The organism is Acidovorax temperans, assembly GCF_028596105.1.
Lineage (GTDB): Bacteria > Pseudomonadota > Gammaproteobacteria > Burkholderiales > Burkholderiaceae_C > Acidovorax > Acidovorax temperans.
This window is the reverse complement of record NZ_CP117193.1, coordinates 2,147,501-2,204,478: the sequence shown is the minus strand read 5'-3', so window position 1 is coordinate 2,204,478 and position 56,978 is coordinate 2,147,501. Positions and strand designations below refer to the sequence as shown.

General features: G+C 62.3%; 50 protein-coding genes, 2 tRNA genes and 1 pseudogene (1 of these 53 cut by a window edge). 22 read left to right on the top strand and 31 right to left on the bottom strand.

The features are described 5' to 3' along the window. The 6 genes and pseudogenes from PQV96_RS10440 to PQV96_RS10415 form a co-directional block, all read left to right on the top strand. Positions 1-190: pseudogene (locus tag PQV96_RS10440) on the top strand (Bug family tripartite tricarboxylate transporter substrate binding protein) (its annotated part extends 200 nt beyond the left edge of the window); the annotation flags it as partial. 218 nt (positions 191-408) lie between these two features. Further along, positions 409-1,599 carry an aminotransferase-like domain-containing protein gene (locus PQV96_RS10435; protein ID WP_067511791.1) on the top strand — a complete coding sequence of 397 codons (1,191 nt, stop codon included), beginning with the start codon at positions 409-411 and terminating at the stop codon, positions 1,597-1,599. A gap of 25 nt (positions 1,600-1,624) precedes the next feature. Then, positions 1,625-2,389 carry a lysozyme inhibitor LprI family protein gene (locus tag PQV96_RS10430; protein ID WP_273625199.1) on the top strand — a complete coding sequence of 255 codons (765 nt, stop codon included), beginning with the start codon at positions 1,625-1,627 and terminating at the stop codon, positions 2,387-2,389. A gap of 24 nt (positions 2,390-2,413) precedes the next feature. Further along, on the top strand, positions 2,414-2,638 hold the full coding sequence (locus PQV96_RS10425) for a SlyX family protein (protein WP_066692138.1): 225 nt from the start codon (positions 2,414-2,416) through the stop codon (positions 2,636-2,638). 254 nt (positions 2,639-2,892) lie between these two features. After that, positions 2,893-3,114, top strand: coding sequence for a hypothetical protein (locus PQV96_RS10420; RefSeq protein ID WP_273625198.1), 222 nt, complete (start codon positions 2,893-2,895; stop codon positions 3,112-3,114). 2 nt (positions 3,115-3,116) lie between these two features. Next, complete coding sequence (locus PQV96_RS10415; RefSeq protein ID WP_273625197.1) at positions 3,117-5,087, top strand: putative bifunctional diguanylate cyclase/phosphodiesterase; 1,971 nt, start codon at positions 3,117-3,119, stop codon at positions 5,085-5,087. Positions 5,088-5,279: 192 nt separating this feature from the next. Here PQV96_RS10415 and PQV96_RS10410 read toward each other — a convergent pair whose 3' ends face one another. Together PQV96_RS10410 and PQV96_RS10405 are read right to left on the bottom strand one after the other, a co-directional pair. Further along, positions 5,280-8,453, bottom strand: a complete 3,174-nt coding sequence (locus PQV96_RS10410) for an ATP-binding protein (RefSeq protein WP_273625196.1) — start codon at positions 8,451-8,453, stop codon at positions 5,280-5,282. Positions 8,454-8,525: 72 nt separating this feature from the next. Further along, positions 8,526-9,338 (bottom strand): pseudouridine synthase, encoded by an 813-nt coding sequence (locus PQV96_RS10405; RefSeq protein WP_273625195.1) that lies wholly within the window; start codon positions 9,336-9,338, stop codon positions 8,526-8,528. 146 nt (positions 9,339-9,484) lie between these two features. On the opposite strand from PQV96_RS10405, the gene PQV96_RS10400 reads away from it, so the two are divergent. Further along, positions 9,485-10,399, top strand: a complete 915-nt coding sequence (locus PQV96_RS10400) for a DHH family phosphoesterase (protein WP_273625194.1) — start codon at positions 9,485-9,487, stop codon at positions 10,397-10,399. Positions 10,400-10,458: 59 nt separating this feature from the next. Here the strand turns inward: PQV96_RS10400 and PQV96_RS10395 are convergent, their stop codons facing one another. Beyond that, a complete protein-coding gene (locus tag PQV96_RS10395) occupies positions 10,459-11,988 on the bottom strand; it encodes a sensor histidine kinase (RefSeq protein ID WP_273625193.1) in 1,530 nt (509 codons plus the stop codon). Between the two features lie 5 nt (positions 11,989-11,993). Continuing rightward, positions 11,994-12,725: an osmolarity response regulator transcription factor OmpR gene (gene ompR / locus PQV96_RS10390; RefSeq protein ID WP_273625192.1), complete on the bottom strand. Its 732-nt coding sequence runs from the start codon at positions 12,723-12,725 to the stop codon at positions 11,994-11,996. A 230-nt stretch (positions 12,726-12,955) separates the two neighbouring features. Here ompR and PQV96_RS10385 point away from each other — a divergent pair, with 230 nt between their 5' ends. Further along, entirely contained in the window at positions 12,956-13,684 is a 729-nt protein-coding gene (locus PQV96_RS10385) for an SIMPL domain-containing protein (RefSeq protein WP_273625191.1), read from the top strand. A gap of 28 nt (positions 13,685-13,712) precedes the next feature. Here PQV96_RS10385 and PQV96_RS10380 read toward each other — a convergent pair whose 3' ends face one another. From PQV96_RS10380 to moaA, 4 genes are all read right to left on the bottom strand, one after another. Beyond that, on the bottom strand, positions 13,713-14,036 hold the full coding sequence (locus PQV96_RS10380; protein WP_198846319.1) for a thioredoxin family protein: 324 nt from the start codon (positions 14,034-14,036) through the stop codon (positions 13,713-13,715). A gap of 124 nt (positions 14,037-14,160) precedes the next feature. Further along, a complete protein-coding gene (gene moeA / locus PQV96_RS10375) occupies positions 14,161-15,513 on the bottom strand; it encodes a molybdopterin molybdotransferase MoeA (protein ID WP_273625190.1) in 1,353 nt (450 codons plus the stop codon). A gap of 60 nt (positions 15,514-15,573) precedes the next feature. Then, positions 15,574-16,203: a molybdenum cofactor guanylyltransferase MobA gene (mobA, locus tag PQV96_RS10370; protein ID WP_273625189.1), complete on the bottom strand. Its 630-nt coding sequence runs from the start codon at positions 16,201-16,203 to the stop codon at positions 15,574-15,576. 95 nt (positions 16,204-16,298) lie between these two features. Then, a complete protein-coding gene (gene moaA, locus PQV96_RS10365; protein ID WP_198846322.1) occupies positions 16,299-17,435 on the bottom strand; it encodes a GTP 3',8-cyclase MoaA in 1,137 nt (378 codons plus the stop codon). A 220-nt stretch (positions 17,436-17,655) separates the two neighbouring features. Here moaA and PQV96_RS10360 point away from each other — a divergent pair, with 220 nt between their 5' ends. Then, positions 17,656-18,495 carry a type IV pili methyl-accepting chemotaxis transducer N-terminal domain-containing protein gene (locus PQV96_RS10360; RefSeq protein WP_273625188.1) on the top strand — a complete coding sequence of 280 codons (840 nt, stop codon included), beginning with the start codon at positions 17,656-17,658 and terminating at the stop codon, positions 18,493-18,495. Positions 18,496-18,529: 34 nt separating this feature from the next. On the opposite strand, the gene PQV96_RS10355 is transcribed toward PQV96_RS10360, so the two are convergent. The 4 genes from PQV96_RS10355 to PQV96_RS10340 all read right to left on the bottom strand — a co-directional run bounded on the left by PQV96_RS10355 (position 18,530) and on the right by PQV96_RS10340 (position 22,246). Continuing rightward, positions 18,530-19,291: an SDR family oxidoreductase gene (locus PQV96_RS10355; protein ID WP_207374367.1), complete on the bottom strand. Its 762-nt coding sequence runs from the start codon at positions 19,289-19,291 to the stop codon at positions 18,530-18,532. Between the two features lie 59 nt (positions 19,292-19,350). Then, positions 19,351-19,944, bottom strand: a complete 594-nt coding sequence (locus PQV96_RS10350) for a DUF2889 domain-containing protein (protein WP_273625187.1) — start codon at positions 19,942-19,944, stop codon at positions 19,351-19,353. 47 nt (positions 19,945-19,991) lie between these two features. Next, entirely contained in the window at positions 19,992-21,425 is a 1,434-nt protein-coding gene (locus tag PQV96_RS10345; RefSeq protein ID WP_207374365.1) for an aldehyde dehydrogenase family protein, read from the bottom strand. A gap of 113 nt (positions 21,426-21,538) precedes the next feature. Further along, positions 21,539-22,246 carry a Crp/Fnr family transcriptional regulator gene (locus PQV96_RS10340; RefSeq protein ID WP_044396307.1) on the bottom strand — a complete coding sequence of 236 codons (708 nt, stop codon included), beginning with the start codon at positions 22,244-22,246 and terminating at the stop codon, positions 21,539-21,541. A gap of 378 nt (positions 22,247-22,624) precedes the next feature. Here PQV96_RS10340 and PQV96_RS10335 point away from each other — a divergent pair, with 378 nt between their 5' ends. Next, positions 22,625-23,149 (top strand): Mpo1 family 2-hydroxy fatty acid dioxygenase, encoded by a 525-nt coding sequence (locus PQV96_RS10335; RefSeq protein ID WP_207374364.1) that lies wholly within the window; start codon positions 22,625-22,627, stop codon positions 23,147-23,149. A gap of 124 nt (positions 23,150-23,273) precedes the next feature. On the opposite strand, the gene PQV96_RS10330 is transcribed toward PQV96_RS10335, so the two are convergent. Together PQV96_RS10330 and PQV96_RS10325 are read right to left on the bottom strand one after the other, a co-directional pair. Next, positions 23,274-23,408, bottom strand: coding sequence for a hypothetical protein (locus PQV96_RS10330; RefSeq protein WP_255523535.1), 135 nt, complete (start codon positions 23,406-23,408; stop codon positions 23,274-23,276). Between the two features lie 189 nt (positions 23,409-23,597). Continuing rightward, positions 23,598-25,679, bottom strand: a complete 2,082-nt coding sequence (locus tag PQV96_RS10325; RefSeq protein WP_273625186.1) for a sodium-translocating pyrophosphatase — start codon at positions 25,677-25,679, stop codon at positions 23,598-23,600. Positions 25,680-25,918: 239 nt separating this feature from the next. Between PQV96_RS10325 and ppa the strand changes: the two genes are divergently transcribed. Both ppa and PQV96_RS10315 read left to right on the top strand, forming a co-directional pair. Next, positions 25,919-26,455 carry an inorganic diphosphatase gene (gene ppa / locus PQV96_RS10320; protein ID WP_273625185.1) on the top strand — a complete coding sequence of 179 codons (537 nt, stop codon included), beginning with the start codon at positions 25,919-25,921 and terminating at the stop codon, positions 26,453-26,455. A 356-nt stretch (positions 26,456-26,811) separates the two neighbouring features. Continuing rightward, a complete protein-coding gene (locus PQV96_RS10315; RefSeq protein ID WP_273625184.1) occupies positions 26,812-28,443 on the top strand; it encodes a methyl-accepting chemotaxis protein in 1,632 nt (543 codons plus the stop codon). A 119-nt stretch (positions 28,444-28,562) separates the two neighbouring features. On the opposite strand, the gene PQV96_RS10310 is transcribed toward PQV96_RS10315, so the two are convergent. Continuing rightward, positions 28,563-28,706: a hypothetical protein gene (locus tag PQV96_RS10310; protein WP_273625183.1), complete on the bottom strand. Its 144-nt coding sequence runs from the start codon at positions 28,704-28,706 to the stop codon at positions 28,563-28,565. 250 nt (positions 28,707-28,956) lie between these two features. On the opposite strand from PQV96_RS10310, the gene PQV96_RS10305 reads away from it, so the two are divergent. Continuing rightward, complete coding sequence (locus PQV96_RS10305) at positions 28,957-31,101, top strand: methyl-accepting chemotaxis protein (RefSeq protein ID WP_273625182.1); 2,145 nt, start codon at positions 28,957-28,959, stop codon at positions 31,099-31,101. A 104-nt stretch (positions 31,102-31,205) separates the two neighbouring features. On the opposite strand, the gene PQV96_RS10300 is transcribed toward PQV96_RS10305, so the two are convergent. Further along, positions 31,206-32,483: a GNAT family N-acetyltransferase gene (locus tag PQV96_RS10300; protein WP_273625181.1), complete on the bottom strand. Its 1,278-nt coding sequence runs from the start codon at positions 32,481-32,483 to the stop codon at positions 31,206-31,208. A gap of 80 nt (positions 32,484-32,563) precedes the next feature. Between PQV96_RS10300 and PQV96_RS10295 the strand changes: the two genes are divergently transcribed. Continuing rightward, positions 32,564-34,222 (top strand): NAD+ synthase, encoded by a 1,659-nt coding sequence (locus PQV96_RS10295; protein WP_207374358.1) that lies wholly within the window; start codon positions 32,564-32,566, stop codon positions 34,220-34,222. 72 nt (positions 34,223-34,294) lie between these two features. Beyond that, the gene (locus PQV96_RS10290) at positions 34,295-34,633 is read left to right on the top strand and encodes a P-II family nitrogen regulator (protein ID WP_044396316.1); all 339 of its coding nucleotides are present in this window, start codon (positions 34,295-34,297) and stop codon (positions 34,631-34,633) included. Positions 34,634-34,706: 73 nt separating this feature from the next. Here the strand turns inward: PQV96_RS10290 and PQV96_RS10285 are convergent, their stop codons facing one another. From PQV96_RS10285 to PQV96_RS10260, 6 genes are read right to left on the bottom strand one after another with little or no spacing between them, the layout of a single operon-like run. Further along, entirely contained in the window at positions 34,707-35,300 is a 594-nt protein-coding gene (locus tag PQV96_RS10285; protein WP_207374357.1) for an LOG family protein, read from the bottom strand. Then, positions 35,293-35,697 carry a diacylglycerol kinase gene (locus tag PQV96_RS10280; RefSeq protein ID WP_142080860.1) on the bottom strand — a complete coding sequence of 135 codons (405 nt, stop codon included), beginning with the start codon at positions 35,695-35,697 and terminating at the stop codon, positions 35,293-35,295. The genes PQV96_RS10285 and PQV96_RS10280 overlap by 8 nt, the downstream gene beginning before the upstream one ends. A gap of 45 nt (positions 35,698-35,742) precedes the next feature. Beyond that, complete coding sequence (locus PQV96_RS10275; RefSeq protein WP_082758808.1) at positions 35,743-36,282, bottom strand: RDD family protein; 540 nt, start codon at positions 36,280-36,282, stop codon at positions 35,743-35,745. Positions 36,283-36,294: 12 nt separating this feature from the next. Continuing rightward, positions 36,295-37,191: a DUF3106 domain-containing protein gene (locus PQV96_RS10270; protein WP_207374356.1), complete on the bottom strand. Its 897-nt coding sequence runs from the start codon at positions 37,189-37,191 to the stop codon at positions 36,295-36,297. A 29-nt stretch (positions 37,192-37,220) separates the two neighbouring features. Further along, the gene (locus tag PQV96_RS10265; protein ID WP_066696526.1) at positions 37,221-37,658 is read right to left on the bottom strand and encodes a DUF3619 family protein; all 438 of its coding nucleotides are present in this window, start codon (positions 37,656-37,658) and stop codon (positions 37,221-37,223) included. Beyond that, complete coding sequence (locus PQV96_RS10260; RefSeq protein ID WP_044396330.1) at positions 37,655-38,224, bottom strand: RNA polymerase sigma factor; 570 nt, start codon at positions 38,222-38,224, stop codon at positions 37,655-37,657. Before PQV96_RS10260 ends, PQV96_RS10265 begins: the two co-directional genes overlap by 4 nt. 287 nt (positions 38,225-38,511) lie before the next feature. Between PQV96_RS10260 and PQV96_RS10255 the strand changes: the two genes are divergently transcribed. From PQV96_RS10255 to pbpG, 6 genes are all read left to right on the top strand, one after another. After that, entirely contained in the window at positions 38,512-40,293 is a 1,782-nt protein-coding gene (locus PQV96_RS10255) for an acetolactate synthase 3 catalytic subunit (protein WP_066788672.1), read from the top strand. Between the two features lie 139 nt (positions 40,294-40,432). After that, positions 40,433-40,924 carry an acetolactate synthase small subunit gene (gene ilvN, locus PQV96_RS10250; RefSeq protein WP_044396337.1) on the top strand — a complete coding sequence of 164 codons (492 nt, stop codon included), beginning with the start codon at positions 40,433-40,435 and terminating at the stop codon, positions 40,922-40,924. A 50-nt stretch (positions 40,925-40,974) separates the two neighbouring features. Continuing rightward, positions 40,975-41,991 carry a ketol-acid reductoisomerase gene (gene ilvC / locus PQV96_RS10245; RefSeq protein ID WP_142080854.1) on the top strand — a complete coding sequence of 339 codons (1,017 nt, stop codon included), beginning with the start codon at positions 40,975-40,977 and terminating at the stop codon, positions 41,989-41,991. Positions 41,992-42,178: 187 nt separating this feature from the next. Then, complete coding sequence (gene pssA, locus PQV96_RS10240) at positions 42,179-43,012, top strand: CDP-diacylglycerol--serine O-phosphatidyltransferase (RefSeq protein ID WP_066787937.1); 834 nt, start codon at positions 42,179-42,181, stop codon at positions 43,010-43,012. A 207-nt stretch (positions 43,013-43,219) separates the two neighbouring features. Continuing rightward, the gene (locus PQV96_RS10235; protein ID WP_207374355.1) at positions 43,220-44,758 is read left to right on the top strand and encodes a 2-isopropylmalate synthase; all 1,539 of its coding nucleotides are present in this window, start codon (positions 43,220-43,222) and stop codon (positions 44,756-44,758) included. Positions 44,759-44,873: 115 nt separating this feature from the next. Continuing rightward, complete coding sequence (gene pbpG, locus PQV96_RS10230) at positions 44,874-45,995, top strand: D-alanyl-D-alanine endopeptidase (protein ID WP_273625180.1); 1,122 nt, start codon at positions 44,874-44,876, stop codon at positions 45,993-45,995. Positions 45,996-46,048: 53 nt separating this feature from the next. Here pbpG and PQV96_RS10225 read toward each other — a convergent pair whose 3' ends face one another. The 9 genes from PQV96_RS10225 to PQV96_RS10185 form a co-directional block, all read right to left on the bottom strand. Continuing rightward, positions 46,049-46,843, bottom strand: coding sequence for an IclR family transcriptional regulator (locus tag PQV96_RS10225; RefSeq protein WP_273625179.1), 795 nt, complete (start codon positions 46,841-46,843; stop codon positions 46,049-46,051). Between the two features lie 66 nt (positions 46,844-46,909). Further along, entirely contained in the window at positions 46,910-47,653 is a 744-nt protein-coding gene (locus PQV96_RS10220) for an arginyltransferase (RefSeq protein ID WP_273625178.1), read from the bottom strand. A gap of 8 nt (positions 47,654-47,661) precedes the next feature. Further along, positions 47,662-48,402, bottom strand: coding sequence for a leucyl/phenylalanyl-tRNA--protein transferase (aat, locus tag PQV96_RS10215; protein WP_273625177.1), 741 nt, complete (start codon positions 48,400-48,402; stop codon positions 47,662-47,664). 148 nt (positions 48,403-48,550) lie between these two features. Continuing rightward, positions 48,551-48,626, bottom strand: a tRNA-Asn gene (locus PQV96_RS10210). Positions 48,627-48,676: 50 nt separating this feature from the next. After that, positions 48,677-48,752 (bottom strand) — tRNA-Asn (locus PQV96_RS10205). Positions 48,753-48,824: 72 nt separating this feature from the next. After that, positions 48,825-49,238, bottom strand: a complete 414-nt coding sequence (locus tag PQV96_RS10200) for a YbaN family protein (RefSeq protein ID WP_084601096.1) — start codon at positions 49,236-49,238, stop codon at positions 48,825-48,827. A gap of 109 nt (positions 49,239-49,347) precedes the next feature. Continuing rightward, positions 49,348-50,631 carry an O-acetylhomoserine aminocarboxypropyltransferase/cysteine synthase family protein gene (locus PQV96_RS10195; RefSeq protein ID WP_273625176.1) on the bottom strand — a complete coding sequence of 428 codons (1,284 nt, stop codon included), beginning with the start codon at positions 50,629-50,631 and terminating at the stop codon, positions 49,348-49,350. Between the two features lie 170 nt (positions 50,632-50,801). Next, positions 50,802-53,495 (bottom strand): cation-translocating P-type ATPase, encoded by a 2,694-nt coding sequence (locus PQV96_RS10190; RefSeq protein ID WP_273625175.1) that lies wholly within the window; start codon positions 53,493-53,495, stop codon positions 50,802-50,804. 54 nt (positions 53,496-53,549) lie between these two features. Then, positions 53,550-55,553, bottom strand: coding sequence for a peptidase U32 family protein (locus PQV96_RS10185; RefSeq protein WP_273625174.1), 2,004 nt, complete (start codon positions 55,551-55,553; stop codon positions 53,550-53,552). A 233-nt stretch (positions 55,554-55,786) separates the two neighbouring features. On the opposite strand from PQV96_RS10185, the gene PQV96_RS10180 reads away from it, so the two are divergent. Next, positions 55,787-56,926, top strand: coding sequence for a branched-chain amino acid ABC transporter substrate-binding protein (locus PQV96_RS10180; protein ID WP_207375652.1), 1,140 nt, complete (start codon positions 55,787-55,789; stop codon positions 56,924-56,926). Positions 56,927-56,978: the final 52 nt, after the last annotated feature.

The following is a 56,978-nucleotide window of genomic DNA, read 5'->3' as shown; positions in this document are numbered from 1 at the left end:
GGTGGAAAACCGGCCTGGCGCAGGCACCGTGCTGGCAGCCGGGCAGGTGGCCAAGGCGGCGCCGGATGGCTACACACTGCTGGCCGGGGCCAGCACCACGCTCACGCTGAACCCGGCCATTCGCAACAACCTGCCCTACGACCCGGTCAACAGCTTCACACCGCTGGGCCTGGTGGCAGACATGGGGCTGACGCCCGCCTGGGGCAACGGCGAAGCCTTGCGCAGCCGGGTAGAGCGCGAGCTGCCGCTGATGCGCGCCGTGGCTGCGCGTGCGGACATCCGGGTGGATTGAGGCGGGGGCGGCGCGAAGGGAGCGTTTCTGGGGGCGGTAAATAGCCCAAGCCTGCAAGAAAACTGCGCCGCAATTGGCGACAATGGCGGGTTCAACGCCCACAGGAATGCCGTCCCATGCAATTTGCTGATCGCCTCAACAACGTCGAAACCTCTGCCATCCGCGAACTCTTCAAGCTGCTGGGCAAGCCCGGCATCATCAGCTTTGCGGGCGGCTTCCCAGACAGCGCGATGTTTGACGTGGAAGGCATCCGCGCTGCCAGCAACGCCGCCTTGGCGGAAGAACCCGGCGCTGCGCTGCAATACGGCGCCACCGAAGGCTACAACCCGCTGCGCGAACAACTCGCCGCTTTCATGACAGCCAAGGGCGCCACGGATGTGGCGGCCGATAACCTCATCGTCACCACCGGCAGCCAGCAGGCGCTGGACCTGTTGGGCAAGACGCTCATCAGCCCTGGCGACAAGGTGATCGTGGAAGGCCCGACCTTCCTTGCCACCATCCAGTGCTTTCGCCTTTATGGCGCCGAACTCATCAGCGCACCCATTGACGGCAACGGCGTGAAAACCGACGAGCTGGAAAAGCTGATTGCCGAGCACAAGCCCAAGTTCGTCTACCTGATCCCCACCTTCGGCAACCCCAGCGGTGCCATGCTGAGCCTGGAGCGCCGCAAGGCCGTGCTGGAGATGGCCGTGAAGCACAACACCCTGATCGTGGAGGACGACCCCTACGGCGACCTGTACTTTGGCGATGCACCTCCCCCCAGCCTGCTGAACCTGTCAGCCACCGTGCCCGGCAGCCGCGATCTGCTGGTGCACTGCGGGTCCTTGAGCAAGGTGCTCTCGCCCGGCCTGCGTGTGGGCTGGATGATTGCCCCGGCCGAGCTGCTGGGCAAGGCCACCATGTGCAAGCAGTTCAGCGATGCACACACCAGCACCTTTGCCCAGGCCACGGCCGCGCAGTACCTCAAGGCCGGCCGCATGCCCGCCACGCTGGCCCATGTGCGCAAGGTGTATGCCGAACGTGCCCAGGCCATGGGCGATGCGCTGCGCAAGGAACTGGGCGACGCCATCGAATTTGTGCAGCCCCAGGGCGGGCTGTTTGTGTGGGCTCGCCTCACGGGCGCGGGTGGCAAGGTGGCTGACGGCAACGTGCTGGCCAAGCGCGCCATTGAAAAGGGCGTGGCCTTTGTGCCCGGCACGCCGTTCTTCTGCGCCAACCCCGACCACGCCACCTTCCGCCTGTCGTTTGCCACGGCCGATGTGGACAAGATCCGCGAAGGCGTGGCACGCCTGGGCCAGGCGATCTGATTCGCCGCGTTCAGGGGCAAGCGCTGTGAAGGCCTGGCTGTCCAGCCTCGTTCTGCTGGGCTTTTGTGCATGGGCCAGTGCGCAGGGGCTGGAGCCCTCGGCGCCCACCCCAGGCTTTGACTGCGGTGCGGCGGACAAGACGGTAGAGCACTGGATCTGCGCCAGCCCCGAACTCATGCAGGCCGATGAGCGCCTGACCCATGCCTATCGCACCGCGCAGGCCAAGCCCGACGGCGATGTCGCAATCGCGGCCCTGCGTGCGGCGCAACTGCGGTGGCTGCGCCAGCGCAACCGCTGTGAAGACGTGGCGTGTGTGGCGGCTGCGTACCAGCAACGCACAGAAGATTTGCAGGCTTCCAACCGGCGTGTGCGGGTGCTGGATGCGAAGGGCATCGCCCCGGTGTTTACACGCACGCTGCCGCACATCAATGACACGGTAGGGGTGTTGAACATTGCGCTGCGGCGTGCACAGCCTGCGGCGTTCCAGGTCGAGCTGTATGTCGATCCGGCCGATGTGCGCCCTTGGACATCTGGAGGCCCCGGCGTGCGCATGATGTGCTGGCCGCCTGACCGTCGCGAAGGCTACGCATCGCGGTTTGAATACACCACGCGCTCATGGGGTGACGCGTTTCGCCCCGCAGAACGCGCAGGCCAGCGCGGCTACATCCTTCTGCGCTTTGTGCTTGGCAAGGACCTGCCGTTGAACGAAGACATCCTGTGCCACTTGGCGCTGACCGAATGGCTGCTCGAGCGGCCCAGCCAGCTCTACATCACCGAAGTCCAGCCCTGACGCTGTGCCCACCCGATAGCTCCCATGACCTCACCCCTTACCGACGAAATCCTTCAACGGCTTGAAGCACTGGAAATCAAGGCCAGCTTCACCGAAGACCTGCTGGACCAGCTGAACCTGACCATCTACCAGCAGCAGCAACTCATCGACCGGCTCACGCACGAAGTCATCCAGCTGCGCCAGCAGGCGCCCGAGGCCGGCTCCAACGGCCCGCGCAACTTACGAGACGAGCTTCCCCCGCACTATTGAGCGCCGGGGCGGGTGGCCCGGCCGCCGGCTCACCAGGTTCCCCGTGGCCGCCGCGCTCGCGCGTTGCGTACCCGCGCCAACCCTGGGGTGTGCTCTGTGATTCATCGCCGCTCCGCGTTAGGATGCAACGCTTGTTTTGCATTCCACCAGGGCACCCCTTTCTATGCCGCCTGTCGTCAACCACAACGACCCCAGCATGCGCCGCATGGTGCAGGTGGCTAGCTGGCTGGGTGGCCGTGGTGGTGGGCGCTTTGGTGGCCCTGCTCCTGTTGCGCGAAGAGCAACCCCAGTGGAGCCGCCTTGCGCTGAACCTGTGCGTGGCCGGTGTAGGGGCCACCACCTTGGTGGCGCTGCACCTGGGGCGGCAGGCGCTGGCTGCCGGGTTGTTGGTGTGGGGTGTGTGGGTGGTCGTGTCGCTGGTGGCTGCCAGCAATGGCGGCATCAACAGCCCCAACCTGCTCATCTATCCGTTCTGATCGTGCTGTGCGGCTGGCTGCTGGGCAGCCGCTCCACCATGGGTTTGCTGGCGGTCACAGGCGGTTTGTTTGCATTTTTCCTGTGGGCTGATCTGCATGGGGCGCTGCCCGCCATGCGCCCCCACAACCGATGGGCGTATGCGGTGTACCTGGCAGGCATTGTGGGGCTCACGGCGGCAGCTACGCTGCTCTCGCGCAAAAGCTACCTCCGGCGGGTGCATGAGGCCCAAACCATGGCCCAAGACCTGAAGGCCCGCGATGCCGAACTGCGCAAGCTGCTGCGCGTAGTGGAGCAAAGCCCTGAGAGCACGGTCATCACCGATCTGGACGGGCGCATCGAATTTGTGAACGATGCCTTTTTGGCGCGCACCGGCTATGCCCGCCATGAAGTGCTGGGCCGGCTGAGCAGTGAGGTGTCCGCCAACGGCCTGGGGCCCACGCAATGGCAGGGCATGCGCGAGACCCTGGAGCGTGGCGAGTCCTGGGCGGGCGAGCAAAGCAATTTGCGCAAAGATGGGGCGGTGATCAGCGAGTCCGTGGTGGTGGCCCCTATCCGCCAGCCAGACGGGCGCATCACCCACTATGTCGAGCTCAAGCAGGACGTGAGCGACCGCAAGCGGGCTGCGCAAGAGATTCACCGGCTCGCGCATTACGACTCGCTCACCAGCCTGCCCAACCGGTCCATGCTCATCGAGCGGCTGGCCAGCCTGCAGGCCCGCCATCAACGCTCGGGCGACGATGTGCACGTCTTGCTGCTGCTGGATCTGGACCGGTTCACCAACTTCAACGATGCCCGAGGCAGCGAGATGGGCGACCGGCTGCTGTGCGCCGTGGCCTTGCGGCTGGCCGAGCTGCTGGGCCCGCACGATTTGCTGGTTCGTGTGGCGGGGGACGAGTTTGGCATTGTGCTGCACGACCTGGGCATCGACGCCACCGTGGCAGGCCGCCGCGCGCTGGCGTTCGCCGACCAGATCCAGCAAGCCTTTGTGCGCCCCCTGGCTTTGGGCGACTCTGGCGAAGAGGCCCAGCTGGGTTTGAGCATGGGCCTGACGCTGTACCCGCAAGGGGTGGATGACACGCCGCTGGCTGCCATGGGGCGCGCGGGCACCGCGCTGCACCGGGCCAAGCATGCTGGAGGCGCCCGGTCGGCCTTTTTTGAGCAGGGCATGGGCGCGGTGGCGGCCCAGCGCTTTCAGGTGGAGCGGGACCTGCGCCACGCCATCGGCGCGCAAGAGCTGCGGCTTTACGTGCAGCCCCAGGTGAATGTGCGCGGCCAGGTGACGGGCGTGGAGGCCCTGGTGCGCTGGCAGCACCCGCGCGATGGGCTGTTGACGCCGGGGGCTTTCATCCCTTTGGCGGAAGAGTCCGACTTGATCGTGAGTCTGGGTGAATGGGTGCTGGCGCAGGCCTGTGCCGTGGTGGCACAGCCTGACTTCAGCCTGCGTCGCCTGCGCATGTCCGTCAACCTCAGTGCCCGGCAGTTTCGCGAGGATGGCTTTGTGCCCAGCCTGCGGACCTTGCTGCGCACCACGGGGGCAGACCCCAGGCTGCTCACGCTGGAAGTCACCGAAGGTCTGGTGATTGATGACTTTGACGATGTGGTGTCAAAAATGCGCGAACTCGTCGCCCTGGGCGTGGAATTTGCGCTCGATGACTTCGGCACGGGCTATTCGTCGCTGGCGTACCTCAAGCGCCTGCCGATCCAGGAGCTGAAGATTGACCGTTCTTTCGTGAGCGAGGCCCCGAGCAACAAGGACGACGGCGCTTTGGTGGAGGCCCTCTTGACCGTTGCCAGCCAGTTTGGTTTGCGCGTTGTGGCCGAAGGGGTGGAGACGCAGGAGCAGGTGGACTTTCTGGCCCAGCGCGAACCTGCCATGGTCTACCAGGGCTACCTTTTTGGGCACCCCGAGCCTGTGGACCAATGGATGGCCCGACAGACTCCCGATATGCCTCAAGGCCAAGGGCCGCATTGAGCGGAGCACGCAGGCTGCCGGGTGCTGCTGGGTGCTGCTCTGCAGGTTTAGCCGATTTGATGCCAAATCAGTGCCTAGGCCTTTATTTAAAAGCGCGAGCAGCTATCAATAAAGTAGCAATAAGTCCTTTGTTGGCCACCTTGGCACCGTGGGCGCCGGTGACTAGTAGGCTGACTTCAAGGCGAAGCGCCGTTACCAGTGCAACGGTTCCGCCTCGCCCTGCCAAAAAATCCAGCGCCCTGTTTCGGTATACGGCGAAGTGCTGATCGCGAAGGGGTCCATGCCTGCCCCCAGCTGCCGCAGCCACACCACATAGCCGCTGTCGCTGGCGGCGACGATGGTGGTGCTATCGGGTGACGTGTCCAGCGCGTTCAACGCGCCGCCAATGTGGTGGTGCCACAGCAGTTGTCCGTCGTCGCTGAGCGCATGCAGGTAGCCTGCCGCATCGCCTTCCATCACCGTGCCCCGCAGCGTGGCCGTGGCATCCACCCGCCAGCTGTGGCGATGAAACGGCTGCAGCGCGGCAGCGCCTGGGAACGATGGGTACTTATGGAGGCTGCCCCCAGTGCCTTCGGGCGGCAGATGCAACACCCCCGTACGGCCCGTGTAAAGGTGACAGGAATGGGCCAGCAGCCGGGTGCTGTCGTGGCTGAATGTGGCATGGTGGGCGCAGGCCGACAGCGGTGCCCACCGGCCCAGCACCTCGCCACGCGGGTTGAGCAAGAGGTGCCGGCTGCCCTGGTCGCCCACGGCGATGAAGCGCTCGTCGGGTGACAGTGCCATGTGCAGCAGGCGCTGTGCCTGTGGCTCTTGCGCATCTGGGTGCTCCGGGGCATCGGCTGCTTCGTTGCTTTCTGCCCGGGGGTACAGCTGTTGCGCGGCATCGGGTGTCAGCAGGTACACGCCGGTGGCGTCACGCCACAGAACGCGCAAACCATCGTTGAAGGGCAGGATCTCGTCACACCCGGCAGTCCCCGGCCTTGCGGCTTTGGCGTGGTGGGGCAGGTGCAAGCGGGTGATCACCGGCCCATCCCAGCCCGCGTGGGTGGTGACTTGATCACTGTCGAACTTGGCAAAGCATTGCCGGTTGGGAGAGCGCCCCGCACCGTGCAAACCTTCCACCACCGTCGCCTGCAGGCACTGCAACAGCCACCAGTGCGTGCCGTGCAGGCCACCTTGGGCCACCCGCACCACGGCGCGGTTGTCGTCCAGCAGCAGCACGGGGCCTGCGGGTTGGCCTGCCCGGTAGGCATGGGCCGCCAGCGCATCGGGTGCAAAGGCAAAGCGTTGCCGAAAGCGTGCCGCCAGGTTCGCATCGGCATGGCGGTGCACCTCGCGCGCCAGTTGCAGGACGGCTTCAGCGTCCGCTGCACGGGGGTCATCCACCGCGGGCATGGTGTCAGCCGCAGCGCCAAACAGCGAAAGGCCTGCATCCGCCGCTGCCTGCCCCATGGCCTGCGCAGGTGGAGCGTCGGCAACGGCGAGTTGGGTGCGGGCTTGCTGTGCGTAGGCCTGGCCCATGGCTTGCCACTGGCCCGAGCGCTGCATCCACTCGGCGCCGAAAACGGCGGTATCGGGAATATTGGGTGCCAACGGCGGCACGGTGAGCAGTTGGGCAGCGGGGGGGTGTGGTGGCTGGGCCTCGTGGGCCATGGCTGCCGTCAGGCGCTCGATGTGCGTTTGCGCCTGTCGGTACAAGCGCAGCAGGCGCGCCAGGTGGTCTGCCGCGTCGGGTGGAATGGGCGTGCGCGGCTCGCTTTGCCGCTGGCTGTACGTTACCCGCAGCAGCGGCGGGCCTTCGCGGGCTTCTTCAATGTCGATCTGGTAGGCGCTGTGGGCGTTGTCAGGCGCATCGCCAGGGCCGTCTTCGCCGTTTTTCCAGCTCAGCTTGAAGGCGCGGCCCCAGGGCTCGCCCTGGTGCAGGCAGGGCTGGCGTGCGCCCATCCAGAACTGGCCTACCCACAGGCCGTTTTTTTCGCTGTCCCACCAGTCGTTGTAGCGCTCGGTGAACAGGGGCGTGGACGTGAGGGCCGTGAGGCGCGCAGGGGTGATTTCTTCATGCAGGGCCGCCCACAACGGGTGGTGCGCGCGTGCCTGGGCGGTGCCTTTGCGCACATAGTCCAGCACCCCGCGCCACGCTTGCTGGCAGGCCCGCTGGGCGGCGGGGTCTGCGCCATCTTCATCGCCCAACGCCAGCGGGGCCCATGCACCGGCAACGCCTTGCTCATAGGGGCGGTACAGCACCACCAACCCTGGTGTGCTGCCCGTGCTGCGGGCATTGAGCACCACAGGGTGTTGCCCGCCGTGGCGCTTGAACAGGCGCTGGAGCCGGCTCCATCCGCCGCCCAGCCAGCCCTGCGCGGGATCGGCGCTGTCCACCCCCAGGTAGAAGTCCCATTGTTTCCATACGGTGATGAAAACGCTGTCCTGCCGCGCATCGCCGTCGCTGTCTACATGTTTGCGGCACAGCGAAAAGTCGGTCTGCCCAAACCAGCCTTCTGCCGTGAATTGCTTGGGTGCGATCAGGGGTGACTGCACGGCGGCCCTGATATTGGCCACGCTGATGGATTCGTCCTGGAAAAAGGAGGGGACAGGCGGCAACAGCGCATGCACTGCGGCGGTGGGCTGCGTCACAGGCTGCTGCGCCCTGGCGGCTTCCACCAGCGCGGGGGCGTTCAGCATCTCGGCCAGGCTGCCTGTTCCGGCGTTGTCGGCATCCAGGTACGGGGGTGGGACCACCAGGCCCAGCGTTTCATGGTCCGCAGGCTGCCAAAGCGCCGAATCGCCCGCTGGGTCGGCATCTTGCAGCGTGAAGTCAAAGCTGGGCGGTTGGTTCCACTGCAGCGCATAGCCGCGCGTGAACAGCCCCACCTGGGCGGCGCACTGGCCCAGCACCGTGAGGCCGCCTGGCGCGCCATCGCCCCACAGCAGCGTGTGTACCGACAGGTTGCCTTGCACATGCAGCTGGCCTTGGCGCAGCAGGGCGCAGTGCACCTGGGCATCGCCCATCACCAGCGCATGCACGGCGGGGCTCGATGGTTCGGCCGTGCTGGCAGGGGTGTGCCAGCCGCCCGTCAGCGCCCCTTGCAGGCGTAAATGGCCGTCCACCCACAGCAAGGCCCCGTCGGGGTGGGGCGAACTGCCATCCAGTGCGGTGGAAGGCAGGGGGGGCAGCCATTGCCCGTCGTTCGATAGGGTGGTGACCAGATCGAGTGCGGCCATGTCCAGGTCCCCCTCCACCCACCACACCGGCAGCGTGGCCCAGTGCTCGGGGGCTTGTTCCAGGCGCTGCGCCAGCCAGCAGGCGGCAGGCAGCCGGTGGGCCAGCGATGCCAGGGTGGTGAGCTTGACCGAGGGAAATGCCATGGAGCGAAAGCGGTGTTCAGAAGCGAAGGCGCATCGTAGCCCTTCCACGTCGCTAAACCTCCGGGGTTGCCGTCATGCGCGCACGGGGGTGGAGGCCGAGGCGTTGTTCAGCCATTGCCAGGGCCAGTCGGCCTGCAGACGTTGCCAGTCCATGCCGGGCGCTTCCGGCACTTCGGGGTCATGGGGCCAGGCTTCCACGCTGCTGCCTGGCGCGGGTTGCAGTTGCAAACCGCTGTGCAGGTGCAGCATCTCGCCGGTCAATGGATGCGGAAGGCTCAGGCGCAGTGCATGCAGCCACAGGCGCTGCTGGCCCAGGCGCTGGGCACACCAGCGGTTCAGCGGGCCTTTGCCGTGGGTGGCATCGCCAATGATGGGGTGCGCCAGGTGCTTGAGGTGGCGGCGTATCTGGTGGCGCCGCCCGGTGGTGGGCATGGCCTCCACCAGCGACGCACGGGTGGTGGCAAAGCGCGGGTCGCTGGCTTCGGGCAGCGTCAACTGCGCCAGCGTGCGAAACCGGGTATGGGCGCTTTGCACGGGAGCATCGGGTGGGGCATCGTCGGGGCGCAGGGGGTGGTCTACCTCCACAGCCGGGGGCGCCCAGCCGCGCACCATGGCGATGTAGACCTTGTGCGTGGCCTGGTTCTCAAACGATTGGGAAAGCGCCCGGGCCGCGTCGCTGTGCAGCGCCATCACCAGCACGCCGCAGGTGCCTTTGTCCAGCCGGTGCACCGGGAAGACGTGTCGGCCCAGCTGGTTGCGCAGGGTCTGCATCACAAAGCGGGTTTCGCCCGCGTCCAGCCCTGTGCGGTGTACCAGCCAGCCCGCAGGCTTGTACACGGCCACCAGGTGGTCGTCTTGCCAGAGGATGTGCAGGGGCTGGGGCATGGGGGAAGGTGTTGGGATAACAAGCCAAATCATAGCCCCGCGCCCGTCCACCAAGCGCAAGCTGCTATCAAAATTGAAAACCGGTTGGAGGGGTTGATGGGGGCTTTGGGACACGCGGTGCGCTGGCACGCGCGACAATCAGGGCAATGAGCAAATCCATTCTTCCCCTGCAACTGCTGGTGGCGCCCAGCAAAGACGATCCCTCTGTGCTGGTTCTGTACCACGGCCGTGGCTGCCCCGACGGCTTTGGCGCGGCCTTGGCGGCCTGGCTTTACTACGGTGACCAGGCCGAATACGTGGGCCTGGACCATGGCGATGTGCAAACTGTGGACGACTTGCCCCCGCTGCAAGGCCGCACGGTGTACATCCTCGACTTCTCTTTTTCTGCCGAGATCCTGGCCGCCATCGACGAGCGCGCGGCCAAGCTCGTCATGCTGGACCACCACAAGAGCGCTGCTGAAAAGCTCACCGGCTTTGCATGCCGCTGCGGCGTGGTGCACTTCGACATGAACAAGTCGGGCGCCCGGCTGGCGTGGGAGTTTTTCCACCCCGACGAACCCGTGCCCGCGCTGCTGCAGTACGTGGAAGACCGTGACATCTGGAAGTGGGAATTTGCGCAGAGCGCGCCGTTCCTGTCGGCACTGGACATGGAGCCCAAAACCTTCGAGCGCTGGAAGGAGATGACCCGCTTCACCCCCGAGCAGCTCGACGCCTTCATGGCCCGTGGCGCCGCAATGGACGAGAAATTCAGCAAGATGGCCCACGACATTGCAGAGGGCGCGCAGCCGCTGGTGTTCAACGGCGTTGCCGGGCTGATGGTGAACGCCCCCGGCATGTTCCACAGCCTGGTGGGCGACATTCTTTCCGCCAAGACGGGCACCTTCGCCCTGATGTGGAGCGCCACCGACAAGGGCGTGAAGGCCGGGCTGCGGGCCCAGCGCAATTTTGATTGCATCGCTCTGGCCGAAAGCATGGGCGGTGGCGGCCATGCCCAGGCCTGCGGTTTTCGCATGCCGGTGGCCCGCTTGCCCGAATTGCTGACCGGCGTGTTCAACGCCTGATGGTGAAAAGGCCCACGGTGTGAACCGTGGGCCTTTGTCAGAGCTGTTTCAGACCTCTTTCAGGCCTGTTCTTGCGCCCGCTGGCGGGGCAGGTGGCGCTTGACGGCCGGGCGGTGCAGGCGCTGCTTGGGATCCACGCCCTCGGGCAATTCGCTGGCGCGTTGCAACTGAATGTGCGCTACCAGACCGCCTGTATTGGAGTTGGCCAGCGCAAAGATGCCGCCCATGCGCTGCACCGTCTTGTCCACAATCGACAAGCCCAGCCCTGCACCTGCTGCCGCCGTGCGGGCGGAATCGCCCCGGAAGAAGGGCTTGGTGAGGTTGGAGAGCTGCTCGGGCGGCACGCCGGCGCCGTGGTCACGCAGCTCGAGCAGCACCCAGTTTTCGCGGCCCTTGGCAGCAATTTCCACACTGGTCACGCCCGTGTCGGCCGTCTTGCCATAGCGGCGGGCGTTTTCCAGCAGGTTTGAAATCACCCGTGCCAGTTCCACCTCATCGGCCAGCACGTTCAGGTCCTCGGGGATGTGCATGGTGATTTGCAGCTCCCGGTGGTCTTGCACGGCGTACACGCAGGACGACACCACGGCGTGCAGGTTCACCGGTGTGAGCGTCACATGGTCTGGGCGGGCGTAGTCCAGGAACTTGTCGATGGTGGCGTCGAGCTGAACGATGTCGGCCACCATGTGTTCGCGGGCGATATCGTCCATCACGCTCATCTCGGTCTCGAGCCGCAGGCGCGCCAGGGGCGTGCGCAGGTCGTGCGAAATGCCGGCCAGCATCACCGCGCGGTCTTGTTCCAGCTTGGCCAGCTTTTGGGCCATGCGGTTGAAGCCGATGTTCACCTCGCGGATTTCGCTGGTCACCACCTCTTCGTCCAGGTGGCTGGCGGCAAAGTCACCGTCTTTGACGCGGTTGGCGGCGTACGACAGCTGCTTGAGCGGGCGGTTGATCAGCCGCGCAATCGCCGCAGCCCCGGCCAGCGACAGCGCCCCGGTGGTGATGAGCCAGATGAGCCAGGTGCGCCCGCCCGCAGGGCTGAAGCGTGATCGGTCCATCAGCAGCCAGTTGGGGTCGCCGTTGATGTTGAAGCCCACCCACAGGCCGTTTTCTCCGTTCACGCTTTGCGCCACGATGGTGTCCGGGCCCAGGCGCCGGGTCAGCTCCTCGGTCAGGCGGTTTCCCAGTGCGCCGCTTTCCAGCAGCGTGAACTTGTCGCCGGGCTCGCGGGGGAGAATGCGCACGCCTTCCTGGTCGGCCATCGTCTTGATGAGCGAAACCCGCGCAATCGCGTCGGAGTGCACCAGCGCTGCGCGGCTGAGGTTGACCAGCGAGGCAATCTGCTGCGCCGTGTGCAGCGTGCGGGGCTCAAACTCCAGCGCCCGCAGCGTTTGCAGCCAGGCCAGAATGCTGCCCACCAGCAGCAAGGCCAGCAAAAAGAACGTGCGCCAAAAAAGATTCAGCCCCACGCGGGCACGTTGCTCGCGCGTGGCGGGCAGCGGCGATTCCAGCGGTGCAGGGCTGGTCACATCGGCTGCTGGTCCTTCAGGTGTGCGCCTGCGGGCCCGTGGTTTGCCTTCAGGCTGGGTCATGTAGATCAGCTCGTTCCGTCCGGTACAAACACGTAGCCCACGCCCCACACGGTCTGGATGTAGCGGGGCGCTGCAGCGTCCACTTCCACCAGCTTGCGCAGGCGCGAGACTTGCACGTCCAGGCTGCGGTCAAACGGCTCGAACTCCCGGCCGCGTGCCAGCAGGGCTAGCTTTTCGCGCGAAAGCGGCTGGCGTGGGTGGCGCACCAGGGCTTTGAGCATGGCGAATTCGCCAGTGGTCAGGGGCAGCTCTTCACCATTGCGTTGCAGGGCGCGGGTGCCCAGGTCGAAGGTGAAGGGGCCGAAGGTGACCACCTCGTTGTCGCCCGAGGGCGCGCCCGGAGCTTCCTGTGCAGGGCGGCGGCGCAGCACGGCGTGGATGCGGGCCAGCAGTTCGCGGGGGTTGAAGGGCTTGCCCAGGTAATCGTCGGCGCCTACTTCCAGGCCCACGATGCGGTCCACGTCCTCGCCCTTGGCGGTGAGCATGATGATGGGGGTGCGGTCGTTGGCGGCACGCAGGCGGCGGCAGATGGACAAGCCGTCTTCGCCAGGCATCATCAGGTCCAGCACGATGATGTCTACGGTTTCGCGCAGCAGCAGGCGATTGAGCGCCTTGCCGTCTTCAGCGACCATGACTTCAAACCCTTCCTGGGTCAGGTAGCGGCGCAGCAGATCGCGGATGCGGGCATCGTCATCTACCACCAAAACTTTGTCGGTACGGTTGGGTGTAGTGGGCATATTTGATCTCGGGTCCAATTTGTAACAGAGCCGATTCTGACCACGTTGAGCGCCGAAGTTCGCGTTTTTCCCTTGGGTTTGACCAACTGTTACAAGTTTTGCCCAATCGTCAACTCCGTCTGACACCGCGTGGCGACTTGTGCCTACACACTGTCTGATAAGGGGCTGGCAAGCGTGCTGGAAATGGCTTCAGCGTGCGGCGTCACACCGATTTTTGAGAAAGTGAATTCATGAAGAATGCTATTCGTTTGGTAGCCGCCAGCGCTTTGCTGATGAGCGCTGGGGCCGTTTTTTCTCAACAAGCCGCACCGGTAGCTGCCGTGGCCGCAGAGCCGCGCAATGTGGTGCAACTGTCGGCCGCTGGCATGGTGCAGGTCGAGCAGGACATGCTGACCATCACCCTCATGGCGAACAAAGAAGCCCCCACGCTGGCGGCCGCCCAGACCCAGCTCAAGCAGGCCCTGGATGAAGCCCTGGCGCAAGCCAAGGCCGGCGCGCAGCCGGGGCAGATGGATGTGTCCACCGGCACGTTCAGCCTGTACCCCCGCTACGGCAAAGACCAGAAGGTGCTGGGCTGGCAAGGCCGGGCAGAGCTGCGGCTGGAAGGGCGCGACTTTGGGCGCATTACCGGCATGGCCGGCAAGATCCAGTCGATGGCGGTGAGCGATGTGTCGTTTGGCCTGTCGCGCGAGGCGCGGGCCAAGGCCGAGGGCGAGGCGCAGTCGCAGGCGATTGAGCAATTCAAGGCCCGTGCGGCAGAACTGTCGAAAGCGTTTGGCTTTGCCAGCTACGGCCTGCGCGAGGTGAGCGTGTCGGGTCAAGGCCAGGGGGTGACGCTGATGGGCGCCATGGTGGCCCGCGAAAAGATGGCGTCGTTCGCATCTGACGCGCCAGTGCCTGTGCAGCCAGGGCGTGAGCAGGTGAGCATCAGCGTCTCTGGCACGGTGCAGATGCGCTGAGCGCTGGCGGGTGGGCTGGCCCCGGGCCTCAGCCTTGTGCTGCGCGCAGTGCCTCGTCCACCTCGGCCTGGGTGGTGGGGCGCACCACACGGGCCACTTCCTGCCCGTTTTTCAAAACCACCAGCGTGGGCCAGAGCTTGACCTTGTAGCTGCGACCCAGCCGCTGGCCGGGACCGTCTTCCACCTTGATGTGGGCGGTTTCCTGGCTTTTCAATGCGTGTTCGATGAACGGCTGGGCGCGCAGGCAATGGGGACACCAGGGCGTGCCAAATTCCAGCACCGTGGTGCCGGGCAGCGCGTCCACCGCGTCGCGTGTGGGAGGCTGGGGCAGGTGGGTAGCGGCGTAGGGCATGGGGGTCTTTCTCAAGGCAAAGGCTAAAAGCGCTTTGTACCGCCGCTGGGTGCCGCAGGCCCGTCAGACAGGGACGCAAACTGCCAGTAGCTTGTGAGCGTGTTGCCTGTGCTGGTTTCGGGCTTCAGATCACCCCTTCAAACACCATCACATCCACCGGATCGCCCACAGCCACGTTGCCCTGGTGGTGGTGCAGCACGATGAGCCCATTGGCCTGCACCATGGAGCTGAGCACGCCCGAGCCCTGGTTGCCCGTGGTGCGCACCTGCAGGTTGCCGTCCGGCCCTGTGGTGACGGTGCCGCGCTGGTATTCGGTGCGGCCCGGCTTTTTGCGGATGGCTTCGGTGCTGGTGGCGCGAAGCAGGGGCGGCGCTGTGCGCGTGCTGCCCATCATGCGCAGCAGTGCGGGGCGCACAAAGGCCAGAAAGGTCACCATCACCGCCACCGGGTTGCCCGGCAGGCCAAACAGCACCGCACCGCCTGTGCTGGTGTTGATATCATTTTGATAGCTGCTGGCGCTTGCTGGTTGTGCGCTAGGGGCTGTTTTGGCTTGAAGGCCTGAGGCGGCGATGCGTCCCACGGCCATGGGGCGGCCGGGGCGCATGGCAATGCGCCAGAAGGCCACATCGCCCAGCTTTTTCATCATGGCGCGGGTGTGGTCGGCCTCGCCCACGCTCACGCCGCCGCTGGTGATGATGGCGTCTGCGCGCTGCGCGGCTTCGGTGAAGGCGGCTTCCAGCAGGGCGGGGTCATCGCGCACCACGCCCATGTCGATCACTTCCACGCCCAGGCGGGTGAGCAGGCCAAACACCGTGTAGCGGTTGCTGTCGTACACGGCGCCTTCGCGCGGGGGCTCGCCCAGGCTCAGGATTTCGTCGCCAGTCGAAAAATACGCCACACGCAGCCGCCGTGACACGGTCACGGTTTTGAGCCCCAGGCTGGCCACCAAGCCCAGCGCGGCTGGGGTGAGCAATTCGCCACGGGCCAGCGCCACGCCGCCTTCCATCAGGTCTTCGCCCTTGAAGCGGCGGTTGTCGCCCAGGCGCAGCACATCGGCAGCGATGGTGATTTGGTCGCCCTGGGCGGTGGTGAACTCTTGCGGCACCACGGTGTCCAGCCCGGCGGGCATGATGGCGCCGGTCATGATCTTCACGCACTCGCCTGCGTTCACTGTGCCCGTCCACGCCTTGCCCGCCAGGGCCGTGCCCACGCTGCGCAGCGTGAGGGGCTGGCCGGGCACCAGCTGGCTGCCGGCAAAGGCGTAGCCGTCCATGGCCGAGTTGTCGTGTGGCGGCACGCTGATGGGGGAAATCACATCCTGCGCCAGCACACGGCCCAGGGCTTCAAAAATGCCCACTTCTTCTGTGCCTGCCACGGGCTGCACCAGCTGGTGCAAAAAAGCGTTGACCTGGTCGGCGTGCAAGGCTTGGGGATCGTAGCCCTGCAGTTCGGCAGCAATTTGGGCGATGGTTTTCATGGTGGTTTGGTCAATTCAGGAAGGCAAGGCGCACGCATGGCGCCGCCAGGGCGCTGCGGCTCAGGGGGCGGTGCGCTCCAGCGCCTGCAGTTCGGCCAGCGTGTTGGCGTTGAAAAAGGCTTTGGGGTCATCGCCCGGTGTGTCAAACGGCACGGTCACGCAGCGGTGCTGGGCGGTCCAGGCGTCAATTTTGCGACCGCCCGCCTGGGTGAAGCGCACCAGGCTTTCGAGCAGGTCTACGCGCAGCAGGCAAAACACCGGCTGGGGCCGCACGGTGATGTGGCCTGTGCCGTCATCTTCAGGGGCTGCGGCCATGGCAATGTCGGCCTGTTGTTCATCGGCTGCCTGGGCCAGGCGGCTGGCCAGGTCCAGCGGAAAAAGCGGGGTGTCGCACGGCACGGTGAGCAGCCAGGGCGTTTCGCAGTGTTCCAGCCCGGTCAGAAAGCCGGCCAGGGGGCCTGCGTAGTCATTGTTGGCGTCGGGCCACACCGGTGCGCCAAATGATTCGTAGGCGGCCAGGTTGCGGTTGGCGTTGATCAGCGAAACCCCCACCTGCATCTGCAGCCGCATCAGCGTGTGCAGCGCCAGTGGCAGGCCGCGAAAGGTTTGCAGCCCCTTGTCTACCCCGCCCATGCGCGAGCCGCGCCCGCCGGCCAGGACGAGTCCGGTGATGTCTAGCGTGTCAATCATCAAGAGGCCTTTGAAAAGAGAAAAAAGCGAGCCCTCGATTGTGCAGGCTGCCTTGCAGACCCAAGGCGCCGAGGGTCTACAGCCCGCGCAGCCGCCTAGCCTCCGATGTAGCTCATCTCCACGCGGCGCGCGCCCTGGGAGTTGTCTGCGGGCAGGGTGCTGCGCAGTTCGGAATAGCGGTCAGTGCGCTGCTGCCAGATGGGCGCGATGGCTGCGGCAATGTCTGCGTCACTGGCACCGCCGCGCAGCAGCGAGCGCAGGTCGTAGCCTTGCGAGGCGAACAGGCACAGGTACAGTTTGCCCTCGGTGGAGAGGCGGGCGCGATTGCAGTCGTGGCAGAAAGCCTGCGTCACGCTGCTGATGACGCCCACTTCACCCAGGGCTGGGTCGTGCTGGCCGCTGGCGTCGGCATAGCCCCAGCGCTCGGCGGTTTCGCCGGGGCTGCTGGGCTCCAGCGGCACCAGGGGCAATTCAGCGCGCAGGCGCTCGATCAATTGGGCCGAGGGCAGCACTTCGTCCATGCGCCAGCCGTTGGTGGCGCCCACGTCCATGTATTCAATGAAGCGCAGCGTGGTGCCCGTGCCGCGAAAGTGGCGCGCCATGGGCAGAATTTCGTGGTCGTTGGTGCCGCGCTTGACCACCATGTTCACCTTGATGTGCGACAGCCCAGCCGCGTGGGCCGCCTCGATGCCCGCCAGCACGTCGGCCACCGGAAAGTCCACATCGTTCATGCGGCGGAACACCGCATCGTCCAGTCCGTCCAGGCTCACGGTCACGCGGTTCAGCCCGGCTTCTTTGAGCGAGCGCGCCTTGCGCGCCAGCAGCGAGCCGTTGGTGGTGAGGGTGAGGTCCGGCGCCTTGCCGTCCACCGTGCGCAGCTGTGCCAGTTGGGCAATCAGCTCTTCGATGTTCTTGCGCAGCAGGGGCTCGCCGCCTGTGAGGCGAATCTTGCGCACCCCGTGCGCCAGGAACAGCGAGGCCAGCCGGGTGATTTCTTCAAAGCTCAGCAGCGCGCTGTGCGGCAGGTACGGGTAGTCCTTGTCGAACACTTCCTTGGGCATGCAGTAGTTGCAGCGGAAGTTGCAGCGGTCGGTCACGCTGATGCGCAGATCACGCAGGGGGCGCCCCCGGGTGTCCACCAGCAAGCCAGTTGCTGGAGAAGGGTGCAGAGGTACCTGGGCCACCAGGTCGGCGTGGCGCTGGTCCACCAGGGGAATGACACGTTCAGCCATGGGCGGGATTGTGCCCCAAGGCCTTCACTGGGCGGGGTACCCGCACTGGATTCTCTTGATCCGCATCAAGGGATTGGCGGTTGGCGGCGTGCGGATCTTCGCTGCTGCGCGCTGGCATTGCATTGATTTGCCGCAAGAGGTTGGTTTAACATTTTCATGACAATTCTCTGCATTTCGGGAAACATTCTTTCACCCTGATTGCATAGAAAGCCCTACTGCCATGACCTGTCGTAATCAACCCGTCGTTTCCTGTTCCCACCAACGTCGGCGCATGGTGCAGTGGGTGGCTGCCGGGGTGGTTCTGCCCACCTGGGCCGCCACGGCGCAAGCGCAAATGGCGCTTTCTGCGGCCATCAACGTGTCGGGCTCGTTCCGCGCGCTGTCGCAGCGCATGGCCAAGGCCTATTGCCAGCAGCATCTGCAGGTGATGCCCCTGGCGGCGCTGGATGTGCTGGCCAAGGTGCGCAAGCAGGCACAGGCCGGCGCTGCCGACTTGGCCAAGGGCTCCACGGCGGGCGCCTGGCCCGCAGATTTGAGCCGCCAGCTTGAAGAGGTGCAAAAGCAGTACACCGTGCTCAACACCCTGACGGCGACTGCGCCTTCCAAGGCCTCGGCCGCCGCCGTGGCCGAGCAGGCCGACCGCATGATGACAGCGGCCCAGACGGCCACCGAATCGCTGGAGAAACTGGCCCGCGCCCCCAGCGCCAAGCTGGTGGGCATGGCAGGGCGCCAGCGCATGCTGTCGCAGCGCATGGCCAAGCAGTACTTTTTGCTGGCCGCGGGTGTGGACCCCAAGGCGTCGCAGACCCAGATGAATGCTGACGCCACAGAGTTCAAGCAGGCTCTGCAGGCGCTGGCGGCAGCGCCGGTGTCTACCCCCGCCATTCGCACCGAGCTGGAACTGGGGCAGGCCCAGTGGCTGTTTTTTGAAGCTGCCATGCGCCGCCACCCCGATACCAAGGGCATGGAAGCCGTGGCCACCACCAGCGAACGGCTGCTGGAGGTGATGGACCGGCTCACGTCCCTGTACGACGCAGCCCTGCGCGAAGTGCTGGGCTGAAGCCACGCAAGGCGCCAGCTCTGCCCCGGGCAGATCAAACGCAGCGGGCGCCGTCCACCTCAATGCACACGCCGCTGATGAAGGCGGCTTCGTCACTGGCGAGGTACAGCGCGGCGTTGGCCACATCCTGCGCGGTGGAAAAGCGCCCCAGCGGGATGGTGGCCAGGAACTTGGCGCGGCGGGCATCGTCCACCGGGCCGCCCGCAAACTCGGCCGCCAGGCCGGTGTTGGGGTTGAACACCGGGTTCAGACAGTTCACGCGGATGTTGTCGGGCCCCAGCTCCGCCGCCATCGACTTGCTGGTGGTGATGACGGCGCCCTTGGAGCCGTTGTACCAGGTGAGGCCGGGGCGGGGCCGCAGCCCGGCGGTGGAGGCAATGTTGATGATGCTGCCCCCACCCGCACGGCGCAGTGCAGGCACGGCATGGATGGCGCTGAGGTAGATGCTCTTGACGTTGATGGCGTAGACCTTGTCGAACTCGTCTTCGCTCACCTCCAGCATGGGGCGGTTGCGGTGCGTCCAGCCTGCGTTGTTCACCACCACATCGAGCTTGCCAAACAGGCGCTCGGCCTCGGCCACCATGGCCTGGACCTGGGCAGATTGGGTCACGTCCGCTTGGAAGAACGCTGCCTTGCCGCCCGCAGCGGTGATTTCGGCCACCACGCGCTGGCCGCCTGTGGTGTTGATGTCATTGACCAGCACCTGGGCGCCTTCTTGCGCCAGGCGCTTGGCAATGCCTTCGCCAATGCCGTTGCCGGCGCCGGTGACGATGATGGATTTGTTTTGCACGCGCATGGCTGTCTCCTTTGTGTTTGCTCTGTTTTTGATAGCTGCTTGCGCTTGATGGGTAAGCGCTAGAAGCTCTTTTTGCCTGTGGGGTTGTGTGGGGTGGAAGGCTGCGTATTGGCCTCGCCACGCCCGTAGAACTGCGGAAAGTACTCTTTCACCCCGTTGCCCTCAAAGTCCCAACCGGTGCATTGGCCCAGGTGCCGGGGCGGGGTGTCCGGGTCGCCGCCACCAAAGGCGGCAGGCAGGGTCTGGAAGGCGGCAGTGGCCATGTTGAACAGCACCTCGCGCAGGTGGGTGCAACTGGCCACCCCGCCCATGTGCTGCGCGATGGCCTGGCGCCAGCCGCGCGCCATGCAGGCGCCCACCATGCCCTGCAGAGCCGGGCGCGCCTGTGGGCAGTCTTGCAGCGGGTGGGCGTCCATGGCGGCTTCAATGGCGTGCACCACCAGCTGGCGGTCAATCGTCACCCGCAGCCACATGTGGTGGATGGGGTCCCCTGCCAGCCGAACGCCCTGGTGGCGAAACGATGGCATGTCGTGTGCCTTGCTGTCGTGCAATTCGGCTTCCATGTCCCACAGGCCGTCTTCACGTTCGTAGCCTTGGTAAGTAACGCGGCGGATATGGCTGGTTTTGCGAGGGACGGGAGCTGACAGGGGCATGGGAAAGAAGCGAGCGAAGAGCAGGAGGACAGGGGAATCGGGCGGCTTTAGCCGTGCTTGATGGCCACGGTTTTCAGGGTGGTGAACCCATACAGCGCCTCAAACCCCTTCTCGCGCCCGTAGCCGCTGGATTTGACGCCGCCAAACGGCAGCTCCACACCACCGCCCGCGCCATAGTTGTTGATGAACACCTGGCCGCTGTGCACGCGCTTGGCCATGCGGAACTGGCGCGCGCCGTCGCGCGTCCAGATGCCTGCCACCAGCCCGAATTGCGTGGCGTTGGCCAGCTCCACCGCATGGTCTTCGTCCTGGAAAGCCATGGCCGAGAGCACGGGGCCGAACACTTCTTCCTGTGCCAGGCGGTGGCCCACAGGCACATCGCGCAGCAGGGTGGGGGCCTGGTAGAAGCCGCCTTCGGGCGCCTCGTCCACCACCACGCCTTGCGCCACCATGGGGATGCCAGCCACTTGCGCGTCCGACAAAAAGTCCCACACACGCTGCTGCTGGCTTTGGCGAATCAGGGGGCCCACGTCCAGGTCCATGGCGGCGGGGCCTACGCGCAGCTTTTCAAAGGCGTTGCCCAGGCGCTCCAGCAGGGGCTCGTAGATCAGAGAGTCGATCAGCACGCGCGAGCCCGCCGAGCAGGTCTGCCCGGCGTTTTGCACGATGGCGTTGAGCACCACGGGCACGGCTGCGTCGAGGTCCGCATCGGCAAAGATGATTTGGGGGCTCTTGCCGCCCAGCTCCAGCGTCACGGGGCAGTGGCGCTCTGCCGCCACCTGCTGAATGATCGTGCCCACCTTGGGGCTGCCGGTGAAGCTGATGTGGTCAATGCCGGGGTGGCGTGCCAGTGCATCGCCCACTTCGTGCCCATAGCCCGTCACGATGTTGATGGCGCCGGGCGGAAAACCCACCTCGGCCGCGAGTTGCGCCACGCGGATCAGCGACAGGCAGGCATCTTCGGCCGGTTTCACAACGCACACATTGCCCGCCGCCAGCGCGCCGCCTACGCTGCGGCCAAAGATCTGCATGGGGTAGTTCCACGGGATGATGTGGCCGGTGACGCCGTGCGGCTCGCGCCAGGTGAGCACGCTGTAGCCATCCAGGTAGGGAATGGTTTCGCCGTGCAGCTTGTCGCAGGCGCCGGCATAGAACTCGAAGTAGCGCGCCAGCGCCACGGCATCGGCCCGGGCCTGTTTGGTGGGTTTGCCGCAGTCGCGCTGCTCCAGCGCCGTGAGTTCGTCGGCATGCTCCAGCACCTTGGCCGACAGTTTTTGCAGCAGCCGGCCCCGGTCTACAGGTGCCATGCGCTGCCACACCGCCTGGTAGCACTGGCGCGCCGCATGCACGGCGGCGTCGATGTCGTCCGCGTTGCTGCGCTGGATTTCGTCAAAAGGCTGGCCGTCAGAAGGGTCGATCACCGCAAGCGTGCGGCCAGACGAAGACGGGACGGAGGCGTTGGCGATGTAGTTCAGTTGCATGATGACATTCTGCATAGAAATCGAATGCGTGCTTACTATTTAGCCGAAATGGGCTGTAGCGCCTGTACTGCAAGCGACAGTAGCTCTCTTTTTGATAGCGCCGGTGGCTCGCCTCAGGCGTAGGTGCGGCGCAGCCCGGCCAGGTCCATGATTTCGACCTCGCCGCGCTGCACGCGCACCAGCTGGCGGGCTTCCAGGTCTTTGAGGATCTGGTTGGTGGTCTGGCGCGAAATGGACAGCATTTGCGACAGCTGCTCTTGCGACAGTGCAATCACCCGGCGGGTGAGGCCATCGGCGTTCCATTGGCCATAGCCCTCGGCCATCATCACCAGCCTGCGGGCCAGGCGCTGGGGGGCTGGCAGCAGGGCGGCGTCTTCCAGGGCGATGAAGGCGGTGCGTAGCTTGTCGGTTACCAGCAGCGCCAGGGCGTGCCAGTGCTCGGGGTGGCCGCGCAGCCATTCCTGCAGCGGTTCGTTGGGTACATGCAGCAGCGTGCAGGGCTCGGCCGCCACGGCGTCGTGGCTGCGCACATTGCCATCAAACACCGAAATTTCGCCAAACCACTGCGGGGGCTCCAGGCGGGTGAGCAGCGCAGAGCGTGCGTCGTCAGACCGCCCGCCCGTGCCTGACACGGTGAGTGCGCCACGCAGCACGGCATACAGCCCGCAGGGCGGGTCGCCACGCAAGAACAGGGACTGGCCCACGGTGAGTTGCCGGATGCGGCCCATGCGCAGCAGTGCCGCCGCAAATTCAGGGGGCAACTGGGCGAACCAGCGCCCCGATTGGAGCGCGATGAGGTGGGCGGAGACTTCGGTCGTCATGCAGTCAGAGATCAGGGTCGGCGGGGCAAAAGGGCAAGCGCGGCAAGAGTCTGCGCCAGGAGGGGATGCTCAGGCAGCTCAGACGTGCCGTGGGCCAGGAAGCAGCAAGGCTTGCGGTGCTGTGTGCATGGCCGCTTGGGTGCGCGTCGAAAAAGGCAGGGACCGGGCAGGGTAGGCAATCACAAAAAGGGGGCGGCTTGGGCGCAAAAAAAGGGGCAGAAACAGGGACTACAAGGGCTGCGGGCAGCGATAAAGAGCCAGTCCCGCACAGTCACAGGGGCGCTGTTGCCGCCTCTGTTTTTGTCGGCTGCACGACAGACGTTATCGCCTTTGGCGAGAGACATTGAATCCTGCTCAAAACAACGACTGGAGACACCCATGAAAACCCTGATCGATCACTTGGCGCAATACGCCGCCTACCACCGCGATCCGCGCAACATCCACACCCATTTTGTTGGTGTGCCCATGATCATGTTTGCCGTGGTGGTGCTGCTTTCACGCCCGGTGTGGTGGCTGGGCATGGTGCCCGTGAGCCCGGCGCTGGCCTGCGCCGTGGCGGCTGGCATTTTCTACCTGCGGCTGGATGTGCGGCTGGGGCTGGTGATGTCGGCTCTGCTCGCCGCCATGCTGGTGGGGGCGACTGCCATGGCGCCCCTGGGCACCACAGCCTGGCTGGCCTGGGGACTGGGGCTGTTTGCCGTGGGCTGGGTGATCCAGTTCGTGGGCCACTATTTCGAGGGCCGCAAGCCCGCCTTTGTGGACGATGTGATGGGTTTGCTGGTTGGGCCCCTTTTTGTGGTGGCCGAATGGGGCTTTGCGCTGGGTTTGCGCGCAGAAGTACAGCACGCCGTGGAACAGCGCAGCGGCCCAGTGCGCAGGCGTGACCTGCGTCAGACGGCCTGAGGGTGAAGAGGGATATTGATAAAAATAGCCTCCAGCGCTTTCCTGTCAAGCGCAAGTAGCTATGAAATCAATAGCGAAAATGCCCTGAGCCGCGAGGGCTGCGCTGCGGCGTGAACCGCCTGGCTCAGCCGGTTTCACCCACTGGTGTGAAGCGGTGGCGGTTGTGCTCCAGCCACTGGGCCGACAGGTTGCTGGCCTGTTGGTTGGGGTGAAAGTCGCGCCGCCGGTAGGCCCACCATGGCCGCCAGATGTGACGCACCAGCCCTGTGGGGCCGAACAGGGTGTGCCAGGCACTGGCGGCGAACGACCAGCTCGGTCATGGCGTGTCTCCTTCTTCTTTTGTGCGCTTTCCTTGCATGGTGAAGGTGAGTGAGAAGGGCGTCAATCAATCATTGCGCAAGGCCCCGCCCCAGCCGTGGTTGGCGTCATGGCGCGGGGCTGGGCCTGATTACCCTGCGTGGAACTTGACCACCAGCGGCACGATGAGCAGCGCCACGATGTTGATGATCTTGATCAGCGGGTTGATGGCGGGGCCGGCGGTGTCCTTGTAGGGGTCACCCACGGTGTCGCCCGTCACGGCGGCCTTGTGCGCTTCAGATCCCTTGCCGCCGTGATTGCCGTCTTCGATGTACTTCTTGGCGTTGTCCCAGGCGCCGCCGCCCGTGCACATCGAAATCGCCACGAACAAGCCGGTGACGATGGTGCCCATCAACAAGCCGCCCAGCGCCTTGGGGCCCAGCAGCAGGCCCACCACGATGGGTACCACCACGGGCAGCAGGCTGGGGATCACCATCTCTTTGATGGCGGCAGTGGTCAGCATGTCCACGGCCTTGCCGTACTCGGGCTTGCCCGTGCCGTCCATGATGCCGGGAATGGTGTTGAACTGGCGGCGCACCTCCACCACCACGGCGCCCGCTGCGCGGCCCACGGCCTCCATCGCCATGGCACCAAACAGGTAAGGAATCAGCCCGCCGATGAACAGGCCAATGATGACCAGCGGGTCCGACAGGTCGAAGGTGATGGCCCGGCCGTAGCTTTCGAGCTTGTGGGTGTAGTCCGCAAACAGCACCAGCGCAGCCAGTCCGGCCGAGCCAATCGCGTAGCCCTTGGTCACGGCCTTGGTGGTGTTGCCCACGGCGTCCAGCGGGTCGGTGATGTCGCGCACGCTGCTGGGCAGCTCGGCCATCTCGGCAATGCCGCCGGCGTTGTCGGTGATGGGGCCGTAGGCATCGAGCGCCACCACGATACCGGCCATGGACAGCATCGACATCGCCGCCACGGCAATGCCGTAAAGGCCCGCCAGCTGGTAGGCCACCAGGATGGCCAGGCACACAAAAATCACCGGCCAGGCGGTGGAGCGCATGGAAACGCCCAAGCCCGCAATGATGTTGGTGCCATGGCCCGTGGTGGATGCCTGTGCGATGTGGCGCACGGGGGAATATTGCGTGCCGGTATAGAACTCGGTGATCCACACCAGCGCGGCCGTCAGCACCAGCCCGGTGGCGCAGGCGCCAAACAGCTTCATCTGGCTGCCGCTGGCGGTGATGGCGTTGTCCGGAATGATCCACAGCGTGACGAAGTAGAACGCGATGAGCGACAGCACGCCGGCAATCGCCAGGCCCTTGTACAGCGCGGGCATCACGTTCTTCATCCCGGGGGATGCCTTCACAAAAAAGCAACCGATGATCGACGCGATGATGGACACCGCTCCCAGTGCCAGTGGGTACACCACTGCGTTGACCGGGGCGGCGCCCACCATCAGTGCACCCAGCACCATGGTGGCAATCAGCGTCACCGCATAGGTCTCGAACAGGTCGGCCGCCATGCCGGCGCAGTCGCCCACGTTGTCGCCCACGTTATCGGCAATCACCGCGGGGTTGCGCGGGTCGTCTTCAGGAATGCCCGCCTCGACCTTGCCCACCAGGTCGGCGCCCACATCGGCCCCCTTGGTGAAGATGCCGCCGCCCAGCCGCGCGAAGATGGAGATGAGCGACGAGCCAAACGCAAAGCCGATCAGCGGATTGAGCAGCGTGGCCAGTTGTGCCGTGGGCTTGAGGTTGCCGTTGCCTGCGAGAAACCAGAAGAAACCCGTCACGCCCAGCAGCCCCAGCCCCACCACCAGCATGCCGGTGATGGCGCCGCCGCGAAACGCCACATCGAGCGCCGGCCCGATGCCTTGCGTGGCCGCCTGGGCCGTGCGCACATTGGCGCGCACCGACACGTTCATGCCGATGAAACCGCAGGCGCCCGAGAGCACCGCGCCCACCACAAAGCCCACGGCCGTCGTGCCGTCGAGAAAAATGCCGATGAGCACCGCCAGCACCACGCCGACGAGGGCAATGGTCTTGTACTGGCGCGCCAGGTAGGCCGCCGCGCCCGCCTGAATGGCCGCCGCAATTTCTTGCATGCGCGCATTGCCGGGGTCTTTGCCAAGGATCCAGCCCCGCGCCCAGATGCCGTAGGCCACGGCGACCAGCCCGCAGACCAGGGCCAATAAAAGGGGAGGGGTGATTGCTGTGCTGTCAGCCATTCAGTGCTCCTTCATATGCGGTTGCACGGTTGGAAACACGACGCATCGGTGGTGCTTCCGCTGCGTTGCTTCCTCGGGCCCCAGGGCGGGGCCGATTGGCCAACGGTCTCAATTTACAACCAAACCCCCTGTTGCAAGCGGGCAGAAAGGGGCATGCCTCTAAAATCAGGGTTAATCCCGACGCTCAATGGAACGCCATGCTTCGCGGGTTACTGTTGCAAACCACTATTTTCAAAAACATGTCCCTCAACAACGTCACCCCTGGCAAGAACATCCCCGAGACATTCAACGTGGTCATCGAAATCCCGATGAACTCTGACCCCATCAAGTACGAAGTGGACAAGGAGTCGGGCGCGATTTTTGTGGATCGTTTCATGACCACCGCGATGCACTACCCCACCAACTACGGTTATGTTCCCCAGACCCTGTCGGGCGACGGCGACCCGGTGGATGTGCTGGTGATCACGCCTTACCCCCTGCACCCCGGCGTGGTGGTGACCTGCCGCCCCCTGGGTATCTTGATGATGGAAGACGAGGCCGGTGTGGATGGCAAGGTCATCGCTGTGCCCACGTCCAAGATCCTGCCCATGTACGACCACTGGAAGAACATTGACGACGTGAACGCCATGCGCCGCAACGCCATTGCCCACTTCTTCGAGCACTACAAAGACCTGGAAAAGGGCAAGTGGGTCAAGGTGATTGGCTGGGAAGGCATTGATTCCGCCAAGAAGGAAGTCATGGACGGCGTGGCCAACTACCAAAAGAGCCAGGCCTGATTTGAGTCAACTGCGGCAACCGCCGCTGCGCTCACACTGCAAAAGCACCTGGGTATTTGCCCAGGTGCTTTTTTGTTGCCCGGAGCTGCGTCGGGCGGCCATTTGCCAGAGGTTCTGTTGGGCTGCAGGCCGGACGAGTGGCACGGAATACACAAGTAAAATTATCAATTAAGTTGTATTTATCAAATTTAATGGATATATTTCATTATGCATTGCAACATAGCGATGTTGAACCTGGTTCTGGGCGGTGAAGTACCTGTTTTGGCTTGGCGGCACGCCGGCAACGGTTTTGATCGCAGAACAGAGCATCTGTCATGATGGGTGTGTACGCGCCCCCTCAATTTTCGGAGTTATCAATGAGCGATTCTTCCCGGCAACTGCCTCGGCACGCCCAGGGTTCCATGCACATCATGGGAGACCGCGTGATGTTGGCTGCCATCGCGATCAGCGCGATCACGTCAGTGGCGTTGGGCTTCAATTTCGTGGAATCAGGCCTGGCCTGGGGTGTGTCGGCCGTCTTGATGGTGGTGGCGGTCATTGCGTATGCCAGTGCGGCAGGCGCATTGGCTTCCCGGCTGGTGTTGGCCTTTGTGCAGTCGGCCTTCGTGGCGCTGCACATTCAGCTCGCTCAGGGGCAGACCGAACTGCACTTCGGTGTGTTCGTCACGCTGGCATTGCTGCTGGTGTACCTGGACTGGCGTCCCATCGTGTTGTCAGCCCTGGTCTTCGCGGTGCACCATGTGCTGTTTGACCGTTTGCAGGCCGCAGGTTTTGGCGTGTACTGCCTGACCGAGGCCAGCTTTGTGCGCACGCTCAGCCATGCGGTGTATGTGGTGATCCAGACCTCGCTGGAGGTGTTGATGGCTGTGAGCCTGGGGCGAACCGCCCGCGCGGGGCAGGAGCTGCGGAATCTCGTGGCCGCGGTCGATAGCGGAGACAGCATCACCTTGCATGGAGCCCGAGCCGTCCATGTCAGCACGCCGGCAAGCCAGGCCTTGCAAAGCACCCTGCTGCGCATGGAAGCCGCTGTGGTGGCTGTGCGCCAGAATTCGGAAAGCGTGGCCTCGGCCTCGGCCCAGATTGCCTCGGGCAACAACGACCTGAGCGCACGGACAGAACAACAAGCCAGCGCTCTGGAAGAAACCGCCGCGTCGATGGAAGAACTCGGCTCCACCGTGCGGCAAAACGCAGACAACGCCCGCACCGCCAACCAGCTGGCCATGAACGCATCTACCGTCGCCGCCCAGGGTGGTGAAGTTGTGGCCGAAGTGGTCGAGACCATGAAAGGCATCAACGCCAGCAGCAACAAGATTGCCGACATCATCAGCGTCATCGACGGCATAGCCTTCCAGACCAACATCCTGGCGCTCAACGCCGCTGTGGAAGCCGCCAGAGCGGGTGAACAAGGCCGAGGCTTTGCCGTGGTGGCCGGTGAAGTGCGCAGCCTGGCCCAGCGCAGCGCCGAAGCTGCCAAGGAAATCAAGAGCCTCATCACCGCCAGCGTAGAGCGGGTGGAACAAGGCAGCGCGCTGGTAGACAAGGCTGGAGCCACCATGACAGAAGTCGTCACCGCCATCCGGCGCGTGACAGACATCATGGGCGAGATCAGCGCGGCCAGCAGCGAACAAAGCGCAGGCGTAGGGCAGGTGGGAGAAGCTGTCACGCAGATGGACCAGGCCACGCAGCAGAATGCGGCTTTGGTCGAAGAGATGGCGGCGGCAGCGGCCAGTCTGAACAGCCAGGCGGGGGAATTGGTCAACGCTGTGGCGGTTTTCAAGCTCGACGCAAACGCCGCTGCTGTCCGGGCTCCGGCGCCTGCAGCGAAGGTGGCCGGTTCAGCACCCCAAGGGCTACTGAACCGTGGGCGCTCTTCAGCAAAGCCTGCGTCTGCGCCTCGGGCAGCGGCGCCCCGAGCACTGCCTGCAGCCAAAGCACCCACAGCGCCAGCGACGCCCAAGGCCAACGACGACGATTGGGAGAGCTTCTAAGCCTCTTCTCGATCGCCTTCCAACGAAGGCCGCTACCAAACCAAAGCACGCTGCAACCCAGCGTGCTTTTTTTATCAGCGCACCCCAACGCCGAGCGACTGCCTTTGCATCCATCTATGTCACGCATTGTTTAGCCGTGGTTTGCGAGGCTTAAACAGGCGCATGGCGGCGCCTGTCAACACGGTGAAATGCGAATCGCTATTTGTTACCGAACTGATACGTTGCTCGCCCGCCACATCCTCGTATTTGATGGATGGATTCACTGTGAACAAGTTTTAATGTGATATTTATGATTGTTATGATATAAATACGGTGGATAATGTGTGTTGACTTGTGTCGAAGCGCTGCGTCCAATGCAAGTGAGGCCCGACCGCCCAGCAGTGTTGTGGCGCTGGCCTCACGTCAATCGCCTTGGCAATCCTGAGGTGGGTGATGGGCTGTAGTGGGAGTTCGACGAGCTTGGCAGTACGCTTGTGCCACTTTGGTGCGCAGGCGCTTTTTAAGAGAAATACGATGAACCAATTCAAGATCGGTACCCGTTTGGGCTTGGCTTTTGGCCTTGTTCTTTTGATCACCGCCGTGATTGCCGCAGTAGGCTTTTGGCGTCTGTCCATGCTCAAGGAAGCCACTGTTCGTATCGCCACTGTGGAGATTGAGCGCAACCAGCTGGCCATGGAGTGGAAAGCCGGGATTGATTTGAACTGGACACGTGCCTCTGCAGCGCTCAAGGCCACGGACGATACGTACATCGCCGCGCTGGGTGCCGATATGTCGGCCACCACCAAAGAGGTGAGCGAGAAGCAGAAAAAACTCGAAACCTTGATTGACAGTGACAAGGGTAAAGAACTGCTGGCCAAAGTGGCCACTGCCCGCAAAACCTATGTGGATGCCCGCGCCAAGCTGCTCGAGCGGAAAAAGGCAGGGGAAGATGTGTTCGCGTTGGTCGATAGCGATCTCCGCCCCATGGCCCAGAACTACATCCAGTCGCTTGAAAACGTCACCAAGTACACCTACGACGAGCTGGCTGCTTTTGAAAAGTCGGTATTGAGCTCTGCGGAGACCAGTCAGTGGGTGCTGGCGATCGGGGCTGGTGCCTCGTTGGTATTGGGTTTGCTGTTTGCGGTGTGGGCCACGCGTTCCATCACCACCCCCGTGCAGCGTGCGGTGGAGGCTGCTGAAGAAATCAGCAAGGGCAACCTGTCTGTTCGCATTGATGCTCAGGGCAAGGACGAGGCAGCCCGCCTGTTGCGCGCACTGTCGGAGATGCAGGAAAGCCTGTCGCGCATCGTGGGTCATGTGCGTGAAGGCTCACAAAGCGTAGCGGTGGCTTCGTCTGAAATCGCTTCGGGCAACAACGACCTGAGCGCCCGCACAGAGCAACAGGCCAGCGCCCTGCAGCAAACGGCTGCGTCCATGGAGCAGCTCAATTCGACCGTGCGCCAGAACGCCGACAACGCCCGCCAGGCCAACCAGTTGGCGATGAGCGCCTCTACTGTGGCGGTGCAGGGTGGCGAAGTCGTGGGCCAAGTGGTGGAGACCATGAAGGGCATCAACGACAGCTCGCGCAAGATCTCCGACATCATTGGCGTGATCGACGGCATTGCCTTCCAGACGAACATCCTGGCGCTGAACGCTGCCGTGGAAGCCGCCCGCGCAGGCGAGCAAGGTCGTGGCTTTGCCGTGGTGGCCAGCGAAGTGCGCAGCCTGGCTGGTCGCTCGGCCGAGGCCGCCAAGCAGATCAAGACCTTGATCAACGACAGCGTGGAGCGCGTAGAGCACGGTACGTCGCTGGTAGACCAAGCCGGCACCACCATGACGGAAGTGGTGGGTGCGATCAAGCGCGTGACGGACCTGATGGGTGAGATCAGCGCTGCCAGCAATGAGCAAAGCCAGGGCGTCAGCCAGGTGGGTGAAGCGGTAACCCAAATGGACCAGGTCACTCAACAAAATGCGGCCCTGGTGGAAGAAATGGCCGCGGCGGCCAGCAGCCTGAACAACCAGGCCCAGGATCTGGTTGACACCGTGGCCTTCTTCAAGCTGGCCGCGGGCGAGGAGCGCGTGTCTCGCACGCAAGCTCCGCGCATGGGCTCTGCGCCCGCATCTGCTTCGGCCCGATTCGCTGCGGCACCCGCTGCCGCGCTGGGTCGTTCGTCCGCCGGATCGGAAGGCCCCGCTTTGGGCATTAATCTGGACAACGCCATTCAAGCGCACGCCAACTGGCGGGCCAAATTGCGCACGGCCGTGGCTCAGAAAGAAACTCTGGACGCCGACACCGTGTCGCGTGACGATTGCTGCGAGCTGGGCAAGTGGCTGCACGGCGCGGGTAGCTCTCAGTACGGCGGCAAACCGTCGTTTGTGCAGCTGCTGGAGTCGCACCGACAGTTCCACCAAGAAGCTGGCAAGGTGGCGCGCCTGATCAACCAGGGCGCTTATTCGGAAGCTGAGAAGCAGTTGGAGAACAACACCGGTTTCTCCAATGCCTCGCAAAAAGTGGGTGCTGCCGTGATCCAGCTGGCCAAGGAGCTGAAGGTAAAAATGGCAGGTGCCGCCACTTCCAAGAAGGCAGCAGCGACGCCTGCGCGGCAAGTGGCCTACAGTGCCCCTGCCAAGTCCAAGGCGCCTGCGGCATCCGATGATGGAGACTGGGAGTCGTTCTAAAGCTGCACAGACCGTTGGCTGCAGCCTGCGCTTGAAGGCTGTAGTGAACCGGTTAATCCATTGACCCACAAGGCCGGTGCGTTGCACCGGCTTTTTTCTTGGGGTCAAGCCGGGTTTTGAGGTTTGCGAAAAGGCGTGCGTTCGTGCAGCGATTGCAGATAGGCGTCCACTCCTTGTCCCTCGCGTTCCAAAAAGCGTTCCACCGCATCGGCAAAATCGGGGTGCGCCAGCCAGTGGGCGCTGCTGGTCTGCACAGGCAGCAAGGCCCGCGCCATTTTGTGTTCGCCTTGGGCGCCGCCTTCAAAGCGGTGCACGCCATGCTCAATGCACCACTGCAAAGGCTGGTAGTAGCAGGCCTCAAAGTGCAGGCAGTCCACGCGTTCCAGCGCCCCCCAATAGCGCCCATAGGCGATGATTTCAGTATCTTTTTGGCCTGTAGCGCTTACGGGGAAAGCGCTGGTAGCTATCAAACTGCTAGCAATGTTGCGGCCATCGCGCTCGGCAATGAACAGCACCCAGGTTTCGGGCATGGTGCGCGCCATGTCTTCAAAAAAGGTACGGGTCAGGTAAGGCGGGTTGCCGTGTTCGAGGTAGGTGCGTTCGTAGCAGCGGTAGAAGAAATCCCAGTCGCTTGTGCTGATGTCCTTGCCCTGCAGGCAGCGAAAAGTCACGCCTGCATCGGTCACACGGCGTCGCTCTTGTTTGATCTTCTTGCGCTTTTCCTGCGCCAGGCTGGCTAGAAAGTCGTCAAAGCTGGTGAAGCGATTTGGCATCGCCAGCCATTCCGACGTTGCTTCGCTAGACACAACAGGTGCTACAGGCGCCGTGTTTTGCCAGTGGAACTGCACGGTGTGGCGCAACATCAGGCCCTGGTCGGCGCAGGTGGCAATGTCTTCTTCTGCCGCAAACAGCAAGTGCAATGATGAGATGTCTTCTTCCATGCACCACTGGCGCGCAGCCTGCACCAGCTGTGCCCGCGCAGTGGCATCACGCGCCAGCAAGCGGGTGCCCGGCACAGGGGTGAAGGGCACGGCTACCAGCGCCTTGGGGTAATACGGCACGCCGTGTTGCTCGTAGGCGCTGGCCCAGGCCCAGTCAAACACATATTCGCCATACGAATGGGTTTTCAGGTACAGCGGGCAGGCGGCCACCAGCACCCCCGCGTCCCACAAGGTGAGGAAGCGCGGCGTCCAGCCCGTGCGCGGCGTGGCGCTGCCGCTGCTCTCCAGTGCAGCCAGGTATTCATGCCGCATGAAGGGCGTGGCGTGGGCTTGATGCGCCAGCAATGCGTTCCAGGCTTGTGGGTCCACATCGAGCACGCTCGCGTGTACGCGCGCGATAATGTGCGACTCAGCCACGGCGTGTTCTGGGGGGGCAGGCATCCATCAGGATTTTCTGCGTCAACCCCGCGGGGGCGGTGTGGGCGTTGTTCCACCAGGCCTGCAAGGCCCTTATCAATTCCATGACGCTCTCCATTTGCACAGCTCAGCTCAATTTCGTGGTGGGCGATATGCCCGGCAATGCGCAAAAGATCATTGCCGCTGCCCGCGAAGCCCATGCCTTGGGCGCGCAGCTGTTGCTGACGCCCGAGCTTGCAGTGTGTGGCTATGCGGCCGAAGACCTGTTTTTGCGCCCCGCTTTTCTTGCGGCTTGCGATGATGCCGTGAAAGCCGTGGCCCGCGAAACTGCAGGGTTACAAGGGCTGGCGATCGTGCTGGGCCACCCTCAGGCCCTGTCTGCCGATGCGGCGGCTTTCAGCGTCTGCCGCAATGCCGCCAGCGTGGTGCGCAATGGGCAGATCGAGCAGACCTATTTCAAGCGCGAGTTGCCCAACTACCAGGTGTTTGACGAGCGCCGCTACTTCGTGGCGGGGCAGGAACCGTGCGTGTTTGAAGTGGCTGGAGTGCGGGTGGGTGTGCTGATTTGCGAGGATGCCTGGTACCCCGCAGCCGCACGTGATGCAGCGGCTGCGGGCGCAGAGGTGCTGGCGGTTATCAACGCGTCGCCGTTTCACCTGGGCAAGAGTGCCGAGCGCGAGCAAACCATGCGGGAGCGCGTGGCGGAGACGGGTTTGCCCCTGCTGTACGCGCATCTGGTGGGTGGGCAGGACGAAGTGGTTTTTGAAGGCCGCTCGTTTGCTTTGGGGGCTGATGGGCGTGTGGCCGGGCGCGCGCCTGGTTTTAAAGAAAATCTGTTCACAGTGCGCTTGCAGAAAGCGCAAGATGCTATTAAATTAATAGCTGATATGGCCCCCGTGCCGAGCGCCGATGCAGACCTGTGGGACGCGCTGGTGCTGGGCGTGCGCGACTATGTCACCAAGAATGGCTTCCCTGGCGTGCTGCTGGGGTTGTCCGGCGGCATTGATTCGGCCCTGGTGCTGGCGATTGCGGTAGACGCTCTGGGGGCCGACAAGGTGCGGACGGTGATGATGCCGTCACCCTACACGGCAGACATCAGCTGGATCGACGCCCGCGACATGGCTGCACGCCTGGGCGTTCGTTACGACGAAATCTCCATTCGCCCTCAGTTCGAGGCTTTCAAGTCGGCCCTGGCGCAAGAGTTTGCAGGCCTGCCCGAGGACACGACTGAAGAGAACCTGCAAGCCCGCATTCGCGGCACCTTGCTGATGGCCTTGTCCAATAAATTTGGCCAGGTGGTGCTCACCACGGGCAATAAGAGCGAGATGGCCACGGGCTATTGCACGCTGTATGGCGACATGGCTGGCGGCTTCGCTGTCATCAAGGATGTGGCCAAGACCCGCGTGTTTGAGCTGGCACGCTGGCGCAACGCCAATGACCCGTATGGCACGGGTAGCAACCCCATCCCGGAGCGCATCATTACCCGCCCGCCCAGCGCCGAGTTGCGGCCTGACCAGAAAGACCAGGACAGCCTGCCGCCTTACGAGGTGCTGGACGCCATCGTGCAGCGGTACATGGAAAATGACGAGCCCATCGAGTCCATCATCGCTGCCGGGTATGCGCGGGCAGATGTGGAGCGCGTGACGCGGCTCATCAAAATCAACGAATACAAACGCCGCCAAGCGCCCGTGGGCATTCGCGTCACAAAGCGCAGTTTTGGTAAAGACTGGCGTTACCCTATCACCAACAAATTCCGCGCCTGAAGGCAGGTTTGCCACCTGTCACTAGCCCTTCAGCGTGCTCGCCAATTTTTTACATCGCCCCAGGAGACTCCTATGAAAATGATCACCGCCGTCATCAAGCCCTTCAAACTGGAAGAGGTGCGTGAAGCGCTTGCCGAATGCGGCGTGACCGGCTTGACGGTGACCGAGGTCAAAGGTTTTGGGCGCCAAAAAGGCCACACCGAGCTATACCGAGGCGCGGAATACGTGGTGGACTTTCTGCCCAAGGTGAAGGTGGAGGTAGTGGTGAAAACAGAGGACGTGGACCGCTGCGTCGATGCCATCGTGAACGTGGCCCGCACCGGCAAGATCGGTGACGGCAAGATTTTTGTGACCCCCGTGGAGCGCGTGGTGCGCATCCGGACCGGAGACCTGGACGATGCGGCCATCTGACGATGCCGCGGTTGGTGGGGTAGGTAGCCCCACTGACCACCTGAGGCGCAAGGTGCGCCCTTTGAACAGCTTTTTAGATCACTGCACGCAGTGGGGTGGCTGGTTGGTCGGGGCCGGTTGCCAGCACCAGGTTGCGTAGCAACGCTGCCGGAGTCGTCTCCGTTTGCAGCAGCTCCATCTGCCAGTCGCCCATGAAGCCGCTCTTCACGCTGGTCTGCAGAAAACCTAACAGGCCATCGTAATAACCCGCCACGTTCAGCAGGCCCAAGGGCTTGCCGTGGTAGCCAAGCTGGCGCCAGGTCCACACTTCAAACAGTTCTTCAAACGTGCCGATGCCGCCCGGCAGGGCCACAAAGGCATCGCTGCGCTCGGCCATCATCGCCTTGCGCTCGTGCATGTTCTGCACGATGTGCAATTCATCGCAGGCATGGTCGGCCAATTCCTTGTCTACCAGCGCCTGGGGAATCACGCCCACCACGCGACCGCCTGCGAGGCGCGTGGCCTCTGCCACGATGCCCATGAGCCCGCTGCGTCCGCCGCCGTACACCAGCTGACCCGAGTGTTCCCCGATCCAGCGGCCTACCTCTTGTGCGGCTTGCGCGAATGCGGGGTTCTCTCCTGGGCGTGAACCGCAGTAGACACAGATCGAAAACGTGGGTTCAGCCATGAAAAATCCTTTGAGCGATAGCGGCTACCCAGATCCCGCCGCACAGCAGCAATGCCAGCAGCACGGCGGCGCTGCCCATGTCCTTGGCGCGTTTGGAAAGGTCGTGCCACTCCGGGCCAATGCGATCAATCGCCGTTTCGATCCCTGTGTTGAGCAGTTCGACGATCATCACAATCACTACAGAACCTGCCAGCAAAGCGACCTCTACCCAGCTCTTGCCCAGCCAGAAGGCCAGGGGAACGAGTACCAACGCTGCCAGAGCTTCCTGGCGGAATGCGGTTTCGTGCCAGCCTGCCTTCAAACCTTCAATGGAATAGCCAGCGGCATGCCAGACGCGGTTAAGCCCTTTGCGGTTTTTTTGTGCGTTGGCTGGTGATGTGGGGGGTGGGATGGACATGTGAGGTCGTCGTGGAGAGGGCTGGGCGACCAAGCCGCCCCGGTATTATTTTTTGCCCGGATCAAAATGCACCAGACGGGTGCCCGCCCATGCGTCATGCCAGAACTGCTGCGCAGGGTGGAAACGGCTCAAAATAGCCCACATCGCCACCCAACCGCCCAGCAGGACCAGCACTTCAAGGGCTGGTACACCAAAGGAATAGGCTGCCAGGGGTGGAAGGAACCATACCCAGCACAGCACGTAGCGCAACGCAGCGCGCGCTTGCGTGACAGGCGCGCCAGTGGGGCTGACTACGCGGATGTGCCAGGTTTTTTGTGCAAGCGTCTGGCCGCGCGACCAGAACCACCCGAAATAGATGCCGAAGACCACAAACAGGAACCCCATGCGCAGGCCGCGGTTGGCCAATGCGTGGCGAGACTGGCTCAGCGTATCAAACAGGTACGACGCGATGAAGACCACGCCAAACATCAGAATGCCCTCGTACAGCCAGCACGCCATCCGCCGCGTGATACTGGGTGTTTGAAGCTTGCTGGACTGAGGGGCGGGCGATGGGATGGAGGAGCCGGATTCGGGAAGAGCAGACATGCCTGAAGGGTATCACTGCGGCTGGTAGCCAATATCTTCCGGCCGGGGTTGCAGTGCAGGGGCTGGTGCGGGCTCCGATGCAGCCGGACCGCTCGGCAGCGGAGGCAGCGAGGAGGGGGTGGCCGAAGGCGTGGAAACCGGGGTCGTCTCCACCACAATGGGTGCCGCTGGTGCTCGGGCAGGCTCCGCTGGTGGGGTGGTTGCTGGCACGGGGACTACCACCAAGGTGCGCGGCAGGTGAGGGTCCGTCGGTGTGATCTTGGGTGGGTTGACTCGGGCCGGCCCTGCTTGCGTGGCTGCGGGAACTTGCACCAGTTTCTTGGGAGACACGGGGCGCAAAGCAGGCGCCGCTCCCGCTGGCTTGGTGGGAGCATCAGCAGCCAGTGAGCGCTTTTCTTCATCGCTCAGCGCCTGATAAGCCTCCCAGTGGGCCCGCTTGTCATTGGGTGCCAGCCGCTGCGCGTCTGCATAGTTCAGGCGTGCCTGGCTGCGTTGTCGAGCACTCAAGCTTGACCACTCGGTCATGCGGTTGTGCAGTTTCTCCTGCTCTTCAGGCGGCAACGTTTCAAAGGCCTGTGCCAGCGCAAGCCAGCGGCGCTTTTGACTTTCGCTCAAAACAGCCCATCGCTCTGCCAGCGGATAGAGCGCCAGTTTTTGGGGTGTTGTGAGGGTTTCCCAACCAGGGCCCGAGGCCATTTCGGTGAATGCCTCTGAAGGCTGAAGTACCGTAGCCGCAGCAGGCCGCAGCTTGGTAACGGGCTTGGAAGGCGCTGCAGGCAGCAGCGTGCCTGGAGCAAGAAGAACGTACTGCGCTACCTGTACGCTCGCAACCGCCATCGCGCCCAAAAGCACCAAAGCCAGCACGATGGCTGGCGTGTTGGTGAGCGCGGCGGTTTGTTCTGTTTGCATGCAGGCCGTGGGCGGAGGGTAAAAGCGCGTCAGTTGCGCGCAGCAGCAGTCTTCAAAAATTGCATGAACCCTGGATCGGCATATGCCTCAGGGGGCAGGTCGTCGGTGAGCAGGGCTGCATCCACTTCCGCCACTTCATTGAGCCCATTTTCGTCTTGGGCTGCGTTTATAGCGAATAGTCCAATCACCAGTGCCATGAGGGGGATGGCCGATACCAGCGCGTTCCACCACCCGCCGTCACCTCCGCGTCCCAAAATAGCTGTGGAGCCGGAGTGCAGCACCACGGGAGCTGCTTTGCGCACCGGTGCTACCACTTTGCGCTTGGCCAGTGCCTGCATGCGAGCGGCCCGCAGGCGTTCGCTGATGTCGTAGGGCAGGTCTTCAGTGCCTTGCGTCATCCGTGCCGCAACCCGGCGAGCAAAAAGGTCTGCGGCTGCGTCGTTAGAGGGGTGGGGTGCGGTGTTCATAACTCGATTCCTTTGGCCTTGAGTGCCTTGCTCAGTGTCTGGATGGCTCTGAAACAATGTGTTTTTACGCTTCCCTCGGAACAGCCCATAGCGGCGGCCGTTTCTGCAACATCCATTTCTTCCCAGTAACGCATGAGGAACGCCTCCCGTTGACGCGCGGGGAGCTCCTGGATCTCTGTTTCTATCTCGCGAAACGTCTGGGCTCGTGTGGTTTCGTCTTCGGCGCTTTCTGCGCGCTCTCCGTTGTCTGGGCCAGAGTATGCCTCTAGCAAATCAAAATCCATGCCATCTTCGCCTGGGCCTTCGAAGTCGCTCATGTTCGAAAACAGTGCGTTGCGGGTCTTTTGCCTGCGAAACCAGTCCAGGGTGCAGTTGGAAAGGATGCGCTGGAACAGCATGGGTAGCTCTGCTACCGGCTTGTCCCCGTAGTGCTCCGACAGCTTGAGCATGCTGTCTTGCACGATGTCCAGGGCCGCCTCCTCGTTACGCACGTGGTAAAGCGAGCGCTTGAATGCGCGCTTTTCTACGCTTTTGAGGAAATCGGAGAGTTCTTGTTCAGTTGCCAAGACAAATGGGCCCGCAATGGTGCAACGCCATGGTTGGTGGTGCTAACAACACCCACAGGCTGGTAAGCCCTCGATTATCTCATTTTTGATGTTTTTTTTGAAAGGCAGCGTGTGAGCTTGTGTTGCAGTGCGATAATCTGTGAGCAATTCAAAAGGCAAACGGGTCACGGTCCGGCGCGGCAATCATCCCGCCTATGTCCTTGGCCTCAAGTTCCAAGCTGGCTTCACAAGAGCGCGTGCGAGGAGCACCCAAGGTTTTTCGTTAGAGAAATTCACAAAGGTTGATCATGGAAATTTCCAAAGCAGAACTCGCAGTGGCAGCCGCTGCACAGGCATCCGCGAACGCTTCGCAGGATCTGATGGGTTCCGAGATTCTCGTCAAGTCGCTTCAAGCAGAGAACGTTCAGTTCATCTGGGGGTACCCAGGCGGAGCTGTTCTCTATATTTACGACGCTCTCTACAAGCAAGACACCATTCAGCATGTGCTGGTGCGCCACGAACAGGCCGCAGTGCACGCTGCAGACGGGTATGCCCGCGCCACCGGTGAAGTGGGTGTGGCATTGGTGACATCCGGCCCGGGCCTCACGAATGCCGTGACCGGCATCGCTACCGCCTACATGGACAGCATCCCGATGGTGATCATCTCTGGTCAGGTGCCCACGGCAGCCATTGGTCTGGATGCTTTCCAGGAATGCGATACGGTCGGCATCACGCGCCCCATCGTCAAACACAATTTCCTGGTCAAAGATCCGCGCGATCTGGCCATGACGCTCAAGAAGGCATTCCACATTGCCCGTTCTGGCCGTCCAGGGCCGGTGGTGGTGGATATCCCCAAGGATGTCTCTTTCAAGAAGGTGCCTTACACAGGATATCCACAAAGCGTAGAAATGCGCTCTTACAACCCCGTGCGCAAGGGCCACAGTGGCCAGATTCGCAAGGCGCTCCAGCTGCTGCTGGCCGCCAAACGTCCCTACATCTACACCGGTGGCGGCGTGTTGCTGGGCAACGCGACGAACGAGTTGCGCACGCTGGTGGATATGCTGGGTTACCCCGTCACCAACACGCTGATGGGCCTGGGGGCTTACCCGGCTTCTGACCGCAAGTTCCTCGGCATGCTGGGCATGCACGGCACCATTGAAGCCAACAACGCCATGCAGAACTGCGACGTGCTGCTGGCGGTGGGGGCGCGCTTTGATGACCGCGTGATCGGGAATCCCAAGCACTTTGCGCAAAACGATCGCAAGATCATCCACATCGATATCGATCCTTCCAGCATCTCCAAACGCGTCAAGGTGGACGTGCCGATCGTGGGCGACGTCAAAGATGTGTTGACCGAGCTGATTTCCATGATCCGCGAAAGCAGCACACGCCCCGATGCGGGTGCGCTGTCGGCTTGGTGGGACACGATTGAAGCCTGGCGCAGCCGCCAGTGCCTCAAGTACGACATGGGCTCGCCTGATGTCATCAAGCCCCAGTACGTGGTTGAAACGCTCTGGAACATGACTAAAGACGCGGATGCCTACATCACGTCGGATGTGGGTCAGCACCAGATGTGGGCTGCCCAGTATTACCGCTTTGATGAGCCGCGCCGCTGGATCAACTCGGGTGGTCTTGGCACGATGGGCGTGGGTATCCCTTACGCCATGGGTATCAAGTTGGCCAAGCCTGATGCTGAAGTGTTCTGCGTCACCGGCGAAGGCTCGGTGCAGATGAACATCCAGGAACTGTCCACCTGCCTGCAGTACAACACACCGATCAAGATTTGTGCGTTGAACAACCGTTATCTGGGCATGGTGCGCCAGTGGCAAGAGATTGAATACTCGGGCCGCTACAGCCACAGCTACATGGACGCGTTGCCCAACTTCGTGAAACTGGCAGAAGCGTACGGCCATGTGGGCTTGCTCATTGAGCGCCCTCAGGACGTGGAGCCCGCGCTGCGCGAAGCCCGCAAGCTCAAGGACCGCACCGTGTTCCTGGACTTCCGTACCGATCCCACCGAGAACGTGTTCCCGATGGTGCAGGCCGGCAAGGGCATTACCGAAATGCTGCTGGGTTCGGAAGACCTTTAAGCAAAATCGGCCTCCAGCGCTTTTCTGTAAAGCGCTAGCAGCTATCTAATTGATAGCATTTTTTGACGAATCTATTGTCTGTCAAGCCTGCGCATTACCGTGCGCAGGGGAGGGCAGCGAAAAGAGGAATCTCATCATCATGAAACACATCATTGCCGTTTTGCTCGAAAACGAAGCGGGCGCCTTGTCCCGCGTTGTGGGCTTGTTCTCTGCCCGTGGCTACAACATCGAGTCCCTGACCGTGGCCCCCACGGAAGACCCCTCGCTGTCGCGCATGACCATCCAGACCACGGGTTCTGACGACGTGATCGAGCAGATCACCAAGCACCTGAACCGCCTGATCGAAGTGGTGAAGGTGGTGGACCTGACCGAAGGCGCCTACACCGAGCGCGAGCTCATGATGGTGAAGGTGCGTGCCGTGGGCAAGGAGCGCGAAGAGATGAAGCGCATGGCCGACATCTTCCGCGGCCGCATCATCGACGTGACCGAGAAGAGCTACACCATCGAGCTCACTGGCGATCAGTCCAAGAACGACGCCTTTTTGCAAGCCATTGACCGTGCTGCCATTCTGGAAACCGTGCGCACGGGCGCCAGCGGCATTGGCCGCGGCGAGCGCATCTTGCGCGTGTAAGACAATCCCGAACTTTTATCCTTTACAACGTATTTCAACCGGAGCTACCCATGAAAGTTTTCTACGACAAAGACTGTGATCTGAGCCTGATCAAGGGCAAGACTGTTGCCATCATCGGCTACGGCTCGCAGGGCCACGCCCACGCGCAAAACCTGAACGACAGCGGCGTCAAGGTCGTGGTGGGCCTGCGCAAAGGCGGCGCTTCCTGGGACAAGGTTGGCAAGGCTGGCCTGACCGTGATGGAAGTGAACGATGCAGTCAAGGCTGCTGACGTGGTCATGATCTTGCTGCCTGATGAGCAGATCGCCGAGGTCTACAACAACAACGTGGCCCCCAACATCAAGCAAGGTGCCTCGCTGGCCTTCGCCCACGGTTTCAACGTTCACTACAACCAGGTCGTGCCCCGCGCTGACCTGGACGTGTGGATGGTCGCCCCCAAGGCTCCCGGCCACACTGTGCGCAACACGTACACCCAAGGTGGCGGCGTGCCCCACCTGGTGGCTGTGCACCAAGACAAGTCCGGCAAGGCCCGTGACCTGGCTTTGAGCTACGCCATGGCCAACGGTGGCGGCAAGGCCGGCATCATTGAGACCAACTTCAAGGAAGAAACCGAGACCGACCTGTTCGGCGAGCAGGCCGTGCTGTGCGGCGGTGCTGTCGAGCTGATCAAGATGGGTTACGAAACCCTGGTTGAAGCTGGCTACGCTCCTGAAATGGCCTACTTCGAATGCCTGCACGAGCTCAAGCTCATCGTGGACCTGATCTACGAAGGCGGCATTGCCAACATGAACTACTCGATTTCGAACAACGCCGAGTTCGGCGAGTACGTGACCGGCCCTGAAGTGATCAATGAGCAATCGCGCGCCGCCATGCGCAATGCGCTCAAGCGTATCCAGAACGGTGACTACGCCAAGATGTTCATCCAGGAAGGCCGCTTGAACTATCCAAGCATGACCGCCCGCCGCCGCAACACCGCCGACCACAGCATCGAATTGGTGGGCGCTCAGCTGCGCGCCATGATGCCTTGGATCGCCAAGAACAAGCTGGTGGACCAGACCCGCAACTGATCTTGCCTTGCAGAATCCAAGGGCCACTTCGGTGGCCCTTTTCATTGGTCGATCGCAGCATGGGTAACGGCTACACTCGTCCTTTGCCCGTTTGAGGGTGGTGGACATCGCAGCTTCCCGGGATTCTGCGTTGCTACAAATATAATAGCTGTTTGCGCTTGTCCACAAAGCGCTGGAGGTTTGTTTGATGCACGATGGCAATGAGTCCCGCAACAACCACGGTGTCTCGGTGCGCAAGCGGCGCAAGGGTATCTATATCTTGCCCAATCTGTTCACGCTGGCGGCTTTGTTTGGGGGCTTTTATTCCGTTGTGATGGCCATGAATGGCCGCTTCGACATGGCCGCTGTGGGTGTCTTCTGTGCCATGGTGCTCGATAGCCTGGATGGGCGCGTGGCCCGCATGACCAACACCCAGAGTGCCTTTGGCGAACAGATGGATTCGCTCTCGGACATGGTGTCGTTTGGCGCCGCACCGGCCCTGATTGCCTATGAGTGGGCTTTGCAGGGTTTGGGCAATTGGGGGTGGACCGCTGCGTTTGTCTACTGTGCTTGCGCTGCGTTGCGTCTGGCTCGCTTCAATGTGAACACTGGGGTCGTGGACAAACGTTACTTCCAGGGCCTGCCATCTCCTGCGGCTGCGGCGTTGGTGGCTGGCTTTATTTGGTTGATGACCGAACTGGGAGTGCGGCCGGGTGAGGATTCGTGGCTTAGCTGGTCGCAGATCACGTGGATCATGTTTGCGTTCACGCTGTATGCGGGTCTCACCATGGTCACCAATGTGCCGTTCTACAGCTTCAAAGACGTGCAGATGAAAAAGAGCGTGCCTTTCGCAGCCATCGTGCTCATCGCGCTGGTGATTGCCGTCATCAATATCCATCCCCCCATCGTGCTGTTTGGCATTTTTGTTCTGTATGGCATGAGCGGCTATGGCGTGTATGCCTGGCGCAAGGCCAAGGGTCAGCATAGCAGTGTGATCAGCACCTCCACCGATGAGCCCGAAGAGCGTGGGCTTCACAAATGAGGGTAAGGCAGATGGATGACTTGTGCTACATTGCAATGCATGAATATGTTTGCACTGGCTCTACTGCTATCTCCCCACGGGCGGAGACGGTAGGCGCACGCGCACACTTTTTCTCAAAGGCCCGTATGCACCCGCAACGGGCCTTTTTCTTTGGGCATCCAATTTCAAGCGTTGCGGGTTGACCCCACCAATACCAGGAGAGACGACATGGCAGACAAACTCATCATTTTCGACACCACTTTGCGTGACGGTGAACAGTCCCCCGGGGCTTCCATGACCAAAGACGAGAAGCTGCGCATTGCGCGCCAGCTGGAGCGTCTGAAGGTGGACGTGATCGAAGCCGGGTTTGCTGCCAGCTCGAACGGTGATTTTGAGGCAGTGCAGTCCATCGCCAATGCCATCAAGGACTCGACCATTTGCTCGCTGTCCCGCGCCAATGACCGCGATATTTCCCGTGCTGCCGAGGCTCTCAGGGGTGCCAATTCAGCGCGCATTCACACCTTCATCGCCACGTCTCCGTTGCACATGGAGAAGAAGCTGCGCATGACTCCGGAGCAGGTGCTGGAGCAAGCAAAGCAATCGGTACGCTTTGCGCGCAATTTGGTGGCCGACATCGAGTTCAGCCCTGAGGACGGTTACCGCAGCGAGCCAGATTTTCTGTGCCGTGTGCTGGAGGCGGTCATCGCCGAGGGCGCAACCACCATCAACGTGCCCGATACGGTGGGCTACGCAATTCCTGAGCTGTACGGCAACTTCATCAAAACGCTGCGTGAGCGCATTCCCAATAGCGACAAGGCCATATGGTCTGTGCATTGCCACAACGACTTGGGCATGGCTGTAGCCAACTCGCTGGCCGGCGTGATGATTGGTGGTGCGCGTCAGGTGGAATGCACCATCAACGGGCTGGGCGAACGCGCTGGTAATTGCTCGTTGGAAGAAGTGGTCATGGCCATCAAAACCCGTCGTGATTACTTCAAGCTGGATTTGGCGATCGACACCCAGCACATCGTGGCGGCCAGCCGCATGGTCAGCCAGACGACTGGCTTTGTGGTGCAGCCCAACAAGGCGGTGGTCGGCGCCAACGCGTTTGCACACGCTTCTGGCATTCACCAGGATGGTGTGCTCAAGGCCCGTGACACCTATGAAATCATGCGTGCGGAAGACGTGGGCTGGAGCGCCAACAAGATCGTGCTGGGCAAGCTCAGTGGGCGTAACGCCTTCAAGCAACGCTTGCAGGAACTGGGCGTCAGTCTTGAGAGCGAGACGGAACTCAACACGGCGTTCACTCGTTTCAAGGAACTTGCTGATCGCAAGAGCGAGATCTTTGATGAGGACATTCTGGCCCTGGTGAGTGATGAGAGTGTTACCAGTGAGCGCGAGCAATATGGGTTTGTATCGTTGGCCCAGCAAAGTGAAACGGGTGAGCAGCCACGTGCCCGCGTAGTTTTCACGGTAGATGGCGTGGAAGTGCGTGGAGAGTCTGTTGGCAACGGTCCTGTGGACGCATCGTTGAAGGCGATTGAGTCGCACGTCAAAAGTGGTGCCGAGATGGTGCTCTATTCTGTGAACGCCATCAGTGGCTCCACAGAGAGTCAAGGCGAAGTGACGGTGCGATTGCAAAACAGCGGCCGCGTCGTCAACGGCGTGGGTGCCGATCCTGACATCGTGGTGGCCTCTGCCAAAGCTTATCTGAGCGCGCTGAATAAATTACAAAGTAAAGCAGACAGAGTGGCCGCCCAAGGTTGAGTAAGCAATTTATAATTCAACCAATTTCGTTAAAAGTCGTGCAAGGTCTTGATCTTGCGCGACTTTTTTTGATTCTGTACACTGCCACACATTCCTTTACGTTTGGAGCACCTGGATGCAACATCGCTTTCGCACCGCAGTGAGCCGGATTGCCTCCATCTTGGGTCTTGTCATCGTCAGTTCCGCGCTCATCGCCCCCTCTGCAAATGCCGCAGAGCGCAAGCGAGCTACCGTCAAAAAGGTGGCACCTTCAGCCACCGCCTCCACCAAAAAAACTGCTGATCGCCGTGTGGCCGTGACCCTGCGTTCTTCTGATCGCCAGGCCAACGACCGTCGGCGCGTGAGTGCGAAAGCCGGGGTTCGCCCCGTCAAGGCTTCGGCTGTTTCGCGTGCTCCGGCGGTCCCGGCCAAGTTGTCATTTGGGCAGATGGCTGGGTTGCATGAGGTGTCTGATCCCTTGGATTTGAAGTCGAGCGTTGCCTTGGTCATTGACCAAGACACGAGTGAAGTGTTGCTGAGCAAGAACGATCATGCTGTTTTGCCGATTGCATCCCTCACCAAACTGATGACAGGTCTCATCATCAGCGAGGCCAAGTTACCGATGGATGAACCCATTACCATCACCCAGGATGATGTAGATACAGAAAAGGGAAGCCGGTCCCGTTTGAGCGTAGGCACTACCCTGACCCGTGGCGAGATGCTCCACTTGGCGTTGATGTCCAGCGAGAATCGTGCGGCGCATGCCCTTGGACGTACTTACCCCGGCGGCTTGGCTACGTTCGTGAGCCTCATGAACGCGAAGGCTCGCATGCTTGGCATGACAGATACGCGTTATGTGGAACCGACTGGTTTATCAAGCCAGAACCAAGCCAGTGCACGTGACCTGGCCACCTTGGTGAACGTGGCACATAGGGACCCAGTGCTGCGGGAGTTGTCTACGTCGCCCAGCTATGAGGTGGCCGTGGGGCGCAAGACGCTGCAGTACAACAACACGAATGGTCTGGTGAAAAACCCTACCTGGGACATTGGTCTTCAGAAGACAGGCTACATCTCGGAAGCAGGTCGTTGCTTGGTGATGCAGGCCGAGGTTGCAGGGCGCAAGCTGATTATGGTTTTCCTGGACTCTGCGGGTAAGTTCAGTCGTCTGGGAGATGCAGAGCGGGTGAGAAACTGGGTTGAGTCAGCCCGCGCTTTTGGAGCGCCCAAGATGACGGCTCAAAAAGGAAGCCACGGCTGATAGCCGGCGCTTTTGAAGCCCAGGGCATCGAAGGTGCCTTGGGCTTTGCTATTTCAGGGGCTCGCTGTGCGGCCGGGCGTGTAGCCCAGTGCCAATGAGATTTCTTGCGCTGTGGACTGAAGTTTTGGTAGCCAGCCTTCGTCCAGCCGATCCGCTGGTGCAGAAATCGAAAGGCCCGCCACCAGTTTGCCTTGGTCGTCATAAATGCCGGCGGCAATGCATCGAACGCCCAATTCCAGCTCTTCGTTGTCACGAGCAATGCCATATTGCCGGGCTTTTGCCAACTCGCGCTCCAAAATGGGTAGTTGGGTGATGCTGTTGCGGGTGTGCCCGGCTAGCCCAGTACGGGTTGCGTAAGCGCGGACGCGTTGCGGGTCATCCAGCGCCAAAAACAATTTTCCGGTAGAGGTCAAGTGCAAAGGCGCTCTGCCGCCAATGGCGCGAACCACCTGCATACCAGATCGCTCACTGTAGGCCCGTTCGATGTAAACAATTTCGTCTCCCTGGCGCATGCTCAGGTTGACGGGTTGTTGGATGAGCTTGTGCAGGTTGCGCATAGGCACCAATGCAGCATCTCGCACGCTCAAGCGGGCTTTGACGAGATTGCCCAGCTCCAACAGGCGCATTCCTAGGCGATAGCTGCCAGATTCTGGTCGATCAACAAATCGACCGATGGTCAAGTCGTTCAGGATGCGGTGTGTGGTGGAGGGGTGCAGCCCTGTCTTTTCACTGATTTCCTTCAATGAGATGGCATCTTCGCGTGAGGCCAAGACATCTATCAGGGTGAACATCCGTTCAAGGACTTGTACGCTTGGTTTGGCTGGGATATCTGAATCTATTTTTTTCATGGGCTATGACGCAGCATGTGCTGTTGCATCTTACCTTGTGAAATGTGATCCCGCCTTGCGTGAGTGTCAGCTAGATGCCTGTCGCTGCCAGCCTTGATCTTCCAGGATTTCGCTGGGTTTGAAGCGGGCTTTGTAAGCCATCTTTGGGCTTTCTTGGATCCAATACCCCAAGTAAACATAAGGGAGGCTCAGTTTTCGTGCCTGTGCTACCTGCCAGAGCACGTTGTAAGTCCCGTAGCTTGAACGCTCATCTGGCTCAAAGAACGTGTAGACCGCTGAAATCCCGTCATCAAGTACATCGAGGATGGATACCATTTTGAGTGCGCCCGGTACCCCGTCAGGACCGGGCTCTCGAAATTCCACCAATCGCGAATTGACTCTGCTTTGCAACAGAAACTGCGTGTACTGATCGATGTTGTCCTGATCCATGCCACCGCCAGGATGTCGGGCTTTTTGGTAGCGCTGGTACAGCTGATAGTGCTCGGGAAGGAAGCACAAACGCAAGATGTGGGCTTGCAGGTGCTGATGACGTGCCTGCGCCCTTAGCTGACTGCGATCAGGCAAAAACTCATCAGCGACGATGCGCAATGGCTTGCAGGCTTGGCAGCCATCGCAATATGGGCGGTAGGTGAACATGCCGCTGCGCCTGAATCCCTTGTTCACCAAGTCCGAATAAACGGAATTCTGAATAAGGTGGCTGGGCGTCGCTACTTGCGAGCGTGCCACCCTGTCTGGCAGGTAGCTGCAGGGGTAGGGCGCCGTAGCGTAGTACTGCAGCGTGTGCAGTGGCAGGTCATTGAGTTGCGTCATGCCTTGTTTCAGCGGGACAGTAACTGCGACCAGTATACGGATTCAAAAACCCAGAGAGGGTCCGGTTCGCTTGAAAGGGCCTGGATGTCAGCAACGAATGTTTTGCGTGGTATTTCTGCTGCGCCCAAGGATGCCAGGTGTCTGGTGTTTTGTTGACAGTCGATCCAAGGCACGCCCTGCGCTTTTGCCATGCACACCAATGCAGCCAGTGCAATTTTCGAGGCGTCTGTCGCATGTGCAAACATGGATTCGCCGAACACCGCCTTGCCCAGTGCTACGAAGTAAAGACCTCCGACTAACTTGTCATCGACCCACGTTTCCACGCTGTGCGCCACGCCCAGGGCATGAAGTTGTTCATATGCCTCCACCATGGATGGAACGATCCACGTACCGTTTTGACCTTTCCTGCTCTGGGTGGCGCAAGTTCGGATCACCCGTGAGAACGCCTTGTCTATAGTGACTGAGCACTCTGGCGAATTTTGGAATTTTTTGAGAGTCTTGCGCAACGAAGGGTGTAGCTTGAACTGGTTCACCTGGAGCACCATCCGTGGGTCTGGAGCCCACCAGAGTATGGGCTGACCATGGCTAAACCAGGGAAAAGTGCCTTGAGCGTAGGCGCAACACAAAGTCTCGGTATCGAGTGTGCCGCCTGCGGCCAGTAGTCCCGGCGCCGGTGTATCAAGTCCCCATGCGGATTCAGGAGTGGGGAGTGGGTCCCCAGGGGCGAGCCAAGGCAGTGCGACGTCCATAGGTGGTGCAGATAGAAAGTTCCAGCGAGCGGTTCAAGCGTGACTAAGCTAGCGTTTTAGACGAAGTGAGCAATGATTCCGTATTTGTTGTTTGCATGGATGCTTGAGCAAAAAAAAACCCTGCACTGTGCAGTGCAGGGTTTTTAATTGGCTCCTCGACCTGGGCTCGAACCAGGGACCTACGGATTAACAGTCCGGCGCTCTACCGACTGAGCTATCGAGGAATAATCGGTATGGTTTTGCTTTGCTGAGATTTGCAAAGCTATCTAAATTTTGGCTCCTCGACCTGGGCTCGAACCAGGGACCTACGGATTAACAGTCCGGCGCTCTACCGACTGAGCTATCGAGGAACAAGACTTAGATTATATACACAAAATTATGTGCTCCTCAACATTCTCTTGTTTTGTTTGAAGACTCTGTCTTCAAGGCTCAGGTCGGCGCCATAACCAAGCCAAGACAATGGTCATGCAAGCAATGGCTGTAGCAGTTGCCCAGCGAGGTGCGTTGCTGAACAACAGGATGACCACGCTCGATGACATCACTGCTGAAGCTGTCCATTTGGCCTTGCGGCTGACGCAACCGCCACTGGCCCAGTTTTGAAGCATTGGGCCGAACAGCCGATGATTCCACAACCATCGGTAAAGAGGCGGGGAGCTCTTTGCGGCGGCCCAGGCAGCCAACAAGATGAACACCGTGGTGGGCAGCCCGGGAACAAAGATACCAACTATTCCCAGTGCCAAATTGAATATTGCAAACACCAAGAGGATGCCCCGAACCAACACGGGAAGGGTCCGTAGTGGTGCGGGTTCGGGGGATTTTTCCCTGTCTTGATCCATGCGCGCATTGTGCCTGCAAGGCGTCAGCGTCATGTGCCTGCAGGGAGCGCTCGGCTATCAGTGAATGAGGAGTGGCGTCATGGATAGGTCTTCGAGCATTGGCAGGTCATCACACTTGATCCAGTGCATTCTGTAGGTCGGCCAGCAGGTCATCAATGTGCTCGATGCCCACCGACAGGCGCACCATGCCTTCGCTCACACCCGCCTTTGCCAGTTCTTCTGGGTTGAGCTGGCGGTGCGTGGTGGACGCGGGGTGTGTGGCAAGCGACTTCGCGTCGCCGATGTTCACGAGGCGTGTAAAGAGTTGCAGCGCATCCAGGAAACGCCCACCGGCTGCGCGCGGGTCGGCGTCAACGGCCTTCAGGCCAAAACTCAGGATACCCGACGCGCGCCCGCCCATCTGGCGTTGCGCCACGGCGTGGTCGGCATGGTCGGGAAGGCCCGCATAGCGCACCCATTCCACCTTGGGGTTGCTTTGCAGGAACCTCGCCAGCGCCAGGGTGTTGTCACAGATGCGGTCCATGCGCAGCGGCAGGGTCTCGATGCCCTGCAGCGTCAGCCAGGCGTTGAACGGCGAGAGCGCCGCGCCCATGTTGCGCAGCGGCACCACGCGTGCGCGGCCGATGAACGCCGCCGGGCCCAGGGCCTCGGTATAGACCACGCCGTGGTAGCTCACGTCGGGCTCGTTCAGGCGCTTGAAACGTTCCTTGTGCTGGGCCCAGGGGAACTTGCCGCTGTCCACGATGATGCCGCCGATGCTGTTGCCATGGCCGTTCATGTACTTGGTGAGCGCGTGCACCACGATGTCGGCGCCGTGCTCGATGGGGCGGCACAGGTAGGGGCTGGGCACGGTGTTGTCCACGATCAGCGGCACGCCGTGGTCGTGCGCCACCTTGGCCAGCGCGGCGATGTCGGTCACGTTGCCCAGCGGGTTGCCGATGGATTCGCAGAACACGGCCTTGGTACGCACGTCGATCAGCTTGGCAAAGCTGGCGGGGTCGCGCGGGTCGGCAAAGCGCACTTCGATGCCTTGCTGCGGGAAGGTGTGGGCAAACAGGTTGTAGGTGCCGCCATAGAGCGTGCTGGCGGAGACGATGTTGTCGCCGGCCTCGGCAATGGTCTGGATGGCTGCCGTGATGGCCGCCATGCCCGAGGCCACGGCCAGCGCGGCCACGCCGCCTTCGAGTGCTGCGACGCGCTTTTCGAGCACGTCGGTGGTGGGGTTCATGATGCGCGTGTAGATGTTGCCCGGCACTTTCAGGTCGAACAGGTCGGCCCCATGCTGGGCGCTGTCAAACGCATAGGCCACCGTCTGGTACAGGGGCACGGCGGCAGACTTGGTGGTGGGGTCGGGGCTGTAGCCAGCGTGTACGGCCAGGGTTTCGATTTTCATGGAAGCTGTCTCTTTCGTTGAAGGGAAGGGAGTGGGGCAACCGGCCTCCACCCGTGCCGGGGGCGAAGCCGAATGTGCCGATGGCGCGGGCCATTCTGGCACCGCTGGCCCACGGCGTCATCGAATCGTTGGCTATGTGCTTATGACGTTCTTGCGTGCCCAGAGCACCCTCAGGTCGCAGGCTCGTCCAGGGCGCTGTCGCTGGGCTCTGGCGTGGTGCGCCGCTGCGGCTGGCTGCGTCGCCATGCCTTCTCGATTTCGACCACCACCAGCACCACCAGCGCGGCGCCGATGCACAGCGCCAGCTCGCCCAGGCTCAGTGGTTCGGTGCGGAAGATGGGGTTGAGCCAGGGCACATAGATGGTCGCCAACTGCAGCGCAAAGGTGAGCAGCACGGCGCACAGCAGCGGGCGGTTGCTCCACAGGCCCAGGCGCCAGATGGGCTCGGACTCGGACCGGATCGCGATCACATGCGCCATCTGCGCCAGCGTGAGCACGGTGAACACCATGGTTTGCCAGTGCGCGTGGCCGGTGTGCAGGGCCCAGGCCTGCACTGCCAGGCACAGCCCGCCAATGAGCAGGCCCACGCCCAGAATGTGCTGCCACATGCCATGCGCAAACAAGCTCTCGCGCGGCGCGCGGGGCGGGCGCTGCATGATGCCGCGCTCGGCCGGTTCGGCCGCCAGCGCCAGGCCCGGCAGGCCATCAGTGACCAGGTTGACCCACAGGATGTGGATGGGCAGCAGAGGAATGGGCAACAGCAATAGCGGCGCAAGGAAGATGGTCCAGATCTCGCCCGAGTTGCCGGTCATCGCGTAGCGCACAAACTTGCGGATGTTGTCGTAAATGCGGCGGCCTTCGCGCACCGCTGCGACGATGGTGGCGAAGTTGTCGTCCAGCAGCACCAGGCTCGACGCCTCGCGCGCCACGTCCGTGCCGCCCTGGCCCATGGCCACGCCGATGTCGGCGCGCTTGAGCGCCGGGGCGTCGTTCACACCATCGCCGGTCATGGCGACGAAGTGGCCCTGGGCCTGCAGGGCCTCGACGATGCGGATCTTTTGCGCCGGGTCCACGCGGGCGTAGACCTGCACCTGCTCCACCTTGGCCCGCAGCGCGGCGTCGTCCAGCGTGGCCAGGTCGGCGCCGGTGAGTACCGGAGCATCGGCACTGCGCGCGATACCCAGCCGGTGCGCAATGGCGCGTGCGGTGGCTGGGTGGTCGCCCGTGATCATCACCGGCGTGATGCCCGCGCTGATGCAGTCGCGCACTGCGGCCTGGGCCTCGGGGCGGGGTGGATCGATAAGGGCGATCAGGCCCAGCAGCTCCAGCTGGTTTTCTACTGCGTCGATGTCGTTGGTGTCCGGCAGTCGGGCGTGGCTGCGGCGGGCCAGGGCCAGCACGCGCAGGCCCTGGGCGGCGAGCTGCTGGGCAGTGCCGAGGACCCGGGCGGTGTCGAGTGCGGTTGCGCCTTCGGGCGTCCAGTGGGCGGTACAGCGGGGCAGCACCGATTCTGTAGCGCCCTTGGTGTAGGCCACAAAGCCTTGCGCCGCACGGTGGAAGGTCATCATGCGCTTGCGGTCGGAGTCGAAGGGCTGCTCCTGCATGCGGGGGCTGGCGGCGTCGAGCTGGGCCTTGTCCAGCCCGCCCGCGTGGGCGGCCAGCACCAGCGCGGTTTCGGTGGGGTCGCCCAGCCACTGGGTGCCTGACGGACCCTCTTCGCTCTTTGCCTGGAGCGTGGCGTCGTTGCACAGTGCGGCGGCGCGCAGGGCCTCGGCGTGGGCCGCACCGGGCAGGGGGTCGCCGGGCACCCAGCGCACACCGTGCGCCACCAGCAGCTCGGCATGCATGCGGTTCTGCGTGAGCGTGCCCGTCTTGTCCGAGCAGATGGTGGTGACCGACCCCAGCGTTTCCACCGACGGCAGGCGCCGCACCAGCGCGTGCACGGCCACCATGCGGCGCGCACCCAGGGCCAGCAGCACCGTGACCACGGCCGGCAGGGCCTCGGGGATGGCAGCCACGGCCAGGCTGATGGCTGTCAGCGCCATGAGCAGGGGCACTTCGCCGCGCAGGATGCCCACCACAAAAATCACGGCGCAGATGCCCAGCACCGCGATGGCCAAGCGCTTGCCAAAGGCTGCCAGGCGCAGTTGCAGCGGCGTGCTGCGGTCGCCGGTGTCAAGCAGCGTGGCGACCTTGCCCAGCTCGGTGTGCATGCCGGTGGCCACTACTAGCCCGCGTGCGCGGCCATGCGTAGCCGTGGTGCCCTTGAAGGCCATGTTGGTGCGGTCGCCCAGCGCGCCCACGTCTTCGGCCGCCAGGGCTTCGGTCTGCTTGGCCACGGTCACGGATTCACCCGTGAGGGCCGATTCGTCCACCTGTAGCTGCGCAATCTCGATGAGTCGCAGGTCGGCCGGGATCTGGTTGCCAGCCTCCAGCAGCACGATGTCGCCGGGCACCAGCTCAGTAGCGGGCAGGACCTGCACCCTGCCGCCGCGCAGCACGGTGGCGTGTGCCGCCGCCAGCTGGCGCAGCGCAGCCATGGCCTGGTCGGCGCGCCAGGCCTGCACAAAGCCGATGACGGCGTTGAGCACTACGATGACGAGGATCACCAGCGTGTCGGTGACTTCGCCCACCAGCCCCGATATGACGGCCGCGCCCAGCAGCACCAGCACCATAAAGTCCTTGAACTGGTCGGCCAGCAGACGCCACCAGGGGCGGTCTTGGGATGCAGCCAGTTCATTGGCGCCATGGGTGGCGTTGCGGCGCTGCGCCTCTTCGGCATGCAGGCCTGCGTCAGGGTTGACGCCATGGGCCTGGGCGACGGCCTCGGTAGGGTGCAGGTGCGGCGCGGTGGATGGGGACATGCGGCAATCGGTGAAACGGGCCGCACGCCCACACAAGGACTTCTTCGCGTTGTATTAGTGCGCGACTTGCGGCCGGGCTTTGTAGAACTGGAGCGGGGCTTCTGGCACCTGGTTCAGCACCTGGCGCTTGATCTTGCCCACCACGTGCATTTCACAGGGCTTGCAGTCAAAGCGCAAGGTCAGCTTTTCCTTGCCGTTGATCAACATCAAGGGTTCGGCCTTGATGGTGCCCTGCACACCCGTTACGCCCTTGGCCTGCTTGGGACACAGGCTCATGGAAAAGCGCACGCAGTGCTTGGTGATCATGAGGCTGACTTCGCCTTCTTCTTCATGCGCCTCGTAGGCTGCAGCGATCACCTTCACGCCGTGGCGCACGTAGAAGTCGTGGGCCTTATGGTTGAACACGTTGCCGAGGAACGAGAGCGTGTCTTCGGGGTAGGGCACAGGGGGCTCCACCGGTGTCGCGCGTGGCAGGCGGGCAAAGTTGCGGGCGCGGTTGGCTTCCAGATCGGCCACCGCATCGCGGCGCAGGGCGTTGAGCACTGACGCGGGCACAAACCAGGGCTGTGACAACTGCAGCGCAATGTCATGCACCGCAAACACCGTTGCGCCAAAGCGGCCCAGTTGCTCGCGCAGGCTGGCTTCGGCCTTGGTGGCATCGGTGGCGGGCTGGTGGGGCTGCTGCACCTCGGCACTGCCCACGTTGCCGTCTTCGTCGGTCAGCATCAGGCTGAAGCCGGTGGGCGTTTCGCTCAGGTGCGCCCACAGGCCAATGCGGCGGTCGCTGGACTTTTTCTCCAGCGTGCGCACCCAGTCCATGTCGCGGTTGCGGTTGACTTCGGTGCCCTTGCGCAGGTCCTTGAAGCCGTCCATCGGGTCCTTGGGGTACACCCGCCACTGGCCGACGCTGCGTGCCGACACCGGCTCGGCCACGTTGATGGCCATGCCCACCAGTTCCTTGTGCAGGTCGTAGTAGCACAGGCCGTCGCCGTTGTGCAGCACGGTGGCGGGGTCGCTCACTTCCAGCTCCACAAAGTCGGGGCCCACCTTCGTCACCCAGCCGATGGCCTGGCCCGGGTTCTTGGGGGTGTCGAAGGCGCCGATGTCTTCTTTGCGGCCCGTCACGAAGTAGTCGGTGAACTCGCGGTTGAAGTTCTGGAGCGGGTCGGGTTTGAATGTGAAAGTGGTGCGCCCGCTGGACGAGCGCGACAGCGGGCGGCCTTGCGCCTCGCGCTCTTCAATGATTTCGTCGAGCAGCGCGCGGTAGTGGGCGGTGATGTTCTTCACGTAGCCCATGTCCTTGTAGCGCCCCTCGATCTTGAAGCTGCGCACGCCTGCGTCGATGAGCGCGCGCAGGTTGTCGCTCTGGTTGTTGTCCTTCATGGAGAGCACGTGCTTGTCATGCGCGATGAAGCGGCCCTGCGCATCCGTCACCTGGTAGGGCAGGCGGCAGGCCTGGCTGCAGTCGCCCCGGTTGGCGCTGCGGCCCGTCTGCGCATGGCTGATGTTGCACTGGCCGCTGTAGGCCACGCACAACGCGCCGTGGATGAAGAACTCGATGTTGGCGCGCCCCGGCGCATCCACGGGCCCCAGCGCCTTGTGCACTGCGGCGATCTGCTGCACCGTCAGTTCGCGTGCCAGCACGATCTGAGAGAGGCCCGCGTCCTGCAAGAAGCGTGCTTTCTCGGGCGTGCGGATATCGGTCTGGGTGCTGGCGTGCAGCTGGATGGGCGGCAGGTCGATTTCGAGCAGGCCCATGTCCTGGATGATCAATGCATCCGCGCCCGCCTCGTACACCTGCCAGGCCATCTGGCGCGCGGCTTCGAGCTCGTCGTCGCGCAGGATGGTGTTGAGCGTGATGAAGATGCGGCTGTTGAAGCGGTGCGCGTGATTCACCAGGCGCTCGATGTCCCGGATGTCATTGCCTGCGCTGGCCCGCGCGCCAAAGGCCGGGCCGCCGATGTAGACGGCATCGGCGCCGTGGTTGATGGCTTCGATGCCAATGTCTGTGTCGCGCGCAGGCGATAGCAGTTCTAACTGGTGGGGAAGTAGGGACATGCCTCAATTATCGTTCTCGGTAGAGAAGCGCATCTCAGACGCTGCTTCAAACGCCTCGTCAATATGCGCGATCTCGAAGTGGACTAATATGTGCGCACAGCATCTGCCCTTTACAGGAGTTGGGCTTGCTAACATGCTGGTCGCTCAGTCGCGCGCTCAGAGTGTGAGAGCCTAAGTCAATCAATTTTGGAGATCGTTTCGTGTCTTTTGTTTTTCCTGTACCTCATCAAAACATGCGGCGTTTTGCTTCCCGTCCCCTCGGAGTTGTGGCTGCTTGTGCTCTTATCGCTGGAACGGCGCATGCGCAGGACGTTCAAGTCGTAAAAATCGCGCATGCCGGTCCAGTGTCGGGTGGGATTGCCCACATTGGAAAAGATACGGAAAACGGGGTTCGCTTGGCCGTTGAGGATCTGAACGCACAAGCTTTGGTGATTGGTGGAAAGAAGATCAAATTTGAACTAGCTGCAGAAGACGATGCCGGAGACCCTCGGCAAGCTACCGCAGTTGCACAGAAGTTGTGTGATCAAAAAGTAGCTGGTGTGGTGGGGCACTTGCAGTCTGGAACCTCGATTCCAGCTTCAGCTGTCTATGCCAAATGCGATATGCCTCACATTACGGCGTCTGCGTCCAATCCAGACTTAACAAAGCCAGGGCACAAGACAACGTTTCGACTGATTGCCAACGACAACGCACTGGGTGCTGCGCTGGCGTTGTTCGGAGCTGACCACCTCAAAATTAAGACAGTGGCGATCATTGATGATCGCACTGCTTATGGGCAGGGTGTGGCGTCAGTCTTTAAAGCTACAGCGCTACAAAAAGGCGTCAAAGTTGTCGCTGAAGAGTTCACCAACGACAAGGCCACAGACTTCATGGCCATCTTGACTTCCATCAAGAACAAAAAACCTGATGCCATCTTTTACGGTGGGCTTGATGCTCAAGCTGGGCCTATGTTGCGTCAAATGGAGCAGCTGGGGTTGTCTGGCGTGAAGTATTTCGGAGGTGATGCTCTGTGCACTGAAAAGCTGCCCGAGCTTGCAAGTAAAACTCAAGCGCTCAAGAACGTCACATGCGCTACGGGTGGTGCTTCCGTAGACAAAATGCAAGGTGGCGCTGATTGGAAAAAACGCTACGACGCTAAGTTTCCTGGTCAGTTTCAGATTTACAGTCCATACGCTTACGACGCTACGATGGTGCTGGCGGATGCGATGAAGCGCGCTAACTCTGTTGATCCCAAGGTGTTCAACGCTTTTATCTCGAAAACGGACTACAAGGGTGTTACAGCTAACATTGCCTTCACATCCAAGGGGGAGTTGACTACTCCGGCGGTCACTTTATATACGTATAACGACGGTCGTCGCGTCGCTCTTAATTGATTCGTCCCTCTGAGTGGCTACCTACCACTCACTCTGGTAGCCGCTCAATGTG

Coding starts and splice junctions, on each gene's coding strand:
- PQV96_RS10435 (WP_067511791.1), top strand. CDS start 409: ATGCAATTTGCTGATCGCCTCAACAACGTCGAAACCTCTGCCATCCGC.
- PQV96_RS10425 (WP_066692138.1), top strand. CDS start 2,414: ATGACCTCACCCCTTACCGACGAAATCCTTCAACGGCTTGAAGCACTG.
- PQV96_RS10410 (WP_273625196.1), bottom strand. CDS start 8,453: ATGGCATTTCCCTCGGTCAAGCTCACCACCCTGGCATCGCTGGCCCAC.
- PQV96_RS10405 (WP_273625195.1), bottom strand. CDS start 9,338: ATGCCCCAGCCCCTGCACATCCTCTGGCAAGACGACCACCTGGTGGCC.
- PQV96_RS10400 (WP_273625194.1), top strand. CDS start 9,485: ATGAGCAAATCCATTCTTCCCCTGCAACTGCTGGTGGCGCCCAGCAAA.
- PQV96_RS10395 (WP_273625193.1), bottom strand. CDS start 11,988: ATGACCCAGCCTGAAGGCAAACCACGGGCCCGCAGGCGCACACCTGAA.
- ompR (WP_273625192.1), bottom strand. CDS start 12,725: ATGCCCACTACACCCAACCGTACCGACAAAGTTTTGGTGGTAGATGAC.
- PQV96_RS10385 (WP_273625191.1), top strand. CDS start 12,956: ATGAAGAATGCTATTCGTTTGGTAGCCGCCAGCGCTTTGCTGATGAGC.
- PQV96_RS10380 (WP_198846319.1), bottom strand. CDS start 14,036: ATGCCCTACGCCGCTACCCACCTGCCCCAGCCTCCCACACGCGACGCG.
- moeA (WP_273625190.1), bottom strand. CDS start 15,513: ATGAAAACCATCGCCCAAATTGCTGCCGAACTGCAGGGCTACGATCCC.
- mobA (WP_273625189.1), bottom strand. CDS start 16,203: ATGATTGACACGCTAGACATCACCGGACTCGTCCTGGCCGGCGGGCGC.
- moaA (WP_198846322.1), bottom strand. CDS start 17,435: ATGGCTGAACGTGTCATTCCCCTGGTGGACCAGCGCCACGCCGACCTG.
- PQV96_RS10360 (WP_273625188.1), top strand. CDS start 17,656: ATGACCTGTCGTAATCAACCCGTCGTTTCCTGTTCCCACCAACGTCGG.
- PQV96_RS10355 (WP_207374367.1), bottom strand. CDS start 19,291: ATGCGCGTGCAAAACAAATCCATCATCGTCACCGGCGCCGGCAACGGC.
- PQV96_RS10350 (WP_273625187.1), bottom strand. CDS start 19,944: ATGCCCCTGTCAGCTCCCGTCCCTCGCAAAACCAGCCATATCCGCCGC.
- PQV96_RS10345 (WP_207374365.1), bottom strand. CDS start 21,425: ATGCAACTGAACTACATCGCCAACGCCTCCGTCCCGTCTTCGTCTGGC.
- PQV96_RS10340 (WP_044396307.1), bottom strand. CDS start 22,246: ATGACGACCGAAGTCTCCGCCCACCTCATCGCGCTCCAATCGGGGCGC.
- PQV96_RS10335 (WP_207374364.1), top strand. CDS start 22,625: ATGAAAACCCTGATCGATCACTTGGCGCAATACGCCGCCTACCACCGC.
- PQV96_RS10325 (WP_273625186.1), bottom strand. CDS start 25,679: ATGGCTGACAGCACAGCAATCACCCCTCCCCTTTTATTGGCCCTGGTC.
- ppa (WP_273625185.1), top strand. CDS start 25,919: ATGTCCCTCAACAACGTCACCCCTGGCAAGAACATCCCCGAGACATTC.
- PQV96_RS10315 (WP_273625184.1), top strand. CDS start 26,812: ATGAGCGATTCTTCCCGGCAACTGCCTCGGCACGCCCAGGGTTCCATG.
- PQV96_RS10305 (WP_273625182.1), top strand. CDS start 28,957: ATGAACCAATTCAAGATCGGTACCCGTTTGGGCTTGGCTTTTGGCCTT.
- PQV96_RS10300 (WP_273625181.1), bottom strand. CDS start 32,483: ATGCCTGCCCCCCCAGAACACGCCGTGGCTGAGTCGCACATTATCGCG.
- PQV96_RS10295 (WP_207374358.1), top strand. CDS start 32,564: ATGACGCTCTCCATTTGCACAGCTCAGCTCAATTTCGTGGTGGGCGAT.
- PQV96_RS10290 (WP_044396316.1), top strand. CDS start 34,295: ATGAAAATGATCACCGCCGTCATCAAGCCCTTCAAACTGGAAGAGGTG.
- PQV96_RS10285 (WP_207374357.1), bottom strand. CDS start 35,300: ATGGCTGAACCCACGTTTTCGATCTGTGTCTACTGCGGTTCACGCCCA.
- PQV96_RS10280 (WP_142080860.1), bottom strand. CDS start 35,697: ATGTCCATCCCACCCCCCACATCACCAGCCAACGCACAAAAAAACCGC.
- PQV96_RS10275 (WP_082758808.1), bottom strand. CDS start 36,282: ATGTCTGCTCTTCCCGAATCCGGCTCCTCCATCCCATCGCCCGCCCCT.
- PQV96_RS10270 (WP_207374356.1), bottom strand. CDS start 37,191: ATGCAAACAGAACAAACCGCCGCGCTCACCAACACGCCAGCCATCGTG.
- PQV96_RS10265 (WP_066696526.1), bottom strand. CDS start 37,658: ATGAACACCGCACCCCACCCCTCTAACGACGCAGCCGCAGACCTTTTT.
- PQV96_RS10255 (WP_066788672.1), top strand. CDS start 38,512: ATGGAAATTTCCAAAGCAGAACTCGCAGTGGCAGCCGCTGCACAGGCA.
- ilvN (WP_044396337.1), top strand. CDS start 40,433: ATGAAACACATCATTGCCGTTTTGCTCGAAAACGAAGCGGGCGCCTTG.
- ilvC (WP_142080854.1), top strand. CDS start 40,975: ATGAAAGTTTTCTACGACAAAGACTGTGATCTGAGCCTGATCAAGGGC.
- pssA (WP_066787937.1), top strand. CDS start 42,179: ATGCACGATGGCAATGAGTCCCGCAACAACCACGGTGTCTCGGTGCGC.
- PQV96_RS10235 (WP_207374355.1), top strand. CDS start 43,220: ATGGCAGACAAACTCATCATTTTCGACACCACTTTGCGTGACGGTGAA.
- pbpG (WP_273625180.1), top strand. CDS start 44,874: ATGCAACATCGCTTTCGCACCGCAGTGAGCCGGATTGCCTCCATCTTG.
- PQV96_RS10225 (WP_273625179.1), bottom strand. CDS start 46,843: ATGAAAAAAATAGATTCAGATATCCCAGCCAAACCAAGCGTACAAGTC.
- PQV96_RS10220 (WP_273625178.1), bottom strand. CDS start 47,653: ATGACGCAACTCAATGACCTGCCACTGCACACGCTGCAGTACTACGCT.
- aat (WP_273625177.1), bottom strand. CDS start 48,402: ATGGACGTCGCACTGCCTTGGCTCGCCCCTGGGGACCCACTCCCCACT.
- PQV96_RS10200 (WP_084601096.1), bottom strand. CDS start 49,238: ATGGATCAAGACAGGGAAAAATCCCCCGAACCCGCACCACTACGGACC.
- PQV96_RS10195 (WP_273625176.1), bottom strand. CDS start 50,631: ATGAAAATCGAAACCCTGGCCGTACACGCTGGCTACAGCCCCGACCCC.
- PQV96_RS10190 (WP_273625175.1), bottom strand. CDS start 53,495: ATGTCCCCATCCACCGCGCCGCACCTGCACCCTACCGAGGCCGTCGCC.
- PQV96_RS10185 (WP_273625174.1), bottom strand. CDS start 55,553: ATGTCCCTACTTCCCCACCAGTTAGAACTGCTATCGCCTGCGCGCGAC.
- PQV96_RS10180 (WP_207375652.1), top strand. CDS start 55,787: ATGCGGCGTTTTGCTTCCCGTCCCCTCGGAGTTGTGGCTGCTTGTGCT.